42 protein-coding genes, 3 tRNA genes and 1 pseudogene are annotated in these 47,113 nt (G+C 70.9%); 27 read left to right on the plus strand and 19 right to left on the minus strand.

Features of this window, described 5'->3' with window-relative positions; translation table 11 throughout:
• The 3 genes and pseudogenes from Q1V88_RS04065 to Q1V88_RS04075 form a co-directional block, all read left to right on the plus strand.
• Window positions 1-325, plus strand: a pseudogene (locus tag Q1V88_RS04065) (hypothetical protein); the annotation flags it as partial.
• Window positions 326-503: 178 nt separating this feature from the next.
• Window positions 504-1,682 carry a hypothetical protein gene (locus tag Q1V88_RS04070; protein ID WP_300678242.1) on the plus strand — a complete coding sequence of 393 codons (1,179 nt, stop codon included), beginning with the start codon at window positions 504-506 and terminating at the stop codon, window positions 1,680-1,682.
• 112 nt (window positions 1,683-1,794) lie between these two features.
• On the plus strand, window positions 1,795-4,287 hold the full coding sequence (locus Q1V88_RS04075; protein WP_300678244.1) for a hypothetical protein: 2,493 nt from the start codon (window positions 1,795-1,797) through the stop codon (window positions 4,285-4,287).
• An 82-nt stretch (window positions 4,288-4,369) separates the two neighbouring features.
• Here the strand turns inward: Q1V88_RS04075 and Q1V88_RS04080 are convergent, their stop codons facing one another.
• Window positions 4,370-5,770 carry an NAD(P)/FAD-dependent oxidoreductase gene (locus tag Q1V88_RS04080; protein WP_300678246.1) on the minus strand — a complete coding sequence of 467 codons (1,401 nt, stop codon included), beginning with the start codon at window positions 5,768-5,770 and terminating at the stop codon, window positions 4,370-4,372.
• Window positions 5,771-5,976: 206 nt separating this feature from the next.
• On the opposite strand from Q1V88_RS04080, the gene Q1V88_RS04085 reads away from it, so the two are divergent.
• Genes Q1V88_RS04085 through crcB form a run of 3 tightly spaced genes read left to right on the plus strand, consistent with a single transcriptional unit; the run spans window position 5,977 to window position 7,327 of the window.
• Window positions 5,977-6,417, plus strand: a complete 441-nt coding sequence (locus tag Q1V88_RS04085) for an ATP-binding protein (RefSeq protein ID WP_300678249.1) — start codon at window positions 5,977-5,979, stop codon at window positions 6,415-6,417.
• An 8-nt stretch (window positions 6,418-6,425) separates the two neighbouring features.
• Complete coding sequence (locus Q1V88_RS04090; RefSeq protein WP_300678251.1) at window positions 6,426-6,968, plus strand: CrcB family protein; 543 nt, start codon at window positions 6,426-6,428, stop codon at window positions 6,966-6,968.
• Window positions 6,965-7,327, plus strand: a complete 363-nt coding sequence (gene crcB, locus Q1V88_RS04095; protein ID WP_300678254.1) for a fluoride efflux transporter CrcB — start codon at window positions 6,965-6,967, stop codon at window positions 7,325-7,327. Before Q1V88_RS04090 ends, crcB begins: the two co-directional genes overlap by 4 nt.
• Before the next feature lie 88 nt (window positions 7,328-7,415).
• On the opposite strand, the gene Q1V88_RS04100 is transcribed toward crcB, so the two are convergent.
• Entirely contained in the window at window positions 7,416-8,573 is a 1,158-nt protein-coding gene (locus Q1V88_RS04100; RefSeq protein WP_300678256.1) for a DUF4185 domain-containing protein, read from the minus strand.
• Between the two features lie 25 nt (window positions 8,574-8,598).
• Between Q1V88_RS04100 and Q1V88_RS04105 the strand changes: the two genes are divergently transcribed.
• From Q1V88_RS04105 to Q1V88_RS04115, 3 genes are read left to right on the plus strand one after another with little or no spacing between them, the layout of a single operon-like run.
• Window positions 8,599-9,522 (plus strand): hypothetical protein, encoded by a 924-nt coding sequence (locus tag Q1V88_RS04105; protein ID WP_300678258.1) that lies wholly within the window; start codon window positions 8,599-8,601, stop codon window positions 9,520-9,522.
• Window positions 9,523-9,526: 4 nt separating this feature from the next.
• Window positions 9,527-10,903 (plus strand): deoxyribodipyrimidine photo-lyase, encoded by a 1,377-nt coding sequence (locus tag Q1V88_RS04110; RefSeq protein ID WP_300678260.1) that lies wholly within the window; start codon window positions 9,527-9,529, stop codon window positions 10,901-10,903.
• 24 nt (window positions 10,904-10,927) lie between these two features.
• Window positions 10,928-12,262: a TIGR01777 family oxidoreductase gene (locus Q1V88_RS04115; RefSeq protein ID WP_300678262.1), complete on the plus strand. Its 1,335-nt coding sequence runs from the start codon at window positions 10,928-10,930 to the stop codon at window positions 12,260-12,262.
• 104 nt (window positions 12,263-12,366) lie between these two features.
• On the opposite strand, the gene Q1V88_RS04120 is transcribed toward Q1V88_RS04115, so the two are convergent.
• From Q1V88_RS04120 to Q1V88_RS04130, 3 genes are read right to left on the minus strand one after another with little or no spacing between them, the layout of a single operon-like run.
• A complete protein-coding gene (locus Q1V88_RS04120) occupies window positions 12,367-13,185 on the minus strand; it encodes a DUF1295 domain-containing protein (RefSeq protein ID WP_300678265.1) in 819 nt (272 codons plus the stop codon).
• Window positions 13,186-13,188: 3 nt separating this feature from the next.
• Entirely contained in the window at window positions 13,189-14,493 is a 1,305-nt protein-coding gene (locus Q1V88_RS04125) for a class I SAM-dependent methyltransferase (RefSeq protein WP_300678267.1), read from the minus strand.
• Window positions 14,490-16,661: an FAD-dependent oxidoreductase gene (locus tag Q1V88_RS04130; RefSeq protein ID WP_300678270.1), complete on the minus strand. Its 2,172-nt coding sequence runs from the start codon at window positions 16,659-16,661 to the stop codon at window positions 14,490-14,492. The genes Q1V88_RS04125 and Q1V88_RS04130 overlap by 4 nt, the downstream gene beginning before the upstream one ends.
• A 190-nt stretch (window positions 16,662-16,851) precedes the next feature.
• Between Q1V88_RS04130 and Q1V88_RS04135 the strand changes: the two genes are divergently transcribed.
• From Q1V88_RS04135 to Q1V88_RS04155, 5 genes are all read left to right on the plus strand, one after another.
• The gene (locus Q1V88_RS04135) at window positions 16,852-18,399 is read left to right on the plus strand and encodes a molybdopterin-dependent oxidoreductase (protein WP_300678273.1); all 1,548 of its coding nucleotides are present in this window, start codon (window positions 16,852-16,854) and stop codon (window positions 18,397-18,399) included.
• A 150-nt stretch (window positions 18,400-18,549) separates the two neighbouring features.
• Window positions 18,550-19,200 (plus strand): fasciclin domain-containing protein, encoded by a 651-nt coding sequence (locus tag Q1V88_RS04140; RefSeq protein ID WP_300678276.1) that lies wholly within the window; start codon window positions 18,550-18,552, stop codon window positions 19,198-19,200.
• Between the two features lie 29 nt (window positions 19,201-19,229).
• On the plus strand, window positions 19,230-19,850 hold the full coding sequence (gene sigK, locus Q1V88_RS04145; RefSeq protein WP_300678278.1) for an ECF RNA polymerase sigma factor SigK: 621 nt from the start codon (window positions 19,230-19,232) through the stop codon (window positions 19,848-19,850).
• On the plus strand, window positions 19,850-20,596 hold the full coding sequence (locus Q1V88_RS04150; RefSeq protein ID WP_300678281.1) for an anti-sigma factor: 747 nt from the start codon (window positions 19,850-19,852) through the stop codon (window positions 20,594-20,596). Before sigK ends, Q1V88_RS04150 begins: the two co-directional genes overlap by 1 nt.
• Window positions 20,597-20,663: 67 nt before the next feature.
• Entirely contained in the window at window positions 20,664-21,125 is a 462-nt protein-coding gene (locus tag Q1V88_RS04155) for an SRPBCC family protein (protein WP_300678282.1), read from the plus strand.
• A 100-nt stretch (window positions 21,126-21,225) separates the two neighbouring features.
• Here Q1V88_RS04155 and Q1V88_RS04160 read toward each other — a convergent pair.
• Window positions 21,226-21,299 (minus strand) — tRNA-Asp (locus tag Q1V88_RS04160).
• Between the two features lie 138 nt (window positions 21,300-21,437).
• Window positions 21,438-22,076 carry a TetR/AcrR family transcriptional regulator gene (locus Q1V88_RS04165; RefSeq protein ID WP_300678285.1) on the minus strand — a complete coding sequence of 213 codons (639 nt, stop codon included), beginning with the start codon at window positions 22,074-22,076 and terminating at the stop codon, window positions 21,438-21,440.
• Window positions 22,077-22,246: 170 nt separating this feature from the next.
• Between Q1V88_RS04165 and Q1V88_RS04170 the strand changes: the two genes are divergently transcribed.
• The 4 genes from Q1V88_RS04170 (at window position 22,247) to Q1V88_RS04185 (ending at window position 26,877) form a co-directional block, all read left to right on the plus strand.
• On the plus strand, window positions 22,247-23,800 hold the full coding sequence (locus Q1V88_RS04170) for a bifunctional 3-(3-hydroxy-phenyl)propionate/3-hydroxycinnamic acid hydroxylase (protein WP_300678288.1): 1,554 nt from the start codon (window positions 22,247-22,249) through the stop codon (window positions 23,798-23,800).
• A 64-nt stretch (window positions 23,801-23,864) separates the two neighbouring features.
• Window positions 23,865-24,806 carry a VOC family protein gene (locus tag Q1V88_RS04175; RefSeq protein WP_300678290.1) on the plus strand — a complete coding sequence of 314 codons (942 nt, stop codon included), beginning with the start codon at window positions 23,865-23,867 and terminating at the stop codon, window positions 24,804-24,806.
• Window positions 24,806-25,648, plus strand: a complete 843-nt coding sequence (locus tag Q1V88_RS04180; protein WP_300678293.1) for an alpha/beta hydrolase — start codon at window positions 24,806-24,808, stop codon at window positions 25,646-25,648. Before Q1V88_RS04175 ends, Q1V88_RS04180 begins: the two co-directional genes overlap by 1 nt.
• Window positions 25,649-25,965: 317 nt before the next feature.
• Window positions 25,966-26,877, plus strand: coding sequence for an Abi family protein (locus tag Q1V88_RS04185; RefSeq protein WP_300678296.1), 912 nt, complete (start codon window positions 25,966-25,968; stop codon window positions 26,875-26,877).
• Between the two features lie 93 nt (window positions 26,878-26,970).
• Here the strand turns inward: Q1V88_RS04185 and Q1V88_RS04190 are convergent.
• Window positions 26,971-27,046, minus strand: a tRNA-Glu gene (locus tag Q1V88_RS04190).
• A 153-nt stretch (window positions 27,047-27,199) separates the two neighbouring features.
• On the opposite strand from Q1V88_RS04190, the gene Q1V88_RS04195 reads away from it, so the two are divergent.
• Window positions 27,200-27,273 (plus strand) — tRNA-Phe (locus Q1V88_RS04195).
• Window positions 27,274-27,483: 210 nt separating this feature from the next.
• On the plus strand, window positions 27,484-28,311 hold the full coding sequence (locus Q1V88_RS04200) for a FliA/WhiG family RNA polymerase sigma factor (RefSeq protein ID WP_300678299.1): 828 nt from the start codon (window positions 27,484-27,486) through the stop codon (window positions 28,309-28,311).
• Between the two features lie 3 nt (window positions 28,312-28,314).
• Here the strand turns inward: Q1V88_RS04200 and Q1V88_RS04205 are convergent, their stop codons facing one another.
• From Q1V88_RS04205 to Q1V88_RS04220, 4 genes are read right to left on the minus strand one after another with little or no spacing between them, the layout of a single operon-like run.
• Window positions 28,315-29,004, minus strand: coding sequence for a histidine kinase (locus Q1V88_RS04205; protein WP_300678301.1), 690 nt, complete (start codon window positions 29,002-29,004; stop codon window positions 28,315-28,317).
• 4 nt (window positions 29,005-29,008) lie between these two features.
• Entirely contained in the window at window positions 29,009-29,275 is a 267-nt protein-coding gene (locus tag Q1V88_RS04210) for a hypothetical protein (RefSeq protein WP_300678304.1), read from the minus strand.
• A 24-nt stretch (window positions 29,276-29,299) separates the two neighbouring features.
• The gene (locus Q1V88_RS04215; RefSeq protein WP_300678307.1) at window positions 29,300-30,478 is read right to left on the minus strand and encodes an acyl-CoA desaturase; all 1,179 of its coding nucleotides are present in this window, start codon (window positions 30,476-30,478) and stop codon (window positions 29,300-29,302) included.
• 20 nt (window positions 30,479-30,498) lie between these two features.
• Window positions 30,499-31,632: an iron-sulfur cluster-binding domain-containing protein gene (locus Q1V88_RS04220; protein WP_300678310.1), complete on the minus strand. Its 1,134-nt coding sequence runs from the start codon at window positions 31,630-31,632 to the stop codon at window positions 30,499-30,501.
• Between the two features lie 127 nt (window positions 31,633-31,759).
• Here Q1V88_RS04220 and Q1V88_RS04225 point away from each other — a divergent pair, with 127 nt between their 5' ends.
• From Q1V88_RS04225 to Q1V88_RS04235, 3 genes are all read left to right on the plus strand, one after another.
• Entirely contained in the window at window positions 31,760-32,386 is a 627-nt protein-coding gene (locus Q1V88_RS04225) for a TetR family transcriptional regulator (protein ID WP_300678314.1), read from the plus strand.
• Between the two features lie 250 nt (window positions 32,387-32,636).
• Window positions 32,637-32,906 carry a DUF2277 domain-containing protein gene (locus Q1V88_RS04230; protein WP_300678318.1) on the plus strand — a complete coding sequence of 90 codons (270 nt, stop codon included), beginning with the start codon at window positions 32,637-32,639 and terminating at the stop codon, window positions 32,904-32,906.
• The gene (locus Q1V88_RS04235) at window positions 32,903-33,763 is read left to right on the plus strand and encodes a Sir2 family NAD-dependent protein deacetylase (protein ID WP_300678321.1); all 861 of its coding nucleotides are present in this window, start codon (window positions 32,903-32,905) and stop codon (window positions 33,761-33,763) included. The genes Q1V88_RS04230 and Q1V88_RS04235 overlap by 4 nt, the downstream gene beginning before the upstream one ends.
• Here the strand turns inward: Q1V88_RS04235 and Q1V88_RS04240 are convergent.
• On the minus strand, window positions 33,754-34,098 hold the full coding sequence (locus Q1V88_RS04240) for a hypothetical protein (RefSeq protein ID WP_300678323.1): 345 nt from the start codon (window positions 34,096-34,098) through the stop codon (window positions 33,754-33,756). The two genes, Q1V88_RS04235 and Q1V88_RS04240, sit on opposite strands and share 10 nt — an antisense overlap.
• Before the next feature lie 124 nt (window positions 34,099-34,222).
• Window positions 34,223-34,909: a metal-dependent transcriptional regulator gene (locus Q1V88_RS04245; RefSeq protein ID WP_300678325.1), complete on the minus strand. Its 687-nt coding sequence runs from the start codon at window positions 34,907-34,909 to the stop codon at window positions 34,223-34,225.
• Between the two features lie 93 nt (window positions 34,910-35,002).
• Between Q1V88_RS04245 and Q1V88_RS04250 the strand changes: the two genes are divergently transcribed.
• Window positions 35,003-36,607 carry a glycoside hydrolase family 13 protein gene (locus Q1V88_RS04250; RefSeq protein ID WP_300678327.1) on the plus strand — a complete coding sequence of 535 codons (1,605 nt, stop codon included), beginning with the start codon at window positions 35,003-35,005 and terminating at the stop codon, window positions 36,605-36,607.
• A 30-nt stretch (window positions 36,608-36,637) separates the two neighbouring features.
• Here Q1V88_RS04250 and Q1V88_RS04255 read toward each other — a convergent pair whose 3' ends face one another.
• Together Q1V88_RS04255 and Q1V88_RS04260 are read right to left on the minus strand one after the other, a co-directional pair.
• Complete coding sequence (locus Q1V88_RS04255) at window positions 36,638-37,075, minus strand: MarR family transcriptional regulator (protein WP_300678329.1); 438 nt, start codon at window positions 37,073-37,075, stop codon at window positions 36,638-36,640.
• The gene (locus Q1V88_RS04260) at window positions 37,072-38,673 is read right to left on the minus strand and encodes an MDR family MFS transporter (RefSeq protein WP_300678332.1); all 1,602 of its coding nucleotides are present in this window, start codon (window positions 38,671-38,673) and stop codon (window positions 37,072-37,074) included. Before Q1V88_RS04260 ends, Q1V88_RS04255 begins: the two co-directional genes overlap by 4 nt.
• A 173-nt stretch (window positions 38,674-38,846) precedes the next feature.
• On the opposite strand from Q1V88_RS04260, the gene Q1V88_RS04265 reads away from it, so the two are divergent.
• A complete protein-coding gene (locus tag Q1V88_RS04265; RefSeq protein WP_300678335.1) occupies window positions 38,847-39,362 on the plus strand; it encodes a SigE family RNA polymerase sigma factor in 516 nt (171 codons plus the stop codon).
• Window positions 39,359-41,458 (plus strand): beta-propeller domain-containing protein, encoded by a 2,100-nt coding sequence (locus Q1V88_RS04270; protein WP_300678338.1) that lies wholly within the window; start codon window positions 39,359-39,361, stop codon window positions 41,456-41,458. Before Q1V88_RS04265 ends, Q1V88_RS04270 begins: the two co-directional genes overlap by 4 nt.
• Window positions 41,459-41,461: 3 nt before the next feature.
• On the opposite strand, the gene Q1V88_RS04275 is transcribed toward Q1V88_RS04270, so the two are convergent.
• The 3 genes from Q1V88_RS04275 to pdxH all read right to left on the minus strand — a co-directional run bounded on the left by Q1V88_RS04275 (window position 41,462) and on the right by pdxH (window position 45,946).
• Window positions 41,462-43,501, minus strand: a complete 2,040-nt coding sequence (locus Q1V88_RS04275; protein ID WP_300678340.1) for an ABC transporter ATP-binding protein — start codon at window positions 43,499-43,501, stop codon at window positions 41,462-41,464.
• Window positions 43,501-45,234, minus strand: a complete 1,734-nt coding sequence (locus tag Q1V88_RS04280) for an ABC transporter ATP-binding protein (protein WP_300678343.1) — start codon at window positions 45,232-45,234, stop codon at window positions 43,501-43,503. Before Q1V88_RS04280 ends, Q1V88_RS04275 begins: the two co-directional genes overlap by 1 nt.
• A 67-nt stretch (window positions 45,235-45,301) precedes the next feature.
• Window positions 45,302-45,946, minus strand: a complete 645-nt coding sequence (gene pdxH, locus Q1V88_RS04285) for a pyridoxamine 5'-phosphate oxidase (RefSeq protein ID WP_300678344.1) — start codon at window positions 45,944-45,946, stop codon at window positions 45,302-45,304.
• Window positions 45,947-46,057: 111 nt separating this feature from the next.
• Between pdxH and Q1V88_RS04290 the strand changes: the two genes are divergently transcribed.
• Window positions 46,058-47,113: citrate synthase 2 (locus Q1V88_RS04290; protein WP_300678347.1), on the plus strand; the 1,056-nt coding region annotated here is incomplete at its 3' end.

Here is a 47,113-nt window from a genome sequence, read left to right on the forward strand (position 1 = left end):
CGGGGCGAAGATCGAGGCGATTCAGGCTGATACGCAGGGTGCTGTGTCGGCGATCAGTCGGATCAGTGGTGTGATCGCGAAGATCAACGACATTCAGACCACGATCGCTTCGGCGGTGGAGGAGCAGACCGCGACGACGAACGAGATCGCGCGGTCGGTGACGGAGGCTGCTGCTGGGGCCAATGGGATTGCTGAGGATGTGACGCAGGTGGCCTCGGCTGCCGCCGACACCCGCCTGGGGTCGCAGAACACCCTCCAGTCCTCCACGGAGCTGACCGGCATGGCGTCGGAGCTCAAGCAGCTGGTCGGCCAGTTCCGGCTCTGAGGGAGGCCGTAGCCACAGCCGGTCGATGTCCCCGTCCCGGGCGGAGACATCGGCCGGCTGTGTACCTCGCGATACCTGGAATGGGGGCGGACAACCCGCCCCACGGTGCCTAGGGTGAGAGCCAGCGGCAGGTCCGGAGCCTGCCCGCGAGCCGCCCTCTCGGGCACTGGAGGACCACGTGCGCACGCGCCTCGTGGCGGCCCTCGGCGCCGCTGCCCTGACCCTGACCGGCCTGACGGCGCTCGACGCCCTCACCGGCTCCGCCTCGGCCACCGCGCCCGCCCCGACCCCGGTCACGGGCTCGGGGGCCGTGACGTTCACCGGCTGCGACATCCGCACCGATCGGAGCGATCCCAACACCCGCCAGGGCAGCGTCTTCTCCTGGACCCCGACGATCGACCTGGCGGCCGACTCCCCGGTCTCGGCGACCCAGCCGGGCGGTCAGACCGTGACCGCGACGCTCCCCACGCCGCTCCCGGCGGCGGCCTTCCCGACCTCCCTGACCGAGCCCGAGGTGACGGTCGCCCTGGGATTCGACCTGGGCCCGATGACGTACGCCATCACCACCACCTCCAAGCGCGCCAACATCGGCGCCGGGACCTCGACGTTCAAGCTCGGCACCGTCCAGACGACCGACCTGGCGTACGGCCTGGGCGGCTACCACCGCTGGCGCCCGACCAGCCTGCGGATCGACTTCGTCCCGGACTGGCCCGAGACGCCGCTCTACCTGCAGTGCGCCTCGGTCGCCACCGCCCAGTCGCCGACCCTGCTCACCACGGCCGTCTACAACACCGAGACCTCCGCCCGCGCCGGCCTCTACCAGCCCTCGGGGCTGGCCCTGACCGGCGCCCGCCAGGGCTCCTGGGTGGCCTTCCGAGGCAGCGAGTTCGAGTCCGACGGGGTGGTCCGGGTCCGGCTCGGCGCCACCACGGTCGCCACCGTCCGTGCCGACGTCACCGGCGCGATCAGCGGCCGCTTCCAGGTGCCGGCCACCGCACCGGCCCGACCGCTGGAGGTCCGCTTCCTCGGCGCGAGCACCCTCAAGTCGGTGACGCTGCGTCACCTCTACGTCTCCCTCGCCCGTACGTCGCTCACGGCACGCCCCAGCGCCGTGAAGCGCTCCCGCACCAGCGTCGTCACCGGCCGCGGGTACGTCGCCGGGGAGCCGGTCACCCTGATCCTGAAGCGCCAGGGCACCGCGAAGGTGCTGCGTCGCACCCACGCGACCGTGCGCCCCGACGGGACCGTCACGATCGCGGTGAAGACGAAGAGGGCCTGGAAGAAGGGGCGCTACACGGTCAGGGTGGTCGGCGCCGCCTCCGGCCGCACCTCCACCCTCGTCCTGCGGCTGCGCTGACCCTCCCCCGTTCGGTCCACCTCACCGGGACCTTGGCCTGATCCAGTGACGTAGGTAACCCCCGGTGACATGATTCGTTGGGAGTCGAGAGCATCCGCAACGGGAGGACTTCATGAGCGAATCAGCCGACGGGCTTCTCGATCAGTGGCTGAACCGCCGCGGTACGCCGGCCGCTGACACGGTCGCGGCAGCGCAGGCTGCTGCCGAGCAAGCGGCCGCCGACCAGGCAGCGGCCGAGCAGGCTGCTGCGGACCAAGCCGCTGCTGCGCGGGCGGACGAGGGGCGGGGTGCCGTGGACCAGACGGTCGCGGCGGACGTGACCGCCGAGGCCGACGAGGCCGCGTCCACTCCGGGGCCCGAGGTGGAGCCCGATACGGAGTCCGACCCCGAGACCGAGATGGACGACGAGGGCGGCCCTGTGCTGCCCGACGACCGTACGTCCCACCTCGCCGACCCCTCCGGGAGGCACGACTCCCTGGCCGACCTGCACACCATCGAGGACGAGCTCACCCGGATCGCCAACGGGACCGACCCCGGCACCGACCCCGCGATGGCCGATCTGTCGACCTCCGCTGGAGGGACGAGCGACCAGACGCCGCAGGCCTCCCTCGGCGCCGAGCCGGTCGCGACGGTCGCACGCGTCGAATCGGTGGCGACGGCCGAGGCGGATGCGGTCACGGCGGCCGAGCCGGATACGGCCGTGGCGCCGAGCCGCGTGCGGGGAGCCGATGCGTCGGATGCCGTCCGGGCCGCCTTCGCCGCCCTCGACACACCTGCCGCAGCGGAGCCGACCACCCCGGCAGTGGACACGACCACGCCGGACGCCGAACCGCCCGCCATCGTGGTCGAGCCCGACGTCGAGTCCGACCCCGAGACCGAGATGGACGACGAGGGCGGCCCGGCCGGACCCGAGGACGTGACGCACCAGGAGACCTCGGCCGTCGAGGCGGAGCCGCACTGGGCGAGCGCTGAGACACCGGCGGTCGACATCGAGGCCGACACCCACGCCGAGCCGGAGCCGACGGCGGAGATGGTCGAAGAGGGCTCCCCGATCGACGTCACGCACCCGCTCGCCTCCGAGGAGCCGAGCGCACCCGACACGGTGCCGGGAGCGGCACCGGCTACGGTGCCGGAGCCCAGCCCCGACGCCACCCCGGAGCCCGAAACGGAACCCGCGACCGCACCCGAGCCTGTCCCCGACGAGCCGGAGACGCTGCCGGAACCGGAACGGCTCGACCCGCCGGACCCGGCGATCGACCCGAGCGCCCTGGCAGGGCTGCCGCCGCTGTCGGCCTCGACCGAGGCGATCCTCGCCGCTCTCACCGCGGCCAGCGCTCCTGCGACGGCAGTCGCCGCAGCACCGGCGGTCACGGCGGTCCCTCGTACCGCCGCTACCGCTGCTACCTCGTCTACCTCTGGCGGCTCCGTGGCCTCGGACGCCGCTGCTGCCTCGGCGGCGAGCGGCACTGCCACCCTGACCGCGCCCGAGCCGGTCGCGGAGCCGACTCCGGTCGCGGAGGCGGTACAGGTCACTCCGCCCCCCGCGGCTTCGCCACAGCCGGGCCGACGCCGCAAGCTCGGCAGGGGACGCCGCTGGGGTCGTCAGCAGCCCGCTGACCCCACCCCCGCCGCGACCACCGAACGTTCCGACACAGCCGGGACGGCCCAGCCTGCCGACCCTGCCGCGGGGACGACCGAGCGTGCCGACCTCGCCGCCGCAACCGCCACTACCGACCTCGCGGCCAGCACCGCGACCGCCCAGGCAGCCCTGGCAGACCCGGCCACCCCAGGCGCCCCCGACGCCCTCCCCGACAAGGCCGACCACACCGACCTCACCACCCAGGACGAGCAGAGCGATCAGCAGAGCCTGAACGACCAGCGGAGCGACGTACCGGCTGAGAGCCTCTCCCCCGAGACTCTGCCCACCGAACCGACATCGGCCGACCTCGCGTCCGCCGACATGGCTCCCGCCGAGGAGCAGCGGACCTCCGCACCGGTCGACCTCGACGACGACCTCCTCACCGTCCCCGACGACCGGGTCGAACGGGTCATCCAGGCGAACGCTCCGGCGTACCACGACCGCCGCTCGCCCGCCGAGATCGCCGACTCGCAGGGCACGCGTCCGGCGGAGTACCCGGACCGGCTCACCGCGCGGCGCACGCTGCTCGACGACGGGCCGGCCGAGGAGCACTACTTCGCGCCGAAGCGGGCAGGGCACCGGATGCTCGGCGTCCTGCTCGGGCTCGGCCTGATCGCGACCGTCGCCGCCTGCTGGTGGGCGTTCTCGGCCAAGACACTGCCCGCGATCGGCGTGGCCGCCGTGATCGGTGTGGCGACGGCGATCGTGTGGGCCGCCCGTGCCGGGGACGCGGTGACGCACCTGAGCACGATCGGGAGCCGTCTGGTGATCGAGCGGGCCGGGACGCGGACGCAGTTCGACCTGGCCGACCCGCACACCCCGGTGACCGTGCACGGCGCGCCGACCGACCACGACTGGGCTGTCACCTTCGCCCGGCGCGGGATGCCCTCGGTGGTGCTCGACGCGACGGTGGTGGACCCCGTGGAGTTCATGGAGGTCTTCGACTCCCACCGCCCGCAGCACTGAGACGGCCCATCCAGGCGCACGACAGAGAACGAGCCCCGCGGTGATCCGCGGGGCTCGTCCCATGCTCAGGCCGGAGTCAGACTCAGGACTCCTTCTTCTCCAGCTCGGCCTCGACCTCGGCGCCACGCTCGGCGCTCACGGTCTGGCCTGCCCCCGGGACGAGCGCCCGGTGGCCGCCCTCGAGCCGCTCCAGTGCGGAACGGGCGAAGACCTGCTGGATGGTCGTGGTCCGCTCGGAGCGGTCACGGCCGAGGAAGGAGATCACCCAGCGGAACGCCGTGGTGAAGCGGTTCTTGAACCCGGTGATGTAGACGATGTGCACGGCGAGCCACATCAGCCAGGCGATGAAGCCGGTGATCTGGACCTTGCCCACCAGGGCCACGGCCCGGAAGCGGCTGATCGTCGCCATCGAGCCCTTGTCGAAATACTTGAAGTCCTCGTGCTCGGGCTTGCCCGCCAGCCGGTGCTTGATCGTCTTGGAGGCGTACTTGCCGCCCTGCATCGCGACCTGCGCGACACCAGGGAGCTTGTTCAGGTTGATCATGTCGCCGACGACGAAGATCTCCGGGTGGCCCGGCAGCGTCAGGTCGGGCTCGACGGCGATCCGGCCGGCACGGTCGAGCTCGGCACCGGTCTGCGCCGAGAGGATCTTGCCCAGCTCGGAGGCCTGCACACCGGCGGCCCAGATCTTGGTGACGGCCTCGATCCGCTGGGTGTGGCCGTCCTTGAACTTCATCTCCAGACCGTCGGCGTCGACGTTGGTGACGAGGGCACCGAGGACGACCTCGACACCGAGCTTCTCCAGCGAGGTCTTGGTCTTCGCTCCGAGCTTGGGGCCGAACGGCGGCAGCACCTGGTCGGCGCCGTCGACGAGCACGACCCGGGCGCTCTCGGTGCTGATGTGCTTGAAGTCGCGGTTGAGCGTACGACGAGCCAGCTCGGCCAGCTGGCCGGCGAGCTCGACACCCGTCGGACCGGCCCCGACCACCACGAAGGTGAGCAGCGAGTCGATCGGCTCGCCCCGCTCGGCGGCCAGCTCGGCGACCTCGAAGGCGCCGAAGATCCGGCCGCGCAGCTCCAGGGCGTCGTCGATCGACTTCATGCCGGGCGCGAACTCGGCGAAGTGGTCGTTGCCGAAGTAGGACTGCCCCGCACCCGCGGCGACGATCAACGAGTCGTAGGGCACCGTGGTGGTGACGTTGAAGAGCTCGTGCGTGACGGTCTTCTTCTCCACGTCGATGTCGGTGACCTCACCAAGCAGCACCGTGGCGTTCTTCTGCCGGTGCAGGATCTCGCGGGTCGGAGGCGCGATCTCCCCCTGCGACAGGATGCCCGTCGCGACCTGGTACAGCAGGGGCTGGAACAGGTGATGCGTGGTCTTGCCGATCACTGTGACGTCGACGTCCGCGTGCTTGAGTCCCTTAGCTGCGAAGAGACCACCGAACCCCGAGCCGATCACCACAACTTTGTGACGCTCCGCCATCTGCCTGAACCTTCCGATCTAGCGCTTGTGAAATCTTTCATTAGAACGATCCAGGACCCATTCTTATGCCCCACCAGGTTCGTGACTACAGCACCCCCCGTCTGTATCGTCACATTGGCAGGCTGGGTCACAACAGACCCCGCCCTGACGCACGAGACGACACAGGGCAGTATTTCGACAGCACGGTTGCTCGGGAAGGAGTGCTGATGCCGTTCTCCCGTCCGCCGCTGGTCGTCGGCCCCGGCGCTCACGCCGCACCCGACGCACGCCGGTGGGTGCACGCCCGGCTGCACGAGATCGGCCGCGACGAGCTCATCGAGACCGCCGAGCTGGCCATCTCCGAGCTGGTTGCCAACGCCTTCCTACACGGCACGGCCCCGATCTCGCTGTGCCTGCGCGGCACCGCCGACGCGCCCCGGATCGAGGTGCACGACACCTCTCCGACCCCGCCCCGCCTGCCCGACGGCGAGGCCACCAGCGTGTGGGCCACCGAGGGCCGCGGCCTCTCGATCGTCTCCCGCGCCTCCCGGGCCTGGGGCGTACTGCTCGAGGACGGCGGCAAGACGATGTGGTTCGAGCCAGCCCCCGACCTCTCCGAGGACGGTGTCGACGCCGTCATCGGCGACCGTCGTACGTCGTCCCGTTGAGGTCTCGCGTGACAGCGCACGCCCCCGCCCCCTCGGTCCGCGCCCTGATCCGAGGCAACGCTCATCTCCTGCCGGTGATCTCCCTCGGCGGCGCCCTGGGCAGCCTGGCGCGCTGGGCCGTGGCCGAGGCGATGCCGCACCGCGCCGACCGGTTCCCGTGGCCGACCTGGCTGGTCAACGTGACCGGTGCCTTCGCCCTCGGGGTCCTGATGGCCCTGGTCGTCGGCCTGTGGCCGCATCGCCGCTACCTGCGTCCGTTCCTCGGCGTCGGGGTGCTGGGCGGCTTCACCACCTTCTCCACCTGGATGCTCGACACCCGTACGGCGCTCACGGCCAGCCCCGCGCTCGCCGGGCTCTACGTCGCCTCCACCCTGGTCGTCGGACTGCTGGCGGTCCTGACCGGGCTCACCCTGGGGCGGGAGGTCGTCGAGCGCCGCACCGGCCGGCACGGCTCCCACGGCCCACGCCCGCACCCGCACCCGCACCCGCACCCGCACCCGCCACAGTCGTCCCAGTCGCCCCACCCACCCCAGCCCGGAGAGCGGCGATGACCCCGCTGCTGGTCGCCCTCGGCGCGATGGTCGGCGCCCCCACCCGCTACCTGGCCGACGTGGTGATCGCCTCCCGGGTCCGCTCGCACCTGCCGTGGGGGACGCTGACGGTCAACGTGGTCGGCTCCTTCGTCCTCGGCCTGGTGGCGGCCCTGGTCGCCGGCGGCACCTGGGCGACCTGGACGCAGAGCCTGCTCGGGGCCGGCTTCTGTGGCGCGCTGACCACGTTCTCGACGTTCTCCTACGACACGGTGCGACTGGCCGAGGACGGGCGGCGTCAAGCTGCGGTTGCGAACGTGGTGGTCTCGATCGTCGCGTCGTTCCTGGCCGTCGCCGCGGGCTGGTGGCTCGGCTCCTAGCGCCGACTTCCGGGTTCACCACCCGCGAGATCCGGGTTCACCACCGCCCAGATCCGGGTTCACCACCCGCGAGATCCGGCTTCGCCACCTACGGCAACGGCACCCGCAGGAACCGCGGCCGGTACAGGAACGGATCGTCGACCACCGAGCTGACGTCGGTGTTGTTCTGGCTGTAGGAGACCACCACCGTCCCCTTCTGCGGCAGCAGGTCGGGGTGGGCCAGCGGCATGTAGCGCAGCGTCGAGGCCTGCGACGGGATCTTGGCCACCACCGGCCCGGCGGTGAACGGTCCGGTCGGCGAGGGCGCCTTCCAGATCACCAGGTCCGACCCGATGAACTCGTCGCGCTTGGAGACGGCGTACCAGCTGGAGCCGGAGTGGAAGACGCTCAGCGTCTGGGAGACGCCTCCGACGGCCGGGATCAGCACCCCCGCCTTCGAGGCCGAGGTCCCCCACGACGTACCGTTCCAGTAGCGCCACCGGTCCTGGTCGAGGATGTCGTCGGCGCGGACCCGGGCGACCTGGAGCGAGTAGCCGAAGACCAGGGGCTTGCCCGGGTTGGCGGTGCCGTAGAGGTAGACCCAGTCGCCCTCGACCGCGACCGCCGCGCCCCAGGCCGGGCGGGACTTGTCGGCATCGTCGGGGCCGATGTCCATCACGGTGAGCAGCTGCGGAGTCTGCCCGGTCGGCACGATGAAGAGCGCGACGGCCGGCCCCAGGTTGGTGAACGCCGAGGTGTCACCGGCCGACCCGGCCGAGCGCACCCGGTTGGCGCTCACCCCGATCAGGTCGTAGCCCGCCCGAGCCACCTTCGCGATCGACATCGGCCAGTAGCCGACGCCGTCCTTGCGGTCGGGGATGAGCGCCCCGTGGTCGGCGGGCAGCACCACGTCGGCGCACGAGGCGCTGAAGACCAGCATCGAGTTGTGCACGAAGCGCTGACCGTCGAACGAGGCCGAGCGGAGCGTGTCCCCGAAGACCCAAAGCCGACGGCCGTCGCTCAGCTCCACGTCGGCGCCGACGTCGGCGCCCTGGAACTCGCCGTTGCCACGCAGCGAGCCGACCAGCTTGTTCAGTCCGGCCACCGTGGAGGGCTGCTGGTAGCGCAGGCACTGGGTCTGGCTGGCGCGGGAGGGAGCAGCGACCGAGGGCGCCTTCGAGCCCGGCAGCAGGGTGATCAGGGCGGCCACGAGCGCGACGACGGGCGCGATCATCAGCACCACCTGAGCGCGCCATCCGGGCTTCACCACCCCATCATCTACGGTCATCCCCATGACCACCGAGCACGCCTCCCGGATCTGGGTGCTGGCGCTGCTCGCGCAGGCAGCGATCGCCGGCCTGCTGATGTGGGCGGTGCCCGCCTCGCATCCGGTCGACGCCCGGCTGATCATCGTCGCGCCGCCGGTGGTCTCGACCTCCCTGGTCGCCTCGGCCGACGCCCTGGACGGGCACCCGTTCGACGCCAGCGCCGCCGCATCGGAGACGACGGCACTGGCCGACCTGGCCGCCGGCCGGGCCGACGCCGTGGTGGTGGTCGACCTCAGCTCCGACCACGACCGGCTCTCGGTCTCGGCGGTCAACGGCCCCCGCGGCGTCGCCGAGATCACCCGCGCGGTCAACCAGGTCGAGGCCAGCCTGGGCCGCACGCTCACCGTCGCGACGGTCCCGATCAAGGGCGATCGCCACACGCCGTACGTCGTCGTGCTGGCCAGCCTCGTCCTCGGGTTCGCCGCCGCCGTGGTGGTCACCTGGCGGCACGGCTCCTTCGCGACCACGTTCCGCGCCGGACTGCTGCGGATCCTCGGCTTCGTCGGCTTCGGCGCCGTGCTGGGGCTGTGCTGCGTCTGGCTGCCGTGGCCGACCCCGGTGCTGGTGGCGACCCTGGTGACGGCGGCCGCCGTCACGACCAGCACCCTGACGGCGCTGATGGGGCTGCTCGGGCTGGCGGTGGCCAGCCTGCTCTTCGTGCTCACCGCCGCCCCGCTCGGCCGCTTCTCCCCCACCCTGTTCATCCCGCAGCCGTGGCAGAGCATCAACGGCGCGATGTCGCACGGTGCCGGGCTCGATCTGGCGACCACGATGATCAACTTCGGCGGCTGGGGAAGCCCCCGGCCGTGGGCCGTCCTCGCCGCCTGGATCGGGGTCGGCATCCTGACCTTGTTCCTCGCCCGGGTGCGGTCGGGCCGGGTACGTTGAGGCTATGGCGCGCAACGACGGCTCCGGCGGTTCCCGCTCGGTGCTCTGGTTCCGGCGCGACCTGCGTCTGCGTGACCACGGCGCCCTGCTGAGCGCCGCCCGGGCCGGGGAGGTGCTGCCGCTCTTCGTGATCGACCCACGGCTGATGCACTCCGCAGCCGGGCCGCGAGCCGACTGGGTGCTGGCCTCCGTGGCCGCCCTGGCCGCCGACCTCGCCACGTACGGCGCCACCCTCGTGATCCGGGTCGGCGACCCGGCCCGGGTGGTGCCCGAGGTCGCCCGCGAGATCGACGCGAGCGCGGTCTACATCACCGGCGACTACGCGCCCTACGGCCGGGCCCGCGACGCCGCGGTGGCGACCGCGCTCGGCCCGATCCCGCTGCTCAGCAAGGACATCCCCTACGCCGTCGAGGTCGACGCCGTCCGTACCCGCAACGGCGAGGGGTTCAAGGTCTTCGGTCCGTTCTACCGCGCCTGGCTGGCCCAGGGCTGGCATCCGCCGTTCCGTCACGACCCCGGCGCCGTCGCCTGGATCGACGTCGCCACCGACCCGGTGCCCGCGGTGGGCAGCACGCACGGAGTCACCCTCCCGGAGGCCGGCGAGTGGGCGGCCGCGGCCCAGTGGCAGCGGTTCCGGTCGAGCACGACCACCTACGACACCGACCGGGATCGGCCCGACCTCGAAGGCACCTCGCGGATGTCGCCGTACCTCAAGATCGGTGCCGTCCACCCGCGCACTCTGCTGGCCCAGCTGGGGCCGGCCGACGCCGTGTTCCGCAAGGAGCTGGCCTGGCGGGAGTTCTACGCCTCGGTGCTGTCGCTGCGCCCCGACACCGCCTACGGCTACTTCCAGCCGCTGCTGCGCGGGCTGGACTACGCCCGCGGACCCGAGCTGGAGGAGAACCTCAGCGCCTGGAAGGAGGGTCGCACCGGCTTCCCGCTGGTCGACGCCGGGATGCGCCAGCTGCTGGCCGAGGGCTGGATGCACAACCGGGTGCGGATGCTGGTCGCCTCCTTCCTGGTCAAGGACCTGCGGGTGGAGTGGACGCACGGCGCCCGCCACTTCATGGACCACCTGATCGACGGGGACATCGCCAGCAACCAGCACGGCTGGCAGTGGACGGCCGGCAGTGGCACCGACGCGGCGCCGTACTTCCGCGTCTTCAACCCGACCAAGCAGGCCCAGACGTTCGACCCGCACGGCGACTACGTCCGTCGCTGGGTGCCCGAGCTGCGCGCGCTCAGCGCCGAGACGATCCACGAGCCGTGGCTGCTGCCTGAGGGTCCGCCGGCTCCCTACCCGCCGCCGATCGTCGACCACGCCGAGGCGCGGCGGGCAACGCTGGCGGACTACAACGCGCTCCGCCAGCGCCAGAACTGACCTCGACCGGCCCAGGAGGCTACGATGTTCGTCGCCCGTCAGCAGTTGCAGCACCCGATCGACCAGGTCTTCGCCTGGCACTCCCGCCCGGGCGCGATCCACCGGCTCAGCCCGCCCTGGCAGCCGGTCCGGGTCACCCAGGAGGCCGGCTCGCTGCGTGACGGGGTGGCGGTGCTCGCCTTCCCGGCCGGGCGCCGGTGGGTGGCCCAGCACGACGCCGCTGCCTACGTCGAGGGCCGGCACTTCGCCGACGAGCTGGCCTCACGGCCGTTCCTGGCCCCGGTACGGTGGCGCCACGACCACGACCTGACCCCGGCCGGCGCCGAGGCCACGACCCTGACCGACACCGTCGACACGGTGATCCCCGACCGGCTGGTGGCGCCGATCTTCGACTACCGGCACCGTCAGCTCGCCGGCGACCTGGCCGCGCACGCCTGGGCCTCGGCCCTGCGTCCGGAGCCGATGACGGTCGCGATCACCGGCGCCTCCGGCCTGGTCGGTACGGCGCTGGGCGCGCTGCTCACCGGCGGCGGCCACCATGTCATCCGGCTGGTCCGCGGCCCCGCCCGCGGCGAGGCCCAGGGCGAACGCTCCTGGAACCCGCACGGCCCGGTCGACCCGGCACTGTTCGACGGGGTCGACGCGGTCGTGCACCTGGCCGGGGCGAGCATCGCGGGACGATTCACCACCGCCCACCGCGAGGCGATCCGCGGCAGCCGGATCGAGCCGACCCGGGCCCTGGCCACCGCGGCGGCAGCGGCCGGCGTGGGGGTCTTCGTCTGTGCCTCGGCGATCGGCTTCTACGGCTCCGACCGCGGCGACGAGGTGGTCACCGAGACCAGCCCGCGCGGCGGCGGCTTCCTCGCCGATGTGGTCGAGGCATGGGAAGAGGCCTGCGCCCCCGCCGTCGTCGGTGGCGCGCGGGTGGTCAACGTCCGTACCGGGATCGTGCAGAGCCCGCGCGGTGGGGCGCTGCGGCTGCAGCGGCCCCTCTTCGCCGCCGGGCTGGGCGGACGCCTCGGCGACGGCCGGCAGTGGCTGTCGTGGATCGGGATCGACGACCTGATCGACGTCTACCTCCGGGCCCTGGTCGACGACCGGCTGCGCGGCCCGGTCAACGCGGTCGCCCCGCTCCCGGTCACCGGCCGCGAGTACGCCGCCACCCTCGGCCGTGCGCTGCACCGCCCGGCCCTGCTCCCCGCCCCCGCGTTCGGCACCGCGCTGATCCTGGGCCGCGAGGGTGCCACCGAGGTGGCCCTGGCCAGTCAGCGGGTCGAGCCGACGGTGCTCGCGCAGGTCGGCCACGAGTTCCGCTTCCCGGACCTGGAGCCGGGGCTGCGCCACCTGCTCGGCACCTAGCCGACTTCCGGGTTCACCACGCTCGACTTCCGGGTTCACCACGCTCGACTTCCGGGTTCACCACGCTCGACTTCCGGGTTCACCACCACCCAGATCCGGGTTCCTCACCGCCGCGGCGGCATCGGCACGAAGATCGACGTGCGGGCGACGTACGCCGGCCATCCTGGCCTGTCCGCCATCCGCCGTTCGGCCAGCCGGACCCCGGAGACAGCGATGAGGAACCACGTCATCACCACCGGTCCGACCAGACCGATCACGGCGCCGGGCCATCCACAGGTCGCCGCCGAGGCGAGCCAGATCCCCCACCACACACAGGTGTCACCGAAGTAGTTCGGGTGCCGCGACCAGGACCAGACCCCGGTGGTCAGTAGCCGGGGACGCTCCGGATCGGCCCGATAGGCGGCCAGCTGGCGGTCCGCGGCGCTCTCCAGGCCCACGCCGAGCGCCCACAGCGGCACCCCGAGGAACGCCGGCCACACGTGCCGTGGCTCGGCCAGCATGACGACCAGGACCGGCACCGCCACCACCAGGACGATCACCGCCTGCAGGCCGTAGACCTTGGTCAGCACGCGCCCGAACGGGATCGAGTCGAGGCCGCCGCCGAGCAGGTCCTCATAGCGTGGGTCGTCCTCGCGACTGGCGACCACCCGCCGCCACAGGTGGGTGCCGAGCCGCAGCCCCCACACCGCGACCATCGCGACCACGACCCAGCGCAGCCAGCGATGCACCCCGGGACCAGAGTCCGAAGTCGCGTCCTCGCCGAGCACCACGACGACCGCGACCGCGACCGTCAGCGTGACGTACGCGAAGCCCCAGGCGGCATCGACGACGGCGATCCGGCGGAGCCGCCGGGTCTGCCCCGCCGCGACCCCCATCACCACCACGACCGCGAGGACCGCGACCCCGAGCACGAGCCCGGTCACCGCTCAGCCCTCCCGCCGCAGCAGCAGGTGGACGTCGTCGAGGTACCCCGAGGCGAACCCGGCCCGGGAGTAGCTCAGGTAGTAATGCCACAGCCGCCGGAAGGTGGCGTCGAAGCCGAGCCGCTCAAGCCGCTCGGTCTCGGCGGCGAACCGCTCGTCCCACTGCCGCAGGGTCTCCTCGTAGTGCAGCCCCAGCGACGCGGTCACCTCCAGCCCGAGCCCGCCGGCCGCGGCGGCCTCGGTGAGTGCCTCGACGGAGGGCAGGAAGCCGCCGGGGAAGATGTACTTCGTGATCCAGGTGGCCTCGTCCCGGGTCGCGTGCATCCACGCGTGCGGCATGGTGATCGCCTGGATCGCCACCCGTCCGCCCGGTGCCAGCACGGACTCGATGGTCGCGAAGTACGTCGACCAGTGCCGCCATCCGACGGCCTCGATCATCTCCACCGAGACCACGGCGTCGTACTCGCCCTCGATCCGGCGGTAGTCGATCAAGTCGATCTGCACCGCGTCGGCCCATCCGGCGGCCGCGATCCGCTCGGTGGCGTAGCGCTGCTGCTCCACCGACAGCGTCACGCTGCGCACCGTCGCGCCGCGCTCGGCCGCCCGCAGCGCGAGCTCGCCCCAGCCGGTGCCGATCTCCAGCAGCCGGGTGCCGGGGCCCACCCCGGCCAGATCGAGCAGGGCGTCGATCTTGCGGTGCTGGGCGGTGACCAGGTCGGCGCCGTGCACGGGAGCACCGGCGGGCAGCGCGCCGGGTTCGGCCGGGCCGGCGTCGCGGCTCGGGAACCAGGCAGCGGAGTACGTCATCGTCGGGTCCAGGAAGAGCTCGAACAGGTCGTTGGAGAGGTCGTAGTGGTGGGCGATGTTGGCCCGGGTGTCGCTCGCCTCCCCGGTGTCGTTCGGCGCGATGGTGGGGAAGACCAGCCGCCGCAGCCGCTGCAGTCCGCGCGGGCGGGTGGCGGCCAGGCGGCGGGCCGGGACGGTGAGGAAGGCGGCCAGGTCGTCGGCGTCCCAGGCCCCGGTCAGGTAGGCCTCCCCCAGGCCGATGCTGGCATCCGCGCCGAGCCGGGCGAAGAGCTCGGCGGGCCGGTGCACGGTCATCTGCGGGGCATCGGCCCCGCCGGTCCCGATCGTCCGCACCCCGTCGCCTTCGACCAGGTGGACCCGGACGGGGAGCCGCGCCATCGTGTGGCAGAAGAGCCGCCGTGCGAGCACCGCGCCGACCCGGGTGCGCAGGCCGGGGGTCGGTGCGGTCAGGGCCGGCCAGGCGGCGTGGACGATCGGGGCGGAGCTGGCGGTTCGCGTCATCGGACACCTTCTTGGTGGTGGACGGGGCGGGGCTGGATCGGTAGCCGGCGGAGCCACAGCGCGATGCCGTGCCCCCGGATGAGTACGGCGTCGCGGGCACCGACCACAGCAGCGGCGAAACGGTGGCCGGCGACAGGGTGCCCGCGCAGCGAGGCGCTGAACCGGGAGCCGTCGGCGGCGGTCAGGTCGACCGTCACCGTCAGCCCTGGATCCGGGGCGGGCGCCACGACCTGGTAGGCGCCGTCGACGCCATGGAACGGCGAGACGTAGAGCTCCTTGGCGACCGTGCCGCGACTGTGCGGCCGGAGCAGGTAGGCGTGCCGATCGCCGTACGTGTTGTGCACCTCGACCACCGTCGCCACCGGGGCGCCGTCGGGTCGGGTGCACCACCACACGCTGATCGGGTTGAAGCAGAACCCGAACGCACGTGGGTGGGCCGCGAGCCGGACGTGGGCGCCGCCGAGCTCGATGTCGTGCAGGGCCAGGAAGCGCGCCAGGTTCTCCCGCAGGCTGAGGCCGGGGTCGCCGAGGTGGTCGCGAGCCTGGAGGCTGCCGGTGCACCAGGTGGTGAGACGGTCGACGGCGCGGCGCCACCCGGCGACGGGCGTGTCTGCGGTCCGGTCGTCGGCCCTCTCGTCGGGCAGGTCGTCGGGCAGGTCCGCGACCCACAGGTAGGAACGGTGGGTGAAACCGGAGCGGAGCGGAGCGCGGCGCAGATGGGAGACCTCGGTGGCGTAGACCTGCACCGTCCCGGCACCTGTCCCGGCGCCTGTCCCGGCACCCGCCGGGGCGCCCTCCTCCGCGCCGCCCGCAACGCCGACCGACCCCGCTCCCGCAGAGCCACCCAGCAGCGCCAGCACCCGCCGCGCGGCCGCCTCCCCCGAGGCGGCACCGTCCTCGTGGAACCCCCAGCCCTGATAGGCGCCGGCGAAGGCCACCGGACCGTCCTCAATCTCGGGCAGGCGGGCCTGTGCGGCGACGCTGCGCGGGGTGTAAAGCGGGTGTTCGTAGTCCATCTCGGCAATCACCGTCGCCGGGTCGATCAGGTCCGAGCCGCCGAGGGTCACCAGGTAACGCACCGACGTGTCGAGCCGCTGCAGCCGGGTCAGGTCGTAGGTCACGGTGACGTGCCCGGGGCCCTGCGCGCGACGCCGGAAGTTCCACGACGACCAGGTCGCGGTGCTGGTCGGCAGCACGCTGGTGTCGGTGTGCAGCACCGCACGATTGGGCGAGTACGTGAGCGCGCCGAGCACCTCGCGCTGGAGGTCGCTGGGCTCGGCGAGCATCGCCAGCGCCTGGGCCGGGTGGGTCGCCACGACGACAGCGTCGAACCGCTCCGGCAGGCCACCGGCCACCGTCACCTCGACGCCACCGATGCCTCCAGCACCGCCCGCCACCCGCGAGACCCGCTCCACCCGAGCCCCGGTCCGCACCACCCCACCCCGCTCGCGGAGCCGGGCGACGAGGGCGTCGACGTACGTCCGAGAACCGCCGGTGACGGTGCGCCAGGTCGGGCTACCGGTGACCGAGAGCATCCCGTGATGGGCCAGGAAGCGGAACAGGTAGACCGCCGGGTAGCGGCCGGCGACCTCCGGGTCGCACGACCAGACCGCCGCGATCAGCGGCTCCACGAAGTGCGTGCGCAGCCGCTCGCTGAACCCGCCCTCACGCACGAACTCGTCCATCGTCACCGTCAGGTCGACCGACGTCCGCTCGGCGCGGGCCAGCAGCGCCCGCGCGGCGCGGTGGAAGCGCGGGATCTCGGCGAGCATCCGCAGGTGCCGCGGATCGGTGGCACGCGCCCGGTCCGGCAGCACGCCGCGCAACCCGCGCGCCCCGGCCCACTCCACCCCGGACGGCTCGTCGAGGATCGACATCGACATCTCCGAGCGCTGCGTCGGTACGCCGAGCTCGTCGAAGATCCGCAGCAGCGTCGGGTAGGTCCGCCGGTTGTGCACGATGAACCCGGTGTCGATCCGCAGCACCCGGTCACCCTCGACGACGTCGTGGGTGTGGGCGTGGCCGCCGAGCCGGTCGTCGGCCTCGACGAGCGTCACCTCGGCATCGGTCGAGCAGGTCAGGGCGGCCACGAGTCCGGCCACCCCGGACCCGATCACCGCGACCGCAGGCCGATGCGCTTGGGAGATGACAGCAGGCTGGTGACTCACGCGTTCCTCGTTCTCGTCATGAGCGGGCAGGACGGCACTGATGGACAGCATTCGACACCGAGGCGCATATCGGATGGGCGGGAATCGTATATTCACGAAAATTGGTCCGCTGGTCTAGCCCGGCCTGGCCCGGATCCCGCGTCAGCCACGTCGGCCCATCCGCTCGCAACGCCCGCGCCGAAGCACCTCCATGGACTCCCTTCCCCGTTCCCGGTGGCGTCGTGTGGCGGGCCCGGCGGCCGGGGCGGCGGGGCTGGGCGCCGGACACCTGAGCGCCGCCCTCACGACGCCGCAGTCGTCTCCGATCCTCGCGGTCGGATCGGTTGTCATCGATCACACTCCGACCCCGCTCAAGGAGTGGGCGATCGCGCACTTCGGCAGCAACGACAAGACGGTCCTGATCGCCTCGGTGGCGGCCGGCGTCGCAGCGCTCACGGTCGTGATCGGGCTGATCGCCGCCCGACGTCGCAGAGGCTTTGTGCTGGGAGCACTCGGCCTGGTCGGGCTCAGCGCCATTGCCGGCGCCTGCGCGCTGTCCCGTCCGGAGGCAGGCCCCGGCGCCGCGGTTCCGAGCCTGGTCACCGCCGTGGTGGCGGTGATGGCGCTGCGGCTCGTGCTCGCAGCCGACGATCGACCGAACCGGGCGCTGCCCGACGGGCCTGCACCCACCAGCGGCCGGGTCACACGACGTGCCACCCTGATCGCCTCGGGTCTGAGTGCCGCTCTCGCGGCCTGCCTGGGTCTGTCGGGCCAGTGGGTGATCAGGCGTCGCGCTCGCGCTGAGGCCATCACCCTCCCGCCGCCGTCCTCCCCAGCCCCGGCACTGCCGAACGGACTAGACCGGATGGTCCCGGGCATCACACCGTTTCGCACGCCGAACAGCGCCTTCTACCGAGTCGACACCCGGCTCGACGTACCGGTCGTGGACTCCTCGTCATGGCGCCTTCACATCGACGGGGACGTCGAGCACAGCTTCTCGCTGACGTACGCCGATCTGCTGGCGATGCCCCTGATCGAGAGGGACATCACGCTGACCTGCGTCTCCAACAGCGTCGGCGGCCCGTACGTCGGCGGAGCGCGCTGGCTGGGGGTACCGCTGGCCACCGTGCTGGAGCGTGCCGGAGTGGGGCCCCACGCCGATCAGATCCTCAGCACCGACGTCGACGGCATGACGATCAGCACTCCCGTGGCGCTCGCGATGGACGGCCGTGACGCCATGATCGCGGTCGGGATGAATGGCAGCCCGCTGCCCCGCGCGCACGGCTTCCCGGCGCGGCTGGTCATCCCGGGGCTGTACGGCTTCATCAGCGCCACCAAGTGGGTGACCCGCCTCACCCTGACTCAGTACGCCGATGCCACCGCGTACTGGACCGAGCGCGGCTGGGCGACCGATGCGCCGATCAGGATCTCCAGCAGGATCGACACACCTCGTCCGCTGGCTGCACTGAAGGCCGGTGACGTGGTGATCGGCGGGGTCGCCTGGGCCCAGGAGAAGGGCGGCGTGGCAGCTGTCGAGGTCCAGATCGACGGCGGCGGCTGGCTGCCGGCCACGCTCGGGCCCAGCGGTGGCAATGACTACTGGCGGCAATGGTTCTTCCGCTGGCCGGCGACGTCGGGCCAGCACCGGCTCTCGTGTCGGGTGCGCGATGGTCGTGGGGACACCCAGTCACCCGTGCGGGCGACGCCTTTCCCCGCCGGCGCGAGCGGCCTGCAGTCGATCATCGTCTCGGTCAGCTGAGGGTGCCGGATTGCGCCTCGCCCGGTTGCAGCTGAGCCCTCACCGACGCTGACCCATCCGATCCCCGGGCGGCACCGAATGCCCAGTAACGGCGGCCGCCACTACTTGCCAGCTCCATCGAACGAACACCATCGAGACAGAGGTTTCCTGATGAACACGATGATCTTCCGCACCATGGGCACCGCTGCAGCCGCCACCGCACTCATCGCCGGCCTGGCCGGTTGTGGGAGCAGCTCGGACAGCTCGGCACCCGCCGCTACCGAAACACCGATGTCGACCTCCCCCAGCGACACGATGTCGCCCTCGGCCACCACCACCGGCGCCGCCGGCCAGACCTTCGGCCCCGGCTGTTCCGCGATCCCGACCAGCGGCGCGGGCTCCTTCGACGGCATGGTGAAGGACCCGGTCGCCACCGCCGCGAGCAACAACCCGCTCCTGAGCACGCTGGTCACGGCCGTCACGAAGGCTGGACTGGTCGACACCCTCAACGGCGCCAAGGCTCTGACCGTCTTCGCCCCGACCAACGACGCCTTCGCGAAGCTGCCGAAGGCGACCCTGGCCAAGGTCCTGGCCGACAAGGCCCTGCTGACCAAGATCCTCACCCACCACGTCATCGGCGAGAGGCTCGACCCGGCCCAGGTGGTGGGCTCGCACCAGACCCTCAACGCTGACACGGTGAAGGTCACGGGTGACACCAGCGCCATGAGTGTCGACGGCGCCGCGGTGATCTGTGGCAACATCGCCACCGCCAATGCCACTGTGTATGTCATCGACACGGTCCTGATGCCCGCTGGCAGCTGATCGCGACAGTCGCCGAAACGGAGCAGTCCATGGATCACCACGACGCTGTGCCCGGGGGATCACCCTCGCCCGGCGAACCCCCGGGCACGGCGCCGCCCGGTTCACTCGACCCCACCGAGCTTCTTCGTCGGTCGGCTCGGGGCGACGAGGCGGCGTTCGCCTCGCTCTACGACCTGACCTCGGCCCGCGCCTTCGGCCTGGCCGTGCAGGTGCTTCGGGATCGTTCTCAGGCCGAGGAGGTCGTCCAGGAGGCCTACCTGGAGATCTGGAAGACCTCGGCCCGGTACGACGCCGCGCGAGGATCCGCGCTGTCCTGGATCCTCACCATCGTCCACCGTCGCGCCGTGGACCGTGTCCGCTCCAGCGAAGCCTCGACCAGGCGAGACCTGGCCTATCACGAAAGGAACCAGACAGTGAGTCACGACGTCACCGCCGAGTCGGCGCATGCCTCGCTGGAGGCACACCGGGTCCGCCGTGCTCTGGGCACCCTGACGCCTGTGCAGCGCGAAGCCCTCGAACTGGCTTACCTGCGCGGCTACACGCACACTGAGATCGCCGACCTGCTGGGTCTGCCGCTTGGCACGGCCAAGACGCGGATCCGCGACGGCCTGATCAGACTTCGCGACACGCTGGGGGTGGGAGGCGCATGATGGCCGACGACCTTCACCTGCTCTCCGGCGCCTACGCCGTCGACGCTCTCGACCCGCAGGAGCGGGCTGCCTTCGAGGAGCACCTGACCGGCTGCGCCAGCTGCACCGACGAGGTGGCGAGCCTGCGGGCCGCCGCCGCGATGCTGAGCGAGCTCGAGCCGATCGAACCGCCGGCCTCGCTGCGGGCCGGCGTCCTGGACGCGATCGCGTCGACCCGTCCCCTCCCCCCGCCACCGAGTCACCGGGCCCTCGCGGCCGAGGACGTGGCACCGGTCCGCCCTCTCAGCACCCAGCGGCGCTGGGGCCGGGCCCGGCGTTGGGGTTCGGGCCTGCTGGTGGCAGCGGTCGCAGTGATCGCCGTACTGACTGCATGGCATCCGTGGACGGGCCAGTCGACCGATCAGGTCGACCGGATCATCGCCGCTGCTGATGCGCAGCGGCTGGTGCAGACGCTGCCCAACGGTGGCGCGATGACCGTGTACCGCTCCATCTCGCTGGACAGTGCGGCAGTGGTTGCCACCGGTCTGCCCGATCCAGGCAAGGGCAAGGTCTACGAGGTCTGGCTGCAGAACGACGCCGGGGCGATGGTGCCCGCCGCCGTCCTGCCCGACGACCACACTGCCCGGGTCGTACTGAAGGGCTCGGCCGCCACCGCGACCGCCGCCGGGGTGACGGTCGAGCCCACCGGAGGCTCGCCCGCGCCGACGACGAAGCCGGTGATGCTCTTCGGCTTCACCACCGGGTGAACGCCGATCGTTCGCCCGTCATCCGCGCCTCACTATGCGGCGGGGCGCAGCTCGAAAAGGAGGACCCATGCACGGCTCCGTCACGACGTGGATCGACGCCCCACCGGCCGAGGTCTGGGAGATCGTCAGCGACGTCACCCGGATCGGCGAGCTCAGCCCGGAGACGTTCGAGGCCGAGTGGACCCACGGGGCGAGCGGCCCCGCGGTCGGGGCGCGGTTCCGTGGGCACGTACGCCGCAACGGGATCGGCCCGGTCTACTGGACGCCCTGCACCGTGACCGCCTGCGTGCCGGGTGAGGAGTTCGCCTTCTCCGTCTACGCCGGCTCGGCACCGATCAACACCTGGCACTACGGACTCGAACCGGCCGACGGCGGCACCCGGATCACGGAGTCGTTCCGGCTCGCACCGCGCGGGCTCACCCGGGCCTACTGGCTGCTCGCGGGCTGGCACCGCTCCCGGGCCAACCAGCGCGGCATGCGGGCGACCCTGGAGCGGGCCAAGGAGATCGCCGAGCGCGGTCGCGTGTGACGGTACGCCGCCCAGGGCGGGCCCTGGGCGGCGTACGGTGTCCTGAGACGGCGAAAGCCTCTGATCCGTATCTCTACAGATCAGAGGCTTCTCGCTTCTGCGACCCCGACGGGACTCGAACCCGCGGCCTCCGCCGTGACAGGGCGGCGCGCTAACCAACTGCGCTACGGGGCCAGTGTTTCTTCAGTTTTTCGTTGCCGTTGTCTGCAACGAGTGGAACTCTATAAGACCGGTTTCCAGAAACACCAATCGGGGGCCACACCCCCGTCCGACGGCTGCCCGGAGCCGTCCGTTCGGGACCCCGGACGGCGCTCAGAGCTGCGGGATCAGGCGCTCGGCCCAGGCGTCGATCGCCTCGGCCAGGTCCCGCATCTGGGCCACGATGTCGCGCGCGGCGTCACCCTGGGACGCGACGAAGGCGCCGTCGAAGCCGGCGATCGCGAAGTAGCCCAGCCGGGTGGCCAGGGCCGTGGCCCGCTCGGGGCCGAGATCGGCGTACGCGCCGGCGATCTGCTCGATCATGTAGGCCCGTCCGTCGTCGCGGACCTGCGCGATGACGGGGCCGATCTCGACGTCGGCAGACTCGCTGCTCATCAGCATCAGCAGGTGCAGACGGAGGAAGTCGGGGCTCTGGGCGAAGACCTCGGCGGTCCGCCCGAGGTACCAGCGCAGCCGTTCGAGGTGGGTGCCGTCGACCGGCGGATCGGCATGGGCGCGGCGCATCCCAGCGAAGAACTCGTGCGCGCCGTGCTCCATCACCGCCGAGAGCAGGCCGCCCTTGGAGTGGAAGTGGTGGTAGATCAGCGACTTCGGCATCCCGGCGACCTCGCTCAGCACCGCGACGGACGTGCCGGCGTAGCCACGCTCGGCCATCAGCCGCAGCGCGGCGTCGAGGATCTCCTGCCGCGACCGCTGACCCCGACGATTCCCAGCACTGCGCGCCTTCTCCACAGGACCGGAGTGTACGGCCCGCCCCGGTCCACCCCGGTCCACCTCGGCCCGCGAGGCCGCCGCGCCCGACTCGCCCCGTGGGGCTTGACCAATCGACGTGGCCATGTGATCGTGCTCACTCAGAAACTGAACGTTCGGTCAATAACTTGAGGAAAGTGCGGAGGAACTCCATGACGCAGCACTACGACGCCGATGTCGCCGTCATCGGCTACGGCCCCACCGGGGTCGCCGGGGCGCTCACGCTCGCGACGAAGGGCGCCAGCGTGATCGCGTTCGAGCGCGACCACGACATCTACGCGCGTGCTCGCGCCGTGACGGTCAACGACTGGACGATGCGGATCTTCCAGGACCTCGGCATCGACGACCGGATCGAGGCAGTGATCGAGCCCCAGCGGGCGCTGCGCTGGATGACGTACGCCGGCCACGAGGTGATGCGCGTCGAGCACCCGCCTAGCACCCTCGGCACGCGCAACACCAAGCCGCGCTTCTACAACATCTACCAGCCTCTGATGGAGGCCGAGCTGCGCCGCTGCGGCGAGGAGCTCGACGGCCTCCAGGTGCGCTACGGCGCCGAGGTCGTCGCCCTGGCGCAGGACGCCGACGGGGTCACCGTGACCTCGCGCGACACCGCCACCGGCGCCGAGACCAGCACCCGGGTGCGCTACGTGATCGCCGCCGACGGCGGCTCCAGCCCGAGCCGCAAGCAGCTCGACATCGCGATGGACGGCGACACCGTCGACACCCTCTGGATCGTGATCGACTGCCGGGTCAAGCGCTGGTGGCCCGACCGCGACTTCCTCACCTTCTGGACCGACGCCGAGCGGCCGGTCGTCGACATCGCGCTCTCGGCCGGCAACCACCGCTGGGAGATCCCACTCAAGCCCGGCGAGACCGAGGCCGACTTCGCCACCAGCGCCCAGGTCTGGCCGCTGCTGAGCGCCCTGGGCGTGACCGAGGACGACGTCGAGATCCACCAGCACGCGTTCTACCGGCACCACGTCCGGATGGCCGAGACCTTCCGCAGTGGCCGCGTCTTCCTCGCCGGGGACGCCGCCCACCTGATGCCGCCGTGGGCCGGGGCCGGGATGCAGACCGGGATCCGCGACGCCTACAACCTGGGCTGGAAGATCGCCGGCGTGCTGCGCGGCGACCTCGACCCGGCCTGGCTCGACACCTACGAGGCCGAGCGGCGCCCCTCGGCCGAGCTCTACACGGGGCTCGCCGTCGCACTCGGCCGCGTGATCAAGCAGGAGGCCTCCCCCGCCGAGGTCGAGGCGATGAACACCGTCCCCGAGGGCCTGGTCACGCCGTGGGAGCCGCCGCTGAACGCCCCGCCGACCCTGGCCGCCGGCTGGCTGCGCGGCGAGCCCGGCGACGCCAGCATCGTGGGCCGCTACCTGCCCCAGCCGACCGCCTCCGACGCGCTGGGCCACCGCGACCGGCTCGACGACCTGCTCCCCGACGGCTTCGTGCTGCTCGGCCACGACGTCGATCCCCGGACCGTGCTCACCGCCGACGAGCAGGCCGGGTGGGACGCGCTCGGGACGACGTACGTCGCCGTCCGGCCGCGCTCCTCCCACACCAGTGCCGACACCGATCTGGTCGACCTCGAGGACACCCTCGGCCCCTGGTTCGAGCGGTACGGCGCTCGCGTGGTCGCCGTGCGCCCCGACCGCTTCGTCGCGGCCGCCGACGTGTCCGGCCTGGCCGTCCCGACCTTCTGAGCACCCCGGCCCCATCACCACGAACCACCGAGAACCACAAGAACCACCGAGAGAGGAAGCAACCATGACTGGAGTCAAGGAACTGGCCTACGTCGTCTACGAGGTCTCCGACCTCGCCGCCTGGGAGCACTTCGGCGTCACGCTGCTCGGCATGCAGCTGGGCGAGCGCACCGCCGACGGGCTCACCCTGCGCACCGACGAGAAGGCCCACCGCTGGGTGATCACCCAGGGCCCGGCCGACGACCTGGTCCGCACCGGCTACGAGGTCGAGTCCGACGCGGCGCTCACCGCCCTGATCGCGTCGCTGACCGCGGCCGGCGTCACCGTCACCGAGGGCGACGCCGACCTGGCTCGGGCCCGTCGGGTGGAGCGGATCGCACTCGTCACCGACCCGATCGGCAACGAGATCGAGCTGGTCACCGGCCTGGCCGATGCCGAGACCCCGTTCCGCAGCGAGACGCTGCTGGGCGAGTTCGTCACCGGCAGCGGTGGGGCCGGCCACCAGGTGCTGCTGAGCAAGGGCGTCTCCCGCGAGGAGTACATGGCGTTCTATCAGGGCCTGCTCGGCTTCAAGATCAGCGACATCATCATCGAGGAGGTCGCCCCCGGGATCTTCGCCGACCTGATCTTCCTGCACTGCAACCCGCGCCACCACACCGTGGCGCTGGGCGACATGCCGCACACCAAGAGGACCCACCACTTCATGGTCGAGGTCACCGACATCCGCGACGTCGGCCTGGCCTACGACCGCTGCATGGACGCCCAGCAGCCGTTCGAGATGACGCTCGGGATGCACCCGAACGACCACATGTTCAGCTTCTACGTCCGTACGCCGTCGGGCTTCTCCGTCGAGTACGGCTGGGGCGGCCTGCTCATCGACGACGCCACCTGGGAGGTCACGACCCTCGACCAGCTCAACAGCTGGGGTCACCGCCCGCCCGAGGTCGTGCACGCCCTGCTCGGCCAAGCCCCCTTCACCAACCAGATCCCCGGAGGAGAACTCTGATGACGCTCACCCAGGCCGACGTCTCCCGCTACGTCCAGACCCCGCACTGGAAGATCCACTACAACGAGCTCGGCGAGGGTCACCCGATCGTCCTCGTCCATGGTGGCGGCCCCGGCGCGACCGGCTTCTCCAACTACTCCCCCAACATCGAGGCGATCGCCGCCGCCGGGTTCCGCGTGATCGCCCCCGACCTGCCGGGCTGGGGTGACTCCGACGCCGTCGACTTCGCCACCTACAACCCGATCGACGCGGTCTGCGAGCTGCTCGACGCCCTGGGCATCGAGAAGGCCGCCTTCGTCGGAAACTCGATGGGCGGCCACACCTCGCTGCGGATGGCGATCGAGCGCCCCGAGCGGGTCTCGCACCTGATCACGATGGGGGCACCGATCCAGCTCAAGCCGTTCCTCTTCGGTGCCGGTGGCCCCTCCGAGGGCATCAAGATCATGTACGCCGGCTACTCCGACGCCTCAGTCGAGGCGATGAAGCGCCTGGTGGACATCATGGTCTTCGACCAGGCCCGCTTCTCCTCCCCCGAGCTCCTCCAGCAGCGCTCCGAGGCCGCCCTCAAGCGCCCCGAGCACCTCGCCAACATCGCCAAGATGGGGATCAAGGCCCCGATCCCGATCTGGGCCGACCTGTCGCGCCTGGGCGAGATCTCCGTGCCGGCCCTGCTCATCCACGGCCGCGACGACCGCGTCGTCTCCTTCGAGTCCTCGCTGTTCATGGCGGCGAACATCCCCGACTCGCGGGCTCACCTGATCAACCGCTGCGGCCACTGGGCCCAGCTTGAGCACGCCGACGAGTTCAACCGCCTGGTGATCGACTTCGTCCGACACCACTGACCCTCACACGGGCACGATCCGACTGGCCCGGAGTGGGCGCCGTACCGGCCCCGCTCCGGGCCAGCGGCGTCTGTCGCGGTGGCGACCGGGGAGGAAAGCGATCATGCTCTGCCGATTCGCTCGCTACACTCCCGGAGATTCGTCCGCGCAGGCGCGCATCGACGTCGCGGGACGGCACAGCCCCTCCAGCGGAGCCGGCAAAGGAGCTGACGACGTGGACACCGACGAGACCCGCCGTGGTATCTTTGCTGCATCACGACCGGTTCCGCCTACTTCTGTAGGTCCAGGGCCGGTCTTCATTTTTGATGGCGCCCGTCGTGTCTGACGACGTGAAGGCGTATCGCACCTACAGCGAGCAAGTCGCCCTCCTCACCGAGCGCGGGATGAACGTCGGCGACCGCGACCAAGCCATCAGCGTGCTTCGACGGATCAACTACTACCGGCTGAGCGGCTACTGGTATCCGTTCCGACAGCTCACCGATGGCACCCGCGGGGACCATTTCTATGCCGGCACCCATCTCAAGGACGTCGTCGCCCTCTACGAGTTCGACGTTCGGCTCCGAGCCGCAACCTTCTCCGTCCTCTCCCCCATCGAACTCACTCTTCGCGCGCTACTCGGCCACGAGCTCGGCAAGATCGACCCGTGCGCCCACCTCACCCCGGAGCTGCTGGGGCCGACCGCACGCCGTGGCTCCGCGTACGCCACCTGGCTCACGAAGTACGAGCGCGAGCTCAACCGGTCCCGCGAGGACTTCGTCGCGCATCATCGCCAGAGGTACGGCGGGCGCCTTCCGGTCTGGGCTGCGGTGGAGCTGTTGGACTGGGGAGGCCTGACGCACCTCTACGGACTCTCTCCCCGCGACGTGCAGGACCGGGTCGCGAGCGCGTGCGGCCTCACCGGGCCCCAGCTGACCAGCTGGCTGAAGTCACTCAACCTGGTCCGGAACGCGTGCGCCCACCACGGTCGATTGTTCAACCGTGTTCACACCATCACGCCCCGGCTCCCTCGAGCCGGCACCTATCCCCACCTCGACGGTGCCACGACCGCGTGGGGCCGGACCTTCGGCCAGCTGACGCTCATCCAGTTCCTGCTCGACCAGCTCTCCCTGGGGCGCATGAGACTCCTCCCGGCGGTCGTGACGACCTTCCCCCAGGTCACCGCGGTACCGCTGACACATATCGGCGCCGACAGCACTTGGCAGAGCGCCAGTCGGCTGTGGGTGCCCTGAGCTCCGAACATCGGCGAGCAGTGCCTCCGGCCCCCGGCTTGACCGCAGTGGGCGCCGTACCGGCCCACTCCGGGCCAGTGTCGTCTGTCGCAGTGGTACCCCCTACCGGATTCGAACCGGCGCTACCGCCGTGAAAGGGCGGGGTCCTGGGCCGCTAGACGAAGGGGGCGGCACTTCTGTCAGCGCGAACCGCAGAAGCGGTGAGAGTCTATGCGGTGGAGCCGATCCGATACCAAAAGGCGACGCGGGGCTGGGCCCGGCCCTGGCGGCCGACGCCGATTCGCACCCCGGTTCCGGTGTCCGGTAGTGTTTCGCCTCGCCCGGCCAGGTAGCTCAGTTGGTACGAGCGACCGACTGAAAATCGGTAGGTCGGCGGTTCGACCCCGCCCCTGGCCACAGGCCTGAACGCCCCCGCAGATCCTGCGGGGGCGTTTCGCATTCCCGGGCACGGTCCCACCCGATCCTGCCCCGACGGGCCATCCGGGCCCACCAGGGACTAGCCCTTTACCCCCACGCGATGGACCAAGGTCCTGACCTCGACAGCGACAGTCCTGAACCCGTCCTAGGTACTGGTTCGCCCGCTGAGCGGGGAGCAGAGTCCCTCCCATGTCCCGCAACGACGCAGCCTCGGCGATCGACATCACCGAGCACCTTCCCCTGGTGGGCCACCTCGTCCGCGAGACCCTGGCCCGGGTCCCCTCCCACGTCGACCGCGACGACCTGACCTCGGCCGGCATGATGGCCCTGGTGCAGGCCTCGACGTCGTACGACGCCACCCGCGGCGTCCCGTTCGATCGCTATGCAGCACGCCGGATCCGGGGCGCGATCCTCGATGAGCTGCGCTCCACCGACTGGGCCTCGCGCCGGGTGCGGCGTACGGCCCGAGAGATCGAGACCACCCGCGCGGAGCTGTCGTTGCGCTTCGGCCGGATCCCGACGCCGGCCGAGGTCGCCGCCGTCCTCGGGATCAACGTCGAGGACGTGGCGAGCAACGACGACGACATCAACCGCGCCCACCTGCTCTCCCTCCAGGGCTCGGCGTTCACCTCGATCGAGGACCTGCTGCCCAGCCGTGAGATCACTCCCGAGCAGGCCGCCGAGCGCTCCGAGCAGCTGAGCTTCCTGCGGCACGCGATCGCCGAGCTGCCCGAGCGGCTGCGGGCGGTGGTGGAGGGCTACTTCCTGGCCGCCCGGCCGATGTCGGAGATCGCCGCCGAGCTCGACGTCACCGACTCCCGGATCTCCCAGATGCGCTCGGAGGCGCTGGTGCTGCTGCAGAGCGCGATGCAGCGCGTGATGAGCGACCACGTCGTGCCGGCGCCGCGCCCGGCGGGCATCGCCGAGCGTCGCCGGGCCGCCTACGTGGCAGCCGTCGCCGCCCGGATCCACGCCGAGCAGCACCGGTCGCTACCACGGACCGCGTCGGCGAGCTGACCCTCAGTCCCCGGTCGGGACCATCCAGACCAGGCAGAAGCCGTGCGGCTCGACCGCACCGGTGCGCATCACGCCGCCGAGCCGTTCGGCCCGCACCTGGGCGTTCCTCAGCCCCGACCCGGGGCCGGGGTCGTGCCCGGGTCCGGCGCCGTTGTCGCTGACCCGGAGCATGAACCAGGCCGGGGAGGCCTGGAGCTCGATCGAGACCGCCGAGGCCCGCGCATGCCGCGCGACGTTGGACAGCGCCTCGCGCAGCGTCAGCAGCACCTGGTCGCGCGTCGCCCCGGTCAGAGCGCCGTCGACCTCGCCGTTGAACCGCAGCATCGGGACCAGACCGAGCACGACGGCGTACTCCTCCGACAGCGCACGCACCTCGTCGGTCAGTCGTGGCCCGGAGCCGCGACCGAGCTCGAAGATCGTGGCCCGCAGGTCCCGGATGGTCAGGTCGAGCTGGTGCACGCCGTCGGCGAGCGCGGTCGCCATCTGCGTGCTGTCACCGCTCTGCGCCGCACGGAGCTGGAGGCCGGTCGCGAAGAGCCGCTGGATGACGAGGTCGTGCAGGTCGCGGGCGATCCGCGCCCGGTCGGCTGCGATCAGACGATCGACCTGCTCGCCGTCGCGCGGCGAGGGTACGAGGAACTCCCCCGTATCGGCCTGGTCGGCCCCGCTCACATCGCGCCGATGCCGTGCCACTGGCTCAGTCTAGGGGACCCTGGGCCCAGTCTCCGCCGTCCGTCGGGGCGCTCTCCTGGGACCCGAGGTCCCGGCCGTCAGCCTCCGCACGTCGGGCGGAGTCACGCAGCTCGAAGAGCTCCGTGGCAAGGCCACCGACCGACCCGACGACATCCTTGACCGCCGAGGTGATGATCGTGGCGACCTCGCCGACCGTGTCCGCCACAGCGGTCACGGCACCCTGCACGGTGTCCTTGCGGATCTCGGCGCGGCTGAGTCGGGGGGTCGGCACGGAGCCAGTCTCCCTCAGGTTCACTCAGGCCGCCAGGGTGTCCCGGCTCACGGACAAGGAACTCTCAGCCGTACGCCGACCACGGGTCGGCAGGGCGAGCCGGGCGATCTTCCCGAAGACGCTGCCGAGCTGCCGGGTCAACGATCCGGTGTTGTACGGCAGGCCGTAGCGCTCGCAGATCTCCTGGATCTCGCCCGCGATCTCCGGGTAGCGCCGCGCCGGCAGGTCGGGGAAGAGGTGGTGCTCGATCTGGTGGGACAGGTTGCCGCTCATGATGTGGAAGAGCGGGCCGCCGGTGATGTTGGCCGAGCCCAGCACCTGCCGGTAGTACCAGTGCCCGCGGGACTCCTCGCCGTTCTCGTCCTCGCACTCCTCCATCGAGAAGGTCGCCACCCCGGTCGGGAAGTGGCCGCAGAAGATGATGTTGAACGCCCAGATGTTGCGCACGATGTTCGCGCATCCGTTGCCGATCAGGGTGGGCACGAACAGCGGCCCGGTCAGCGCCGGGAAGAGCAGGTAGTCCTTGAGGATCTGGCGGCGCATCTTGAGCACGATCCGGTGGGCGATCTCCTTGTTCTGCGCCCACGTACGGCGACCCGCGAGCAGCTCGTCGACCTCGAGGTCGTGCAGGGCGACGCCCCACTCGAAGAAGACCATCAGGCCGGCGGCGTACAGCAGATTGCCGAGGTAGTACGGCCGCCACTCCTGCTCCTCGTCCATCCGCAGGATGCCGTAGCCGATGTCACGGTCCTTGCCCAGGATGTTGGTGAAGGTGTGGTGCAGGTAGTTGTGGCCGTGCTTCCAGTTGTCGCCGGGCGCCATCGTGTCCCAGTCGAACATCCGGGAGTTGAACTGCGGGTCGCCGAGCCAGTCGTACTGGCCGTGCATCACGTTGTGGCCGATCTCCATGTTGTCCAGGATCTTGGACACGCTCAGAGCCGCGACCGCGAGCGGCCAGGCCGGAGGCACGTAGAACATCGCCCGGCCGGCGACCTCGAGGGCACGCTGGGCCTTGACGACCTTGCGCAGGTACGCCGCGTCGGGCTCCCCGAGGTCGGCGATGACACGGGCACGGATGGCGTCGAGCTCGGCCCCAAGGGCGTCGAGCTGGTCGCGGGTGAGGGTGGGACGCTCGGCGGTTGTGGGGATGGTGGTGGCGGCGTCGGCCGGGGTGCGGCGGCCGCGGAGGGTGCTGAGGAACATCGGGGACTCCTGGGGGTTCGTCACAGATCGAGCGTGCAGTCGCCGTCGGCGGCGCTGACGCAGATGCGGATCTCGTCATCGGGCAGCGAGGAGACCTCGCCGGTGAGCACGTTGCGGACGGTGCCGCTGCGCTTGGTCGCTACGCAGGAGAAGCAGATCCCCATCCGGCACCCCGACGGCGGCCGGAGCCCAGCCGCCTCGGCCTGGTCGAGGAGGGCGGCGCCGTCGTTGGCGACCGCGGTGCCGCTGCGCTCGAAGGTGAGCGTGCCGCCACCGGCACCGGTGGCACGGGGCGGGACGAAGTACTCGACCCGCAGGGTGCCAGCAGCGATCGCCTGGTCGCTGTACGCCGCTCGGGTGGCCTCGATCAGGCCGGACGGACCGCAGACCCAGGTCGGGACGTCGGCGTAGCCGGGGACGAGGCGCTCCAGGAGTGCCGGGGAGAGATACGGGTCGCCCTGGCCGGGGTAGAAGCGGTGCAGGTTGAGGCCGTTGCCCGAGTGGGCGGCGAGCTCGAGCTCATCGGCGAAGATCTGCTGCTCCGGCGTGTGCGCGAAGTGCAGGAAGTCGATCCGGCCGCGATGGGTACGCAGCTGGAGCGAGCGCAGCATCGCCATCACCGGCGTGATGCCGGAGCCGCCCGAGATCAGGACGACGTGCTCGGGCACCCGGTCGGGCAGGACGAAGTCGCCCTCGGCCTGGGACAGGTGCACGATCGCGCCGAGGGCGGCGGGACTGGTGAGGAACTGCGACACGCTACGACCGGGGTGGTCGGCCTCGTCGCGGGCCCGGATGGTGAGCGTGATCCGCTCCCCCGGACGCGAGGAGTGACTGGAGAGCGTGAAGACCCGCGTCGTACGCCGGGCTCCGGGAAGCTCCACGCCGACGCTGACGTGCTGGCCGGGGCGGTGGCCGCCCCAGGTCGCGGTCGGCTGGAGGGTGAGGGTGACGACCGGGGCTGCGCCGGGCGCGGCGTCGGGGTCGACCTCGACGTGGCGGTCGACGATCCGGGCACGGACCTCGTGGGCGACCCAGAGCGGGTGCACCTGGGTCAGGTAGTGGTCGATCGAGTGCGGGGTGGTGAGCGCTGCGACGGCGCGCGAGCGCAGGAGGCGGCCAGCCAGCGTGGCGGCCGGGGACGACATCGAGGTCATCGTCGCTCCTTGGGGTTGTGGTGGAATTTCAGTAAACAACCGTTCACTGAAAACCCTGCCTTGGGGCTCGCCACGCGTCAAGGGTGATTCAGGTAACAGTGCACACGCGTGCACTAAGGTGGAAGGTGTGAGTGAGACTGTGTCGCGAGCCGAGGCGAAGGAGCGCACCCGCCGGGCGATCCTCGACGCCGTCCTCGACCTCACCCGGGACTCCCAGCTCGCCACCGTCTCGCTGCGCCAGATCGCCAAGCAGGTCGGGATCGTGCCGACGGCGTTCTACCGGCACTTCCCCACCGTCGAGGACCTCGGCCTGACCCTGGTCGACGAGTCCTTCGTCTCACTGCGCGCGATGCTGCGTGAGGCCCGTGACCTGCCGTCCCTGGCGACCCCGCTCACGCTGGCCGACACGTCGGTCGCCGTACTGGCCGATCACGTCCACCGCCACCAGGCCCACTTCGCCTTCATCGCCCGCGAGCGCAACGGCCCGGTCGGGCCGGTCCGCGAGGCGATCCGGCACGAGATCGACCTGTGCGAGCACGAGCTCGCCACCGACCTCGCCCGGCTGCCCGCCCTCGACGCCTGGCCCACCTCCGAGCTGCGCGCCCTGTCCGGACTGATCGTCACCACGATGGTCACCACCACCGAGGAGCTGATCGGTGCCCGCCCCGACCAGGAGAGCGCCCTGATCGCCACCGCCCGCACCCAGCTGCGGATGATCGTGGTCGGGGCGATGCACTGGAAGCCCACCCCCTAGCCGACTTCCGGGTTCACCACCACCCACTTCCGGGTTCACCACCGTCCACATCCGGGTTCACCACCACCCAGATCCGGGTTCACCACCACCCAGATCCGGGTTCACCACCGCCCACTTCCGGGTTCACCACACCGCCACGGCAGAGCCGTGAGTAATCCGGATCTCTACCGTGGCTAAGCCGGATCTCGCGCGTGGCGAACCCGGATCTCGGCGGTGGTGAACCCGGAATTCGGCGACGTAGATTGGGAGCATGTGCCGCAACATCCGTCCGTTGAACAACTTCGAGCCTCCGGCTACCAGTGACGAGGTCCAGGCCGCGGCGCTGCAGTTCGTCCGCAAGGTGGCCGGCACCACGAAGCCCTCGGCGGTCAACCAGGAGGCGTTCGACCGGGCCGTGGCCGAGATCGCCCACACCACCGGCCACCTCCTCGACGCCCTGGTGACCACGGCACCGGCGAAGAACCGTGACGAGGAGGCGGCCAAGGCCCGCGCCCGCTCGGCCGCCCGCTTCGCCCGATGAGCCCGCACACCACCAGCACCCCGCCGACCACCACCCCCACGACGTACGACGCCGCCCTCACGCTCCTCGCCGAGCGGGAGCGGCCGCTGGTGGTGCTCACCGGGGCGGGGCTGTCCACCGACTCGGGGATCCCGGACTACCGCGGGCCGGGGTCGGTGCCCCGCACCCCGATGACGTACGACGAGTTCCGCGCGAGCCCCGCGAACCGGCAGCGCTACTGGGCGCGGAGCCACCTGGGCTGGCAGCGGATCGGTGTCGCCCACCCGAACGCGGGACATCGCGCCCTGGTCGAGATCGACCCGGAGCTGCTGATCACCCAGAACGTCGACGGGCTGCACGAGCAGGCCGGCTCGCCTCGCGTCGTGGCACTGCACGGCCGGGTCTCGGAGGTGATCTGCCTGGGCTGCGGCAGGATCCGCGCACGTGCGGAGGTGCAGGACTGGCTCGACGCACTGAACCCGGGCTGGACCGAGCGCCATCGCCACATCGAGCAGCTCCCCGACGGCGACGTCGCCCTGGAGGAGACCTCCGACTTCGTGGTGCCGCCGTGCCCTGACTGCGGCGGCGACCTCAAGCCGCACGTGGTCTTCTTCGGGGAGTCCGCCGACAAGGCCCTGGTAGCCCGGTGCTTCGCCGCCGTGGATGCCCTGGCCGGCACCGGCGGGGCACTGCTGGTCGCGGGCTCCAGCCTGACCGTGATGAGCGGGCTCCGCTTCGCCCGGAGGGCCGCCAAGATCGGCGTACCGCTGGTGATCGTCAACCGTGGCGCGACCCGCGGCGACGAGCTCGCCACGATCAAGGTCGAGGCGGGCACCAGCGCCTTCCTCACCGACCTCGCGGCGCGGCGTCACCCCTGAGGCTTGCGCTCCTCCTCGGCGAGGGCGCCGAGCAGGTCGAGCAGCTGATGCATGGCCCGGTTCTCCGGCAGCATGTCGACGTCGGCGAGCCGTTGCGCGGCGGCGTCCATCGGCAGCCGTACGCCGGCCAGCACGTGGTAGATCGGCCCCTCGGGCTCGTCCTCGCGGTCCTCGACCCACATCACCAGACCGTCGTGGAACTCACCGTCACGGTCGCCGATGACGAGGTGCTGCCCGTCGATGAGGACATGGTCGAACCCGGTGTCGCCGTGGCGCACCGTGACCGGTCCTTCATGCAGCTCGACCAACGAGCGGTCGAGGTGGAGAAACTCCATCGGCCCCCTCGCTTCCCGATGGACGCCAGCGTATCCGCCTGATGGCTGGACTTGACGGGACTCTTGTCCCGATTTCGGCGACTCGGTGGGACCAGGGGTCCCCCCTGGGGTCACACCGGGTCGGTCACAGACGCTTGACGAAGATGTGGTCGGCCGCCTCGGGCATGATCTCCGCGGTCTCGCCGCCGGCCCCGACCAGGACGCCCTCCTCGGTGGGCGCGATCGTGACGGTGGTGTCGGGCACGGCGCCGACGCGACGCAGCGCGCTCATCAGGACCTCGTCCTTCTGCATCTCCTCGGAGATGCGGCGCACCAGCACGGTGCCGGAGCCCTGGACGGCGGCCTTGGACAGCGGCTCGACACCGTCCATGAAGTCCTCGGTGGAGTTCTCCGCGCCGAGCTCATCCAGACCCGGGATCGGGTTGCCGTACGGCGACTCCGTGGGGCTTCCGAGCAGCTCGAGCAGCCGCTTCTCGACGGTCTCGCTCATCACGTGCTCCCACCGGCACGCCTCCTCGTGGACGAGCTCCCAGTCCAGACCGATCACGTCGGTCAGGAGCCGCTCGGCGAGGCGGTGCTTGCGCATCACCCGCACGGCGAGCCGGTTGCCCTCGTCGGTGAGCTGGAGGTGGCGGTCGCCCTCGACGGTCAGCAGGCCGTCGCGCTCCATCCGCGCCACCGTCTGAGACACGGTCGGACCGGACTGGTGGAGGCGCTCGGCGATCCGGGCGCGGAGGGGCACGATGCCCTCCTCCACGAGCTCATAGATGGTCCGCAGATACATCTCGGTGGTGTCGATCAGGTCGCTCACCAGAACAGTCTAGAGGTCTTTCGGCCCAGGCATGGGCCTCGCGGAGCCCTTGTGGACGAACGACGCCCTTCGGGGCCCTACTAGGGTGAGCGCGTGCGTGAGTCCAACACCCAGCCCACCGCCCAGCCCTGGTGGCGCAACGCCGTCGTCTACCAGGTCTACCCCCGCAGCTTCGCCGACACCGACGGTGACGGCATCGGCGATCTCCCGGGCATCACCGCCCATCTGGAGCACATCGCCGGGCTGGGCGCCGACGCCCTGTGGCTCTCGCCGTTCTTCAAGTCTCCGCAGCACGACGCGGGCTACGACGTCTCGGACTACTGCGACGTCGACCCGCTCTTCGGCACCCTGGCCGACATCGACGCGCTGCTGGCCAGCGCCCGCGAGCACGGCCTGCGCGTGATCGTCGACCTGGTGCCCAACCACACCTCCTGGGACCACGCCTGGTTCCAGGCTGCGGTCGCCTCCGAGCCGGGCTCCCCGGAGCGGGCTCGCTACCTCTTCCGCCCGGTCGACCCGGCCGCGCCGGACACCCCACCGAACAACTGGCTCTCCGTCTTCGGCGGCCCGGCGTGGAGCAAGGTCACCTCGCCGGCCGGCGTCGAGGAGTGGTACTTCCGCCTCTTCGACGCCTCCCAGCCCGACCTCAACTGGCACAACCCCGAGGTCGTCGCGATGTTCGACGACGTGCTGCGGTTCTGGCTCGACCGGGGCGTCGACGGCTTCCGGGTCGACGTGGCGCACGGTCTGTTCAAGGCCGAGGGCATGCCCGACCAGGTGATGCCCGACGGCGGCCCGCTGGAGACCGAGCCCGCCCGCCTGATCGAGCGTGGCATCACCTGGGCCCCGATGTGGGACCAGCCCGAGGTGCACGGCGTCTACCGGCGCTGGCGCACGATCCTCGACGAGTACGACGGCGAGCGGATGATGGTCGCCGAGGCGATGCCGCTGACGATGGCGGGGATGGCACGCTACGTGCGCCCCGACGAGTTCCCGCAGACGTTCAACTTCGCGCTGCAGTGGGCACAGTGGTCGGCCGAGCAGTTCCGCGAGGTGATCACCAACACCATGCTCGAGCTCGCCGAGATCGGCTCCCCGCCGACCTGGGTGCTCGACAACCACGACCAGCCGCGGCACGCCAGCCGGTACGGCGGCGGCCCGCGCGGTGTCGCCCGGGCGCGTGCGGCCACCCTGCTGATGCTGGGCCTGCCGGGCTCGGCGTATCTCTACCAGGGCGAGGAGCTCGGCCTGGAGGAGGTCGACGTGCCGGTCGCCCTGCGCCAGGACCCGCGCACCGACGGCCCCAGCCGGGACGGCTGTCGCGTCCCGATCCCGTGGTCGGGCGAGAAGGCGCCGTACGGCTTCGGTCCTGACGGATCGACGCCGTGGCTACCGCAGCCCGACGGCTGGGAGGAGCTCTCGGTGGAGGCCCAGACCGGCATCGAGGGATCGACGCTGGAGTTCTACCGCAGCGCCCTGGCCGCGCGACGCCAGCTCAGCGGCAACGACGTCGAGGTCGTGTCCGCCGCCGACGGCGTGGTGCAGGTCCGCCGCGGTGACGTCCTCACGGTGATGAACGCAAGCGAGGAGGACATCCCCCTTCCTCAGGGGGACATCCTCCTCGCGAGTCAGCCACTGGGCGACGTACAGGAGGGTGTCCTGCCGCCCGATGCAACAGTGTGGCTTCGGATCAGCTGATCGGTTGATCGGCCGATCGTCGAGCGGGGCTCAGTCCAGCGCGGCGTTGTAACGCTTCAGCTGGGAGCCCAGCTCCTCGATCTCGGCGACGCTCCAGTCATCGAGCAGCTGCTCGTTGAGCCTGCGCTGCGCGTCGTCGACCTCGGTGATGCGGGCGTTGCCGGCCGTCGAGATCTCAACCAGGCTGGCGCGCCCGTCACAGGGGTCCGGGGTGCGGACGATGAGACCGAGGTCGTCCAGGTGCTGCAGGTGACGCGAGAGCGCCCCCTTGTCGATCCTGAACGCCTCCACGATGGCCGAAGCCCGCGCCGGGCCGTTCTGCTTGATCCAGCCGAGGATCAGGTAGGACATGCCCTGGAGCTCGGGGTGGACCGAGGCCGCTCGCTCGCCGATCATCCGCTTGACGCGGCGGACCAGGCGGCCGATCTCGGCCTCGACCACCCGCAGGCCCTCAGAGCGCTCGGTCATTTCTTGCTGCCCAGGTCTGCGATCTCGAGCTCAGCGGCGAGCTCGAGCTCGGTCTCCGGGTCCTTCAGCGTGTCGAGGGTGGTCCGCAGACGGGTCTCCTTGATCAGCGCGACGGCGACCAGAGCGATCACGGCACACGGCACGGCGTACAGGAAGATGTGACCGGTCGCCTCACCGAAGGCGTGCTCGAACACGGTGGCCAGCTTCGCCGGCAGCGCGCTGAGGTCGGGGACCCCACCGCCACCCAGGGCCTGGGCCTGCTGGGCCGTGACGTCACCGCTCTTGACCAGGGCGCCGACGCCCTCGGTGACGTGCAGGGAGACCCGGTGGCTCAGCACCGCACCCAGCGCGCTGACGCCGATGGCACCACCGAGGGTCCGGAAGAAGGCGACCATCGAGGAGGCGGCACCGATGTTGGCCTGGTCGACGTTGTTCTGCACGGCCAGGACGAGGTTCTGCTGGGTCGCACCCAGGCCGAGGCCGAGGAGGAACATGAACAGGCCCACGATCCACAGCGACGTCGTGCCGTCGATGGTGGAGAGCAGCCCGGCGGCCACGACGACCGCGACCATGCCCCAGACCAGCCAGACCTTCCAGCGGCCGGTGGCGCTGATCAGACGGCCCGAGACGATGCTGGTGCCCATCAGGCCGACGACCATCGTCAGCGACATCAGGCCGGCGTGGGTCGGAGACATGCCACGCGAGGTCTGGAAGTACTCCGAGAGGTAGGTGGTACCGGCCAGCATCGCGACACCGACGAAGATCGCGGCGATGGTGGACAGCGTGATTGTGCGGTCCTTGAACAGCTCCAGCGGGATGATCGGCTCCGCGGCGCGGGACTCGATGAAGACCGCGATCGCCAGGATGACGATGCCGCCACCGACCATCAGCGCCGTCGTGCTCGACACCCAGTCGAACTTGCTGCCGGCCAGGGAGACCCAGATCAGGAGCAGCGAGACGCCACCCATCAGGAAGGTCGCACCGAGGTAGTCGATCTTGACGTTGTCGCGCTTGATCGTGGGCAGGTTGAGCTTCAGCTGCAGCACGATGAAGGAGACGATCGCGAAGGGCAGGCCGACGTAGAAGCAGCCGCGCCAGCCCAGCGGGGAGTCGACGATGAGGCCGCCGACGAGCGGGCCAGCCAGGGTCGCGAGACCGAAGGAGGCTCCGATGTAGCCCGAGTAGCGGCCGCGCTCACGCGGGGAGACCATCGAGCCGATGATGATCTGGATCAGTGCCATCACGCCACCGACGCCGAGGCCGGTGATGACGCGAGCGCCGATCAGCCACGCCATCGACTGGGCCATACCCGCGAGCGCGGAGCCGGCGACGTAGACGACGAGGGCGGTCTGGACGAGCAGCTTCTTGCTGAACAGGTCAGCGAGCTTGCCCCAGATGGGGGTGGTCGCCGTCATGGCGAGCATCGTGGCGACGAGCACCCACGTGTACCCGGTCTGGGATCCGTGGAGGTCAGCGACGATCCGCGGCAGGGCGTTCGTCACGACGGTGCTCGACAAGATCGCGACGAACATCGCGATCAGGAGGCCGGAGAGTGCCTCCATGATCTCCTTGTGAGACATCTGCTTGGTTTGTTGCATAGGTCAACGATATGTCTCGATGGTTGCATTCAGCAACTTGTCAGAGCCAATTTCTGCGGTTGGGAACCTGAGACCCTCGTCACTCCGTCATGGTGGTGAGCAGGCAGTAGTCCCGCGGGCTGCGGCGGCCCTCTGCCTGCTCACCACTACCCGAGGCAGCGAGAGGCAGCGACGTGGAACCACAGGCTGAGAGCGCCTTCGCGGCCTTCGTCGACGACTCGTGGACGAGCCTGGTGCGCGCCGCCGTCTTCCTCGGCGCCTCCCCCTCCGACGCCGACGACATCGCCCAGACCACCGTCATCCGCTGCTACCGCGGCTGGGAGAAGGTCTCGGGCGCCGACAATCGCGACGCCTACGTCTACCGGATGCTCCTGCACTGCCTGCGTGATCACCAACGTACGTCGTGGTGGCGACTGCGCTCGCCCAGCCCACCGGATCCGCACGGACCGGCCGGCCCCGACGAGAGCGCACGGATCGAGATGGCCGACGCCGTCCACCGTGCCCTCGAGGTCCTCCCCCGGGCCCAGCGCGAGGTGGTCGTGCTGCGCTACTTCGTCCAGCTCACCGAGGCGCAGACCGCTGCCACCCTCGGCATCGCCGCCGGCACCGTGAAGAGCCGGCTCTCCCGCTCCCTGGCCCGCCTCGCGTCGGACCCCCACCTTCTCGACCTCACCGGAGGCACCCGATGACCAAGCTCGAAGACCTCTGGGACGACTTTCCGGTACGCCGACCCAGCACCGCCGACCTGGTCCGTCAGGCTCGACTCGCTCGCGCCGCGCGCCGACGCCGCCGGATCCTGCGGCCGGTCTCGTTCGCCGGGGTGGCCGCAGCCCTGGCCACCGCCTTCGTGCTCGGCACCTCGACCTCACCGGTTCCGCTGGGGGCCGGTGGGTCCGGGGGCGCTGGGAGTGCGGGGCCGGGCTCGGACGCCTCGCCGGTCTCCTTCGTCTCTGGCCTGAAGGCCCCGTCGAGCTGTGAGTCGCTGCTGGCGTCGTACAAGACCAGGGCGATGGCGGCGGTGACCGCGTGGGGGTGGTCGTACGGAGGCTGGGTCGATGCCGAACTCACCGGCCTGTTCGCCCGGCGCAGCGCCGCGTTCTCGATACCGAGTCCCGCCGGCGGGGTCGGAGACGTGGGGCTCGCCGATCTGGCCGCGACCTCCACCGCGAAGAACGTCGCCGGCTCCGCCACTGGCACCAACGTCCAAGAGGCCGGCATCGACGAGCCCGACATCGCCAAGAGCGACGGCACCCGCCTGGTCCGCCTGCATCGCCGCACCCTGGACGTCTTCGACCTCACCGGGGCCGAGCCGGCCCGCACCGGCACGCTCCAGCTCGCCGGGATCAGAGCACCGGAGATGCTGCTCAGCGGCTCGACCCTGATCGTCGTCGGCACCGACACCGTCACCCCGAAGGGCCGGCCGTACCGCACCGGCACCCGCATGATCGTGGTCTCGCTCGCCGACCCCGCCGCGCCGACGGTCACCCAGACCACCACCTTCTCCGCCGCCAGCGTGACGGTCCGGCAGAACGGCAGCGCCGTCCGCCTGGTGCTGGCCAGCGACCTGCCCGACCTGCCGTTCGTGCACCCGACCAAGAAGCGGACCCGCGCCCAGGCGCTGGCCAGCAACAAGACGCTGCTGCGCAACACCACCCTGGACGACTGGCTGCCGACGTACGACGACGGGCACGGCAGCCGCCGACTGCTGAACTGTGACGCCGTCGCCCTCCCCGACGCCGAGATGTCGCCCGGCACGGTGAGCATCGTCGGTCTCGACGCCGCCGCCCCGACGACCCTGTCGACGGTCGGGATCGCGACCGCGTCCCGGCTGGTCTACACCAGCGGAGACCACCTGTACCTCGCCAACCAGGGGTGGAGCGTCTCCCCGATGGTGGACTGCAAGACCTGCTCCGCGATCGCGTCGAGCAACCAGACCTACCTCTACGCCTTCGCCCTCGACGGGATCACCGCCCGCCACATCGCGTCGGGTTCGGTCACCGGCCGGCTGCGGGACCGCTGGTCGATGGATGCCGTGGGCGACACCGTGCGGCTCGCCGTCGCCACCGCCCCGACGAGCGCCTCGGCCCGGGTGCCGTTCCGCGGCATGACCGGGGAGAGCACCGAGATCGACGTACTCAAGATCGACGGGACCACGCTGACTCGGATCGGGCAGCTCGGCGGGATCGGCCCGGGCGAGAGCCTGCAGTCGGTGCGCTGGTTCGACGACCTTGCGTTCGTGGTGACCTACCGTCAGACCGACCCGCTGTTCGCGATCGACCTCTCGGACCCGAGTCGGCCGCGGGCGGTCTCCCACCTCAAGGCGCTGGGCTACTCGACCTACCTGCACCCGGTGGGTGAGGGGAAGCTGCTCGGCATCGGGGTCAGCGGCATCCTGGGCCGCGCGAAGGCGACCCTCTTCGACGTCAGCGACCCCGCGGCGATGACGAAGGACGGCGTGGTCCGCTTCGACCGTGGCACGTACGCCGCGGTGGGCAACGACTCCCGGGCCTTCACCTGGCTGCCGGACACGAAGGTGGCGCTGACCCCGCTGTACGCCCGCAGGAACACGGTGGTGCTGGCCGTCCTCTACACCGCGTCGGGACACCTGACGTCGGCGACCGTGCCCGTCAGGGCGGCGACGAAGTACCTCGACGCCGGCCAGGTGCGGACCTTCCAGACCACGTCCGGGCGGATCGTCCTGGTCACGCCGACGTCGGTGTCGTTCGTGACTCTCCCGACGGACCCCGCGGATCTGATGAACCACGCGGCACCGTCGGGAGAGTGAGGATCACTCGGCCTCGACCGTCGCCGCAGCGAACTGCGAGCGGTAGAGCCGGGCGTAGGCACCGTCGGCGGCGACCAGCTCGTCGTGGTTGCCCTGCTCGACGATCCGGCCCGCCTCCATCACCAGGATCAGGTCGGCGTCACGGATCGTGGAGAGCCGGTGCGCGATCACGAACGAGGTGCGGTCCGAGCGCAGCGCCGCCATCGCCTTCTGCAGCAGCAGCTCGGTGCGGGTGTCGACCGAGGAGGTCGCCTCGTCCAGGATCAGCAGCGACGGCTCGGTGAGGAACGCCCGGCAGATGGTGAGCAGCTGACGCTCACCCGAGCTGAGCGATCCGCCCTCGGCGTCGAGGACCGTGTCGTAGCCCTCGGGCAGCGAGTGCACGAACCGGTCGACGAAGGTCGCCTCGGCCGCCGCCCGGAGCTGCTCCTCGGTGGCGTCGGGACGTCCGTAGAGCAGGTTCTCCCGGATGGTGCCGCCGAAGAGCCAGGTGTCCTGCAGCACCATGCCGGTCTGGGCGCGCAGCTCGGCCCGCGGGACGCTGGCGATATCGACACCGTCGAGGGTGATCCGTCCGCCGTCGAGCTCGTAGAACCGCATGATCAGGTTGACCAGGGTGGTCTTGCCGGCGCCGGTCGGACCGACGATCGCCACGGTCTGGCCCGGCTGCGCCACCAGGGACAGGTCCTGGATCAGCGGCGAGGCCGGGTCGTAGGAGAACGAGACGTGCTCGAAGCGGACCTCGCCACGACGCACCGCGGGTAGGGCCCCGTCCGCATCCGGGATCTGCTCAGGCGCGTCGAGCAGCTCGAAGACCCGCTCAGCCGACGCGACACCGGACTGGAGCAGGTTCATCATCGACGCGACCTGGGTCAGCGGCATGTTGAACTGGCGGCTGTACTGGATGAACGCCTGGACCTCACCCACGGTGAGCGCACCGTGCGCCACCCGGATGCCGCCGACGACGGCGACCGCGACGAAGTTGAGGTTCCCGATGAACATCATGATCGGCATGATCAGGCCGCTGATGAACTGGGCCTTGAAGCCGGCCTTGTAGAGCCCGTCGTTGTGCACCGCGAAGGTCTTCTCGACGTCGTCCTGGCGGCCGAAGACGCGGACCAGGTCGTGACCGGAGAAGGTCTCCTCGATGTGCGCGTTGAGCTTGCCGGTCTCGCGCCACTGGGCGACGAACTGGCCCTGGCTGCGCTTCATCACGCGCCCGGCGACGAACATCGAGATCGGCACCGACACCAGCGCGATCACCGCGAGCAGCGGGCTGATCGTCAGCATCATCACCAGGATCATCACGACGGTCGTGAGCGAGGTGAGCAACTGCGACATGGTCTGCTGCAACGACTGCGACAGGTTGTCGATGTCGTTGGTGACCCGGGACAGGATCTCGCCGCGGGGCTGGGAGTCGAAGTACTCCAGCGGCAGCCGGTTGAGCTTGTCCTCGACGTCGCTGCGCAGCTCCTGGACGGTCCGGTTGACCAGCCGGTTGAGCAGCAGGCCCTGGATCCAGTTGAACAGGTTCGCGCCGACGTAGAGCAGCAGCACGAAGCCGAGGATGTGCGCCACCGCGGTGAAGTCGACGCCCTTGCCCGGGATCAGGTGGTTCATCCCGCCGATCACGTCGGCGAGCCGGTCCTGCCCCCGGGCATGCAGGTCGGCCACGATCTGCGCGACCGTCTGGTGCGGGTCCAGCGTGCGACCCATCGCACCGCTGAAGACGCGGTCGGTGGCCTGGCCCAGGAACCGCGGCGCCAGGCAGTTGAGCACGACGCCGGTGACGGCGAAGACCACCACGGCGATCGCCGGGACGCGCTGCGGCGTCAGCCGGCCCAGCAGTCGGCGCACCGAGGGCCAGAAGGTCATCGCCTTCTGCCCGACCTGGCCGCCGCCCATCGGACCACGGCCGGGCCCGCCCTGCATCTGGATCCGCTCGGTGGCCTTGAGGTTGCCGCCCGCGCCGGGCTTACTCCCCGCTCCGGGCTTGCCACCCGCGCCGCTCTGGCCGGCCGGCGGCGTGTTCGTCGCGGCCATCAGGCTGCCTCCTCCGCGGTGAGCTGGGACGTGACGATCTCCTGGTAGGTCGGACAGTCCTCCAGCAGGCTCGCGTGCGTGCCCGACCCCACGATCCGGCCGTCGTCGAGGACGAGGATCTGGTCGGCGTCACGGATCGTGGAGACCCGCTGGGCCACGATCAGGACCGTGGCGTCGACGGTCTCGGGCCGCAGCGCGGCACGCAGCCGGGCGTCGGTGGTGAGGTCGAGGGCGGAGAAGGAGTCGTCGAAGAGGTAGACCTCCGGCTTGCGCACCAGCGCCCGCGCGATCGCGAGCCGCTGGCGCTGTCCGCCGGAGAAGTTGCCGCCGCCCTGGACCACGGCGACATCGAGCCCGTCGGGCAGCGCTGAGACGAAGTCCCGCGCCTGCGCGACCTCCAAGGCGTGCCAGATCTCCTCGTCGGTGGCCTCGGGCCTGCCGTGCTGCAGGTTGGAGCGGATCGTGCCGGAGAAGAGGAACGCCCGCTGCGGCACCAGGCCGAGCCTGGCCCCGAGGGCAGCCGCGTCCCAACGGCGTACGTCGACACCGTCGACCTCCACCGCGCCGGCGGTGGCATCGAAGAGCCGTGGGATCAGGTTGAGCAGGGTCGACTTGCCGGCGCCCGTCGAGCCGATGATCGCCACCGTCTGACCGGGCGAGGCGGTGAAGCTGACGTCACGCAGCACCGGCTCCTCGGCACCGGGGTAGGCGAAGTCCACGTCGACGAAGGCGAGCTCGCCGCGGACCGGAGCCGTGGTGACGCCGTCGGCGGGGGCGACGATGCTCGGCGTGGTGTCGAGCACCTCGGCGATCCGGTCAGCGCAGACGCTGGCGCGCGGGATCTGCATGAGCACGAACGTGCCCATCATGACGCTCATCATGACCTGCATCAGGTAGGACAGGAACGCGGTCAGCGGACCGACCTGCATGGTGCCCTCGTCGACCAGGTGACCGCCGAACCAGATCACCCCGACGGAGGCGATGTTGACGATCACCATCATCACCGGGAAGAAGGTCGCCATCCACCGGCCGGCCTTGAGGCTGACGTCGGTGAGGTCGTCGTTGGCCTGGCCGAAGCGCTGCCGCTCCATCGGCTCCCGGACGAAGGCGCGCACCACCCGGATGCCGGTGATCTGCTCGCGCAGCACCCGGTTGACGGCGTCGAGCCGCTCCTGGACCTTGCGGAAGTACGGCACTCCCCCGACCACGATGATGCCCACCGCGACGAAGAGCACCGGGATGATCACGGCGAAGATCCAGGCCAGATGGGTGTCCTGGTGCAGCGCCATCAGCACCGCTCCGACCATCGTGATCGGGATGGTGACCGCCATCGAGCAGGCCACGTACGCGAGCATCTGGACCTGCTGGACGTCGTTGGTCGCGCGCGTGATCAGGCTGGGCGCGCTGAACGTGCCGACCTCGTAGGCGCCGAAGGAGCCCACCTTGTGGAACAGCGCCCGCCGTACGTCGCGGCCGAAGCCCATCGAGGCCCGCGAGGCGCACCAGACGCTGGTCGAGGAGCAGACGATCTGGCCGAGGCTGATCAGCAGCATCAGCCCACCGATCTTCACGATGTAGCCCTGGTCCCCGGCGACCACACCGCGGTCGATGATGTCGGCGTTGAGCGCGGGCAGGTACAGGAGCGCGCCCACGCTGAGGAACTGGAGCACGACGATCGCACCCAGCCAGCGCTTGTACGGCGCCAGATGGGTCTTCAGGACACGAAAGAGCACGGGGCGACTGTACGGGTCCTCACCGACAAGACGTACTGAGATTTGTCACGCCCGCGGGCGCCGACGGTCAGGGAGCGAGCCGCTCCGTGCGCCAGCCGGACTCCGCACGCCGGTAGACCAGGCGGTCGTGCATCCGCCCGGTCCGGCCCTGCCAGAACTCCACCGCCTCCGGCCGGACCCGGTAGCCGCCCCACTCCTGCGGAGTCGGGACGTCGTCGACCCCGACGAAGCGCTGCTCCGCGGCCCGATAGGACTCCTCCAGATCCTCGCGCCCCACGACCACCTGCGACTGGTGCGAGGCCCAGGCCCCGAGTCGCGACTCCCGCGGTCGTACGGCGAAGTAGGCGTCCACCTCGGCCCGCTCCAACGGCTCGGCGGTGCCCTCGACCCGGACCTGACGCTCCAGCGGGTGCCAGGGGAAGAGCAGCGCGATCGCCGGGTTGGCGCTGAGCTCGGCGCCCTTGCGGCTGGCGGTGTTGGTGTAGAAGACGAACCCCTCGGGGCCGAAGGACTTCAGCAGCACGAACCTGCTCGACGGGACGCCGTCGGGGGTGGCGGTCGCGACCACCATGGCGTTGGGCTCGTGGATCCCGGCACGGACCGCGTCGTCATACCAACGCTCGAACATGGTCAGCGGATCGGGGGCCAGATCGGACTCCCGGAGGCCTCCTGCGGCGTAGTCCCGACGCAGGGCAGAGAGGTCATGCTCCATGCCCTTGACCCTAGGCCATGTCGCTTCGCGCCCACCTGGGGCAGAATGCCGAAGGCTTTCCCGTTGTCTTTGCACTGTCTTCGCACGAGTCCGCACAACCCAGGAGCATCCATGCCTGACTCACCTGTCGTCCACGACGGACTCGAGGGCGTCGTCGCCTTCGAGACCCAGATCGCCGAGCCGGACAAGGAGGGCTCAGCACTGCGCTACCGCGGCGTGGACATCGAGGAGCTCGCCGGGCGCGTGCCGTTCGAGAAGGTCTGGGGCCTGCTGGTCGACGGCACCTTCGACCCCGGCCTGGCTCCGGCGGAGGCGTTCTCGCTGCCGGTCCACACCGGCGACGTACGCGTGGACCTGCAGTCCGCCATCGCCCAGCTCGCGCCCGCGTTCGGCTTCACCTACTCCTACGACTCGACCCCGGAGAAGGTCCGCGAGGACCTCGGCCGCGCCGCCGTGATGGTGCTGGCGTGGGCCGGTCAGTCCGCGCGCGGCCTCGGCCTGCCCGTCGTACCCCAGCGCGTCGTCGACGAGGGCCAGACCCTTGCCGAGAAGTTCCTGCTGCGCTGGCGCGGCGAGGCGGACCCCAAGCACGCCAAGGCGATCGACGCCTACTGGTCGTCGGCTGCCGAGCACGGCATGAACGCCTCCACCTTCACCGCTCGCGTCATCACCTCCACGGGCGCCGACGTCGCTGCTGCCCTGTCGGGCGCCATCGGTGCGATGAGCGGCCCACTGCACGGCGGCGCGCCGTCCCGCGTGCTCGGCATGATCGAGGACGTCGAGAAGTCCGGCGACGCGCGTGCCTACGTGAAGAACCTGCTCGACTCCGGCGAGCGCCTGATGGGCTTCGGTCACCGCGTCTACCGCGCTGAGGACCCCCGCGCCCGCGTGCTCCGTCGCACCGCCCAGGAGCTCGGCGCTGCGCGCTACGAGGTCGCCGAGGCCCTCGAGAAGGCCGCCCTCGCCGAGCTCCGCGAGCGCCGTCCCGACCGTGTCCTGGAGACCAACGTCGAGTTCTGGGCCGCGATCGTCCTCGACTTCGCCGACGTGCCGGCCAACATGTTCACCTCGATGTTCACCTGTGCTCGCACGGGCGGTTGGTCGGCGCACATCCTCGAGCAGAAGACCACCGGGCGCCTGATCCGCCCCTCCGCCCTCTACACCGGC

The sequence above is a fragment of the Nocardioides sp. genome (assembly GCF_030150155.1).
GTDB lineage: Bacteria > Actinomycetota > Actinomycetes > Propionibacteriales > Nocardioidaceae > Nocardioides.

Bases quoted from the DNA above. Each gene is read 5' to 3' on its own strand.
- Q1V88_RS04230 (WP_300678318.1), top strand. From the start codon at position 32,637: ATGTGCCGCAACATCCGTCCGTTGAACAACTTCGAGCCTCCGGCTACC.
- Q1V88_RS04125 (WP_300678267.1), bottom strand. From the start codon at position 14,493: ATGACGCGAACCGCCAGCTCCGCCCCGATCGTCCACGCCGCCTGGCCG.
- sigK (WP_300678278.1), top strand. From the start codon at position 19,230: ATGGATCACCACGACGCTGTGCCCGGGGGATCACCCTCGCCCGGCGAA.
- pdxH (WP_300678344.1), bottom strand. From the start codon at position 45,946: ATGGAGCATGACCTCTCTGCCCTGCGTCGGGACTACGCCGCAGGAGGC.
- Q1V88_RS04175 (WP_300678290.1), top strand. From the start codon at position 23,865: ATGACTGGAGTCAAGGAACTGGCCTACGTCGTCTACGAGGTCTCCGAC.
- Q1V88_RS04255 (WP_300678329.1), bottom strand. From the start codon at position 37,075: ATGACCGAGCGCTCTGAGGGCCTGCGGGTGGTCGAGGCCGAGATCGGC.
- Q1V88_RS04260 (WP_300678332.1), bottom strand. From the start codon at position 38,673: ATGCAACAAACCAAGCAGATGTCTCACAAGGAGATCATGGAGGCACTC.
- Q1V88_RS04240 (WP_300678323.1), bottom strand. From the start codon at position 34,098: ATGGAGTTTCTCCACCTCGACCGCTCGTTGGTCGAGCTGCATGAAGGA.
- Q1V88_RS04180 (WP_300678293.1), top strand. From the start codon at position 24,806: ATGACGCTCACCCAGGCCGACGTCTCCCGCTACGTCCAGACCCCGCAC.
- Q1V88_RS04105 (WP_300678258.1), top strand. From the start codon at position 8,599: ATGACCACCGAGCACGCCTCCCGGATCTGGGTGCTGGCGCTGCTCGCG.
- Q1V88_RS04080 (WP_300678246.1), bottom strand. From the start codon at position 5,770: ATGGCGGAGCGTCACAAAGTTGTGGTGATCGGCTCGGGGTTCGGTGGT.
- Q1V88_RS04215 (WP_300678307.1), bottom strand. From the start codon at position 30,478: ATGTTCCTCAGCACCCTCCGCGGCCGCCGCACCCCGGCCGACGCCGCC.
- Q1V88_RS04220 (WP_300678310.1), bottom strand. From the start codon at position 31,632: ATGACCTCGATGTCGTCCCCGGCCGCCACGCTGGCTGGCCGCCTCCTG.
- Q1V88_RS04140 (WP_300678276.1), top strand. From the start codon at position 18,550: ATGAACACGATGATCTTCCGCACCATGGGCACCGCTGCAGCCGCCACC.
- Q1V88_RS04110 (WP_300678260.1), top strand. From the start codon at position 9,527: ATGGCGCGCAACGACGGCTCCGGCGGTTCCCGCTCGGTGCTCTGGTTC.
- Q1V88_RS04135 (WP_300678273.1), top strand. From the start codon at position 16,852: ATGGACTCCCTTCCCCGTTCCCGGTGGCGTCGTGTGGCGGGCCCGGCG.
- Q1V88_RS04085 (WP_300678249.1), top strand. From the start codon at position 5,977: ATGCCGTTCTCCCGTCCGCCGCTGGTCGTCGGCCCCGGCGCTCACGCC.
- Q1V88_RS04200 (WP_300678299.1), top strand. From the start codon at position 27,484: ATGTCCCGCAACGACGCAGCCTCGGCGATCGACATCACCGAGCACCTT.
- Q1V88_RS04155 (WP_300678282.1), top strand. From the start codon at position 20,664: ATGCACGGCTCCGTCACGACGTGGATCGACGCCCCACCGGCCGAGGTC.
- Q1V88_RS04270 (WP_300678338.1), top strand. From the start codon at position 39,359: ATGACCAAGCTCGAAGACCTCTGGGACGACTTTCCGGTACGCCGACCC.
- Q1V88_RS04170 (WP_300678288.1), top strand. From the start codon at position 22,247: ATGACGCAGCACTACGACGCCGATGTCGCCGTCATCGGCTACGGCCCC.
- Q1V88_RS04235 (WP_300678321.1), top strand. From the start codon at position 32,903: ATGAGCCCGCACACCACCAGCACCCCGCCGACCACCACCCCCACGACG.
- crcB (WP_300678254.1), top strand. From the start codon at position 6,965: ATGACCCCGCTGCTGGTCGCCCTCGGCGCGATGGTCGGCGCCCCCACC.
- Q1V88_RS04115 (WP_300678262.1), top strand. From the start codon at position 10,928: ATGTTCGTCGCCCGTCAGCAGTTGCAGCACCCGATCGACCAGGTCTTC.
- Q1V88_RS04150 (WP_300678281.1), top strand. From the start codon at position 19,850: ATGGCCGACGACCTTCACCTGCTCTCCGGCGCCTACGCCGTCGACGCT.
- Q1V88_RS04075 (WP_300678244.1), top strand. From the start codon at position 1,795: ATGAGCGAATCAGCCGACGGGCTTCTCGATCAGTGGCTGAACCGCCGC.
- Q1V88_RS04275 (WP_300678340.1), bottom strand. From the start codon at position 43,501: ATGGCCGCGACGAACACGCCGCCGGCCGGCCAGAGCGGCGCGGGTGGC.